This window comes from Galenea microaerophila, assembly GCF_054657255.1.
The window spans coordinates 979613-1037283 of the sequence record NZ_BAAHWZ010000001.1; the positions used below are offsets into that span (position 1 = coordinate 979613).

64 protein-coding genes (2 of these 64 running past the window's edge) are annotated in these 57671 nt (G+C 43.5%); 18 read left to right on the top strand and 46 right to left on the bottom strand.

What is annotated here, in order from left to right; all coding sequences use genetic code 11:
- On the top strand, positions 1 to 13 hold the end of the coding sequence (locus ACYQ05_RS04810) for an ammonium transporter (protein ID WP_459818842.1). It extends 1229 nt beyond the left edge of the window; only the last 13 of its 1242 coding nucleotides appear in the window; the start codon falls outside the window, past its left edge; its stop codon occupies positions 11 to 13.
- 73 nt (positions 14 to 86) lie between these two features.
- Here ACYQ05_RS04810 and ACYQ05_RS04815 read toward each other — a convergent pair whose 3' ends face one another.
- Positions 87 to 515 carry a hypothetical protein gene (locus tag ACYQ05_RS04815; RefSeq protein ID WP_459818844.1) on the bottom strand — a complete coding sequence of 143 codons (429 nt, stop codon included), beginning with the start codon at positions 513 to 515 and terminating at the stop codon, positions 87 to 89.
- Between the two features lie 71 nt (positions 516 to 586).
- Here ACYQ05_RS04815 and ACYQ05_RS04820 point away from each other — a divergent pair, with 71 nt between their 5' ends.
- The 3 genes from ACYQ05_RS04820 (at position 587) to ACYQ05_RS04830 (ending at position 4992) form a co-directional block, all read left to right on the top strand.
- Positions 587 to 1372, top strand: coding sequence for a flagellin N-terminal helical domain-containing protein (locus ACYQ05_RS04820; protein ID WP_459818846.1), 786 nt, complete (start codon positions 587 to 589; stop codon positions 1370 to 1372).
- Positions 1373 to 1484: 112 nt separating this feature from the next.
- On the top strand, positions 1485 to 4259 hold the full coding sequence (locus tag ACYQ05_RS04825; protein WP_459818848.1) for a valine--tRNA ligase: 2775 nt from the start codon (positions 1485 to 1487) through the stop codon (positions 4257 to 4259).
- Entirely contained in the window at positions 4237 to 4992 is a 756-nt protein-coding gene (locus tag ACYQ05_RS04830; RefSeq protein ID WP_459818850.1) for a TIGR04211 family SH3 domain-containing protein, read from the top strand. The genes ACYQ05_RS04825 and ACYQ05_RS04830 overlap by 23 nt, the downstream gene beginning before the upstream one ends.
- Before the next feature lie 209 nt (positions 4993 to 5201).
- On the opposite strand, the gene ACYQ05_RS04835 is transcribed toward ACYQ05_RS04830, so the two are convergent.
- From ACYQ05_RS04835 to aroC, 5 genes are all read right to left on the bottom strand, one after another.
- Complete coding sequence (locus ACYQ05_RS04835; protein WP_459818852.1) at positions 5202 to 6116, bottom strand: NAD(P)-dependent oxidoreductase; 915 nt, start codon at positions 6114 to 6116, stop codon at positions 5202 to 5204.
- A complete protein-coding gene (locus ACYQ05_RS04840) occupies positions 6113 to 7696 on the bottom strand; it encodes a DNA recombination protein RmuC (protein ID WP_459818853.1) in 1584 nt (527 codons plus the stop codon). Before ACYQ05_RS04840 ends, ACYQ05_RS04835 begins: the two co-directional genes overlap by 4 nt.
- Positions 7697 to 7764: 68 nt before the next feature.
- Complete coding sequence (gene gloA / locus ACYQ05_RS04845) at positions 7765 to 8163, bottom strand: lactoylglutathione lyase (RefSeq protein WP_459818855.1); 399 nt, start codon at positions 8161 to 8163, stop codon at positions 7765 to 7767.
- A 74-nt stretch (positions 8164 to 8237) separates the two neighbouring features.
- The gene (locus ACYQ05_RS04850; protein ID WP_459818857.1) at positions 8238 to 9395 is read right to left on the bottom strand and encodes an MFS transporter; all 1158 of its coding nucleotides are present in this window, start codon (positions 9393 to 9395) and stop codon (positions 8238 to 8240) included.
- A 26-nt stretch (positions 9396 to 9421) separates the two neighbouring features.
- A complete protein-coding gene (gene aroC / locus ACYQ05_RS04855; protein WP_459819038.1) occupies positions 9422 to 10525 on the bottom strand; it encodes a chorismate synthase in 1104 nt (367 codons plus the stop codon).
- A 150-nt stretch (positions 10526 to 10675) separates the two neighbouring features.
- On the opposite strand from aroC, the gene ACYQ05_RS04860 reads away from it, so the two are divergent.
- Entirely contained in the window at positions 10676 to 11602 is a 927-nt protein-coding gene (locus ACYQ05_RS04860; protein ID WP_459818858.1) for a sugar transferase, read from the top strand.
- 13 nt (positions 11603 to 11615) lie between these two features.
- Here ACYQ05_RS04860 and galE (ACYQ05_RS04865) read toward each other — a convergent pair whose 3' ends face one another.
- From galE (ACYQ05_RS04865) to mog, 18 genes are all read right to left on the bottom strand, one after another.
- Entirely contained in the window at positions 11616 to 12635 is a 1020-nt protein-coding gene (gene galE / locus ACYQ05_RS04865) for a UDP-glucose 4-epimerase GalE (RefSeq protein WP_459818860.1), read from the bottom strand.
- Positions 12632 to 13429: a glycosyltransferase gene (locus ACYQ05_RS04870; protein ID WP_459818862.1), complete on the bottom strand. Its 798-nt coding sequence runs from the start codon at positions 13427 to 13429 to the stop codon at positions 12632 to 12634. The genes galE (ACYQ05_RS04865) and ACYQ05_RS04870 overlap by 4 nt, the downstream gene beginning before the upstream one ends.
- Positions 13426 to 14682, bottom strand: a complete 1257-nt coding sequence (locus ACYQ05_RS04875) for a TolB-like translocation protein (RefSeq protein WP_459818864.1) — start codon at positions 14680 to 14682, stop codon at positions 13426 to 13428. Before ACYQ05_RS04875 ends, ACYQ05_RS04870 begins: the two co-directional genes overlap by 4 nt.
- A complete protein-coding gene (locus tag ACYQ05_RS04880) occupies positions 14682 to 15596 on the bottom strand; it encodes a glycosyltransferase family 2 protein (protein WP_459818866.1) in 915 nt (304 codons plus the stop codon). Before ACYQ05_RS04880 ends, ACYQ05_RS04875 begins: the two co-directional genes overlap by 1 nt.
- Before the next feature lie 13 nt (positions 15597 to 15609).
- Positions 15610 to 16686, bottom strand: coding sequence for an EpsG family protein (locus ACYQ05_RS04885; protein ID WP_459818868.1), 1077 nt, complete (start codon positions 16684 to 16686; stop codon positions 15610 to 15612).
- Complete coding sequence (locus ACYQ05_RS04890; RefSeq protein ID WP_459818870.1) at positions 16687 to 17475, bottom strand: glycosyltransferase family 25 protein; 789 nt, start codon at positions 17473 to 17475, stop codon at positions 16687 to 16689. It lies immediately after the preceding gene.
- Between the two features lie 18 nt (positions 17476 to 17493).
- Positions 17494 to 17724, bottom strand: coding sequence for a hypothetical protein (locus ACYQ05_RS04895; protein WP_459818872.1), 231 nt, complete (start codon positions 17722 to 17724; stop codon positions 17494 to 17496).
- A gap of 536 nt (positions 17725 to 18260) precedes the next feature.
- Positions 18261 to 18551 carry a hypothetical protein gene (locus ACYQ05_RS04900; RefSeq protein ID WP_459818874.1) on the bottom strand — a complete coding sequence of 97 codons (291 nt, stop codon included), beginning with the start codon at positions 18549 to 18551 and terminating at the stop codon, positions 18261 to 18263.
- A 219-nt stretch (positions 18552 to 18770) separates the two neighbouring features.
- A complete protein-coding gene (locus ACYQ05_RS04905; RefSeq protein WP_459818875.1) occupies positions 18771 to 18926 on the bottom strand; it encodes a hypothetical protein in 156 nt (51 codons plus the stop codon).
- Positions 18917 to 19060, bottom strand: coding sequence for a hypothetical protein (locus ACYQ05_RS08560; protein ID WP_488193209.1), 144 nt, complete (start codon positions 19058 to 19060; stop codon positions 18917 to 18919). The genes ACYQ05_RS04905 and ACYQ05_RS08560 overlap by 10 nt, the downstream gene beginning before the upstream one ends.
- 2 nt (positions 19061 to 19062) lie before the next feature.
- On the bottom strand, positions 19063 to 20064 hold the full coding sequence (locus ACYQ05_RS04910) for a glycosyltransferase family 2 protein (protein ID WP_459818877.1): 1002 nt from the start codon (positions 20062 to 20064) through the stop codon (positions 19063 to 19065).
- Positions 20057 to 21331 (bottom strand): flippase, encoded by a 1275-nt coding sequence (locus ACYQ05_RS04915; RefSeq protein WP_459818878.1) that lies wholly within the window; start codon positions 21329 to 21331, stop codon positions 20057 to 20059. The genes ACYQ05_RS04910 and ACYQ05_RS04915 overlap by 8 nt, the downstream gene beginning before the upstream one ends.
- A complete protein-coding gene (glf, locus tag ACYQ05_RS04920) occupies positions 21331 to 22476 on the bottom strand; it encodes a UDP-galactopyranose mutase (protein ID WP_459818880.1) in 1146 nt (381 codons plus the stop codon). Before glf ends, ACYQ05_RS04915 begins: the two co-directional genes overlap by 1 nt.
- Positions 22473 to 23501, bottom strand: a complete 1029-nt coding sequence (galE, locus tag ACYQ05_RS04925) for a UDP-glucose 4-epimerase GalE (RefSeq protein WP_459818882.1) — start codon at positions 23499 to 23501, stop codon at positions 22473 to 22475. The genes glf and galE (ACYQ05_RS04925) overlap by 4 nt, the downstream gene beginning before the upstream one ends.
- Positions 23502 to 23506: 5 nt before the next feature.
- Positions 23507 to 24568, bottom strand: coding sequence for an NAD-dependent epimerase (locus ACYQ05_RS04930; RefSeq protein WP_459818884.1), 1062 nt, complete (start codon positions 24566 to 24568; stop codon positions 23507 to 23509).
- A 101-nt stretch (positions 24569 to 24669) separates the two neighbouring features.
- Positions 24670 to 25683: a carbonic anhydrase gene (locus tag ACYQ05_RS04935; protein WP_459818886.1), complete on the bottom strand. Its 1014-nt coding sequence runs from the start codon at positions 25681 to 25683 to the stop codon at positions 24670 to 24672.
- Positions 25661 to 26608, bottom strand: coding sequence for a 50S ribosomal protein L3 N(5)-glutamine methyltransferase (gene prmB / locus ACYQ05_RS04940; RefSeq protein ID WP_459818888.1), 948 nt, complete (start codon positions 26606 to 26608; stop codon positions 25661 to 25663). Before prmB ends, ACYQ05_RS04935 begins: the two co-directional genes overlap by 23 nt.
- Positions 26605 to 27165 carry a molybdopterin adenylyltransferase gene (gene mog, locus ACYQ05_RS04945; RefSeq protein WP_459818890.1) on the bottom strand — a complete coding sequence of 187 codons (561 nt, stop codon included), beginning with the start codon at positions 27163 to 27165 and terminating at the stop codon, positions 26605 to 26607. Before mog ends, prmB begins: the two co-directional genes overlap by 4 nt.
- A gap of 104 nt (positions 27166 to 27269) precedes the next feature.
- Here mog and lon point away from each other — a divergent pair, with 104 nt between their 5' ends.
- Positions 27270 to 29870: an endopeptidase La gene (gene lon, locus ACYQ05_RS04950; protein WP_459818892.1), complete on the top strand. Its 2601-nt coding sequence runs from the start codon at positions 27270 to 27272 to the stop codon at positions 29868 to 29870.
- Between the two features lie 91 nt (positions 29871 to 29961).
- Here the strand turns inward: lon and ACYQ05_RS04955 are convergent, their stop codons facing one another.
- The 9 genes from ACYQ05_RS04955 to ffh form a co-directional block, all read right to left on the bottom strand.
- Complete coding sequence (locus tag ACYQ05_RS04955; protein WP_459818894.1) at positions 29962 to 30804, bottom strand: HDOD domain-containing protein; 843 nt, start codon at positions 30802 to 30804, stop codon at positions 29962 to 29964.
- Positions 30805 to 30849: 45 nt separating this feature from the next.
- Positions 30850 to 31692, bottom strand: a complete 843-nt coding sequence (locus tag ACYQ05_RS04960) for an HDOD domain-containing protein (protein WP_459818896.1) — start codon at positions 31690 to 31692, stop codon at positions 30850 to 30852.
- 27 nt (positions 31693 to 31719) lie between these two features.
- Positions 31720 to 32520, bottom strand: a complete 801-nt coding sequence (locus ACYQ05_RS04965) for a DsbC family protein (protein ID WP_459818899.1) — start codon at positions 32518 to 32520, stop codon at positions 31720 to 31722.
- Between the two features lie 58 nt (positions 32521 to 32578).
- Positions 32579 to 33541 carry a site-specific tyrosine recombinase XerD gene (xerD, locus tag ACYQ05_RS04970; RefSeq protein ID WP_459818900.1) on the bottom strand — a complete coding sequence of 321 codons (963 nt, stop codon included), beginning with the start codon at positions 33539 to 33541 and terminating at the stop codon, positions 32579 to 32581.
- Between the two features lie 256 nt (positions 33542 to 33797).
- Entirely contained in the window at positions 33798 to 34145 is a 348-nt protein-coding gene (gene rplS / locus ACYQ05_RS04975; RefSeq protein WP_459818902.1) for a 50S ribosomal protein L19, read from the bottom strand.
- Positions 34146 to 34235: 90 nt separating this feature from the next.
- Entirely contained in the window at positions 34236 to 34994 is a 759-nt protein-coding gene (gene trmD / locus ACYQ05_RS04980; RefSeq protein WP_459818904.1) for a tRNA (guanosine(37)-N1)-methyltransferase TrmD, read from the bottom strand.
- Complete coding sequence (rimM, locus tag ACYQ05_RS04985; protein ID WP_459818905.1) at positions 34995 to 35516, bottom strand: ribosome maturation factor RimM; 522 nt, start codon at positions 35514 to 35516, stop codon at positions 34995 to 34997.
- 20 nt (positions 35517 to 35536) lie between these two features.
- Positions 35537 to 35788 (bottom strand): 30S ribosomal protein S16, encoded by a 252-nt coding sequence (gene rpsP / locus ACYQ05_RS04990; RefSeq protein ID WP_459818906.1) that lies wholly within the window; start codon positions 35786 to 35788, stop codon positions 35537 to 35539.
- Between the two features lie 181 nt (positions 35789 to 35969).
- Positions 35970 to 37361 carry a signal recognition particle protein gene (gene ffh, locus ACYQ05_RS04995; RefSeq protein ID WP_459818907.1) on the bottom strand — a complete coding sequence of 464 codons (1392 nt, stop codon included), beginning with the start codon at positions 37359 to 37361 and terminating at the stop codon, positions 35970 to 35972.
- 77 nt (positions 37362 to 37438) lie between these two features.
- Here ffh and ACYQ05_RS05000 point away from each other — a divergent pair, with 77 nt between their 5' ends.
- From ACYQ05_RS05000 to ACYQ05_RS05015, 4 genes are all read left to right on the top strand, one after another.
- Positions 37439 to 38224 (top strand): cytochrome C assembly family protein, encoded by a 786-nt coding sequence (locus ACYQ05_RS05000; RefSeq protein ID WP_459818908.1) that lies wholly within the window; start codon positions 37439 to 37441, stop codon positions 38222 to 38224.
- Positions 38225 to 38345: 121 nt separating this feature from the next.
- On the top strand, positions 38346 to 39641 hold the full coding sequence (locus ACYQ05_RS05005; RefSeq protein WP_459818909.1) for an HlyC/CorC family transporter: 1296 nt from the start codon (positions 38346 to 38348) through the stop codon (positions 39639 to 39641).
- Positions 39634 to 40455 carry an inositol monophosphatase family protein gene (locus ACYQ05_RS05010; protein WP_459818910.1) on the top strand — a complete coding sequence of 274 codons (822 nt, stop codon included), beginning with the start codon at positions 39634 to 39636 and terminating at the stop codon, positions 40453 to 40455. The genes ACYQ05_RS05005 and ACYQ05_RS05010 overlap by 8 nt, the downstream gene beginning before the upstream one ends.
- Before the next feature lie 43 nt (positions 40456 to 40498).
- Positions 40499 to 41050: a cytochrome b gene (locus ACYQ05_RS05015; RefSeq protein ID WP_459818911.1), complete on the top strand. Its 552-nt coding sequence runs from the start codon at positions 40499 to 40501 to the stop codon at positions 41048 to 41050.
- Between the two features lie 60 nt (positions 41051 to 41110).
- Here the strand turns inward: ACYQ05_RS05015 and ACYQ05_RS05020 are convergent, their stop codons facing one another.
- The 8 genes from ACYQ05_RS05020 to ACYQ05_RS05055 all read right to left on the bottom strand — a co-directional run bounded on the left by ACYQ05_RS05020 (position 41111) and on the right by ACYQ05_RS05055 (position 45293).
- Complete coding sequence (locus tag ACYQ05_RS05020; protein WP_459818912.1) at positions 41111 to 41446, bottom strand: thioredoxin family protein; 336 nt, start codon at positions 41444 to 41446, stop codon at positions 41111 to 41113.
- A gap of 8 nt (positions 41447 to 41454) precedes the next feature.
- Positions 41455 to 41892: a DUF3010 family protein gene (locus tag ACYQ05_RS05025; RefSeq protein ID WP_459818913.1), complete on the bottom strand. Its 438-nt coding sequence runs from the start codon at positions 41890 to 41892 to the stop codon at positions 41455 to 41457.
- Complete coding sequence (locus ACYQ05_RS05030) at positions 41889 to 42122, bottom strand: (2Fe-2S)-binding protein (RefSeq protein WP_459818916.1); 234 nt, start codon at positions 42120 to 42122, stop codon at positions 41889 to 41891. Before ACYQ05_RS05030 ends, ACYQ05_RS05025 begins: the two co-directional genes overlap by 4 nt.
- Position 42123: 1 nt before the next feature.
- A complete protein-coding gene (gene yaaA, locus ACYQ05_RS05035) occupies positions 42124 to 42918 on the bottom strand; it encodes a peroxide stress protein YaaA (RefSeq protein ID WP_459818918.1) in 795 nt (264 codons plus the stop codon).
- An 83-nt stretch (positions 42919 to 43001) separates the two neighbouring features.
- Complete coding sequence (locus ACYQ05_RS05040) at positions 43002 to 43199, bottom strand: hypothetical protein (RefSeq protein WP_459818920.1); 198 nt, start codon at positions 43197 to 43199, stop codon at positions 43002 to 43004.
- A gap of 21 nt (positions 43200 to 43220) precedes the next feature.
- Positions 43221 to 43481, bottom strand: a complete 261-nt coding sequence (locus ACYQ05_RS05045) for a hypothetical protein (RefSeq protein WP_459818922.1) — start codon at positions 43479 to 43481, stop codon at positions 43221 to 43223.
- A gap of 106 nt (positions 43482 to 43587) precedes the next feature.
- Positions 43588 to 44250, bottom strand: a complete 663-nt coding sequence (gene murU, locus ACYQ05_RS05050; RefSeq protein ID WP_459818924.1) for an N-acetylmuramate alpha-1-phosphate uridylyltransferase MurU — start codon at positions 44248 to 44250, stop codon at positions 43588 to 43590.
- Positions 44247 to 45293, bottom strand: coding sequence for an aminoglycoside phosphotransferase family protein (locus tag ACYQ05_RS05055; protein WP_459818925.1), 1047 nt, complete (start codon positions 45291 to 45293; stop codon positions 44247 to 44249). The genes murU and ACYQ05_RS05055 overlap by 4 nt, the downstream gene beginning before the upstream one ends.
- Positions 45294 to 45389: 96 nt before the next feature.
- On the opposite strand from ACYQ05_RS05055, the gene ACYQ05_RS05060 reads away from it, so the two are divergent.
- From ACYQ05_RS05060 to ACYQ05_RS05085, 6 genes are read left to right on the top strand one after another with little or no spacing between them, the layout of a single operon-like run.
- Complete coding sequence (locus ACYQ05_RS05060; RefSeq protein ID WP_459818927.1) at positions 45390 to 47726, top strand: LPS-assembly protein LptD; 2337 nt, start codon at positions 45390 to 45392, stop codon at positions 47724 to 47726.
- Positions 47727 to 47744: 18 nt separating this feature from the next.
- Positions 47745 to 48815 (top strand): peptidylprolyl isomerase, encoded by a 1071-nt coding sequence (locus ACYQ05_RS05065; RefSeq protein ID WP_459818929.1) that lies wholly within the window; start codon positions 47745 to 47747, stop codon positions 48813 to 48815.
- Positions 48816 to 48826: 11 nt separating this feature from the next.
- Positions 48827 to 49822, top strand: a complete 996-nt coding sequence (gene pdxA, locus ACYQ05_RS05070) for a 4-hydroxythreonine-4-phosphate dehydrogenase PdxA (protein ID WP_459818931.1) — start codon at positions 48827 to 48829, stop codon at positions 49820 to 49822.
- Positions 49819 to 50622 (top strand): 16S rRNA (adenine(1518)-N(6)/adenine(1519)-N(6))-dimethyltransferase RsmA, encoded by an 804-nt coding sequence (gene rsmA / locus ACYQ05_RS05075; RefSeq protein WP_459818933.1) that lies wholly within the window; start codon positions 49819 to 49821, stop codon positions 50620 to 50622. The genes pdxA and rsmA overlap by 4 nt, the downstream gene beginning before the upstream one ends.
- The gene (locus ACYQ05_RS05080; protein ID WP_459818935.1) at positions 50622 to 51470 is read left to right on the top strand and encodes a symmetrical bis(5'-nucleosyl)-tetraphosphatase; all 849 of its coding nucleotides are present in this window, start codon (positions 50622 to 50624) and stop codon (positions 51468 to 51470) included. Before rsmA ends, ACYQ05_RS05080 begins: the two co-directional genes overlap by 1 nt.
- Positions 51467 to 52081 (top strand): hypothetical protein, encoded by a 615-nt coding sequence (locus ACYQ05_RS05085; RefSeq protein WP_459818937.1) that lies wholly within the window; start codon positions 51467 to 51469, stop codon positions 52079 to 52081. Before ACYQ05_RS05080 ends, ACYQ05_RS05085 begins: the two co-directional genes overlap by 4 nt.
- A 79-nt stretch (positions 52082 to 52160) precedes the next feature.
- Here ACYQ05_RS05085 and ACYQ05_RS05090 read toward each other — a convergent pair whose 3' ends face one another.
- Both ACYQ05_RS05090 and ACYQ05_RS05095 read right to left on the bottom strand, forming a co-directional pair.
- Positions 52161 to 52469, bottom strand: a complete 309-nt coding sequence (locus tag ACYQ05_RS05090) for a BolA family protein (RefSeq protein WP_459818939.1) — start codon at positions 52467 to 52469, stop codon at positions 52161 to 52163.
- Positions 52447 to 53286 carry an ion transporter gene (locus tag ACYQ05_RS05095; RefSeq protein ID WP_459818941.1) on the bottom strand — a complete coding sequence of 280 codons (840 nt, stop codon included), beginning with the start codon at positions 53284 to 53286 and terminating at the stop codon, positions 52447 to 52449. The genes ACYQ05_RS05090 and ACYQ05_RS05095 overlap by 23 nt, the downstream gene beginning before the upstream one ends.
- Positions 53287 to 53380: 94 nt before the next feature.
- Between ACYQ05_RS05095 and ACYQ05_RS05100 the strand changes: the two genes are divergently transcribed.
- Positions 53381 to 53632, top strand: a complete 252-nt coding sequence (locus ACYQ05_RS05100) for a 2Fe-2S iron-sulfur cluster-binding protein (RefSeq protein WP_459818943.1) — start codon at positions 53381 to 53383, stop codon at positions 53630 to 53632.
- Between the two features lie 95 nt (positions 53633 to 53727).
- Here the strand turns inward: ACYQ05_RS05100 and gatB are convergent, their stop codons facing one another.
- From gatB to gatC, 3 genes are read right to left on the bottom strand one after another with little or no spacing between them, the layout of a single operon-like run.
- Entirely contained in the window at positions 53728 to 55167 is a 1440-nt protein-coding gene (gene gatB, locus ACYQ05_RS05105; RefSeq protein WP_459818945.1) for an Asp-tRNA(Asn)/Glu-tRNA(Gln) amidotransferase subunit GatB, read from the bottom strand.
- Positions 55164 to 56633: an Asp-tRNA(Asn)/Glu-tRNA(Gln) amidotransferase subunit GatA gene (gene gatA, locus ACYQ05_RS05110; protein ID WP_459818946.1), complete on the bottom strand. Its 1470-nt coding sequence runs from the start codon at positions 56631 to 56633 to the stop codon at positions 55164 to 55166. The genes gatB and gatA overlap by 4 nt, the downstream gene beginning before the upstream one ends.
- Before the next feature lie 11 nt (positions 56634 to 56644).
- The gene (gene gatC / locus ACYQ05_RS05115; RefSeq protein ID WP_459818949.1) at positions 56645 to 56947 is read right to left on the bottom strand and encodes an Asp-tRNA(Asn)/Glu-tRNA(Gln) amidotransferase subunit GatC; all 303 of its coding nucleotides are present in this window, start codon (positions 56945 to 56947) and stop codon (positions 56645 to 56647) included.
- A 223-nt stretch (positions 56948 to 57170) separates the two neighbouring features.
- Between gatC and ACYQ05_RS05120 the strand changes: the two genes are divergently transcribed.
- Positions 57171 to 57671: the 5' portion of a rod shape-determining protein gene (locus ACYQ05_RS05120; protein WP_459818951.1), read on the top strand. It continues 552 nt past the right edge of the window; 501 of the gene's 1053 nt are visible here — the first part of the coding sequence; the start codon lies at positions 57171 to 57173; the stop codon falls past the right edge of the window.

A 57671-nucleotide genomic window follows, 5' to 3' on the forward strand; every position in this document is an offset into this window, starting at 1 on the left:
GTTCAAAAAATAGCCTTAACCTTTCATCCATCATCAACCCCGCTTTAGCGGGGTTTTTCTTATGAACTTTTTATAATATGCCCTTTTTATAAATTTCGTATGCGATATAAAAACTCTAACCAACGCATTTTTAAAGTCGGCTTAACGACGACCGGATGTTTAAAGACCAGCACCACCGCTTGTTCTTTAGGGTTGTGCTGTGGATGATGATACCAATCCATCAACTCCTCATACTCAATCCCCGTATCCAATGCAATTAACTGCCAAGGCAGCTCAAATTTTTGCCCCACCACTTCTGGACCGGCGGGTAAAATTTCAAGGGGAATTTTCGCCTCGATCTCGACCGTTTTCGTTTTTCCATTTTCCAACCAGATGCGCACAATTTCGCCTTTTTCCAATAAGGTGCCATAGGGCAAAAACAGGTATTTCGCTTCAAGGTGCGTGACTGCGTAGTCGGTTAAAGGAGGCCCTTCTGGAAATTCAAACTGGCAATAGTCTAACCCGCAACAACTCATAAAAAAAATCGCTTTTACAAAAACTTAGGCGTAAAATAGAAACTGTATCCATTTTCACATGGAGGTTTATCATGAGCCCAAACACCCTACCTCCCCTAGGCAGCCATTATAACAATGAGCTGTCAACGGTTCAGCAAAGTTTAGCCAGCGGTCAGCGCATCAATCAAACAGCAGATGATGCAGCCGGACAAGCGATTGTCACTGCCCTCACGGCTCAAACCAAGCAGCAAGATATGGCCACGCAAAATGCCCTTCAAGGCATTCAGGTGACCCAAATTGCAGATGGCGCCAGTGAAGCGATCAATGCCAACCTTCAACGACTGAATGAGCTCTCTATCCAGGCGCAAAATGGCACGCTCAATGCCGCCGATCGTAACGCCTTAAATACAGAGTTTCAAGAAACCCTTAAAAGCATTGATCAAATTGCCCAAACCACAAATTATAATGGCCTCAACCTACTGGATAATCAAAACCCAACCCTTGATATCCAACTGGGAGACGAATCGACGACGCTAAATCTCCCTGACTTTACCGCCTCTGGACTGGGCATTTCAGGACTGGACATTTCGAACCCTGCCAATGCCGCCAATGCGTTGCAAACTTTGAGTCAAACTTTAGACCAAATGAGTCAACAACGCAGTCAATTTGGCGCCCAACAAAATGGCCTTACCCGCGCCATTGACAATTTAGCGAACCAAAATCTCAATACCTTAGCGACTCGCAGCCAAATCAGCGACACAGATTATGCGCGTGCAGCGGCCGAACAGAGCCGACAAAAGATTTTGGAAGAAGCGAATATTGCGCTTCAAGCACAAAGCAATATGGACCGCAGTCGCGTTTTGCAATTGCTCACCTAAACAGCCTATCCTTTACGAGACTTTTGCCCACAAATCTGTGGGCTTTTCTTTATCTGCCTTTGCTATAATAGCCAGATTATTCACGATTGAAAAAGAAGATTAAACATAGACTATGGAAAAGCATTTCGACCCAAAAACAATTGAATCTAAATGGTATCAAACGTGGGAAAATAAAGGCTACTTCAAGCCGCAAAAAGACGCTCCCAAACCCCCTTACAGCATTGCCATTCCACCTCCAAATGTTACCGGTAGCTTACATATGGGTCACGCTTTTCAAGACACCATTATGGATACTTTGATTCGCTACCATCGCATGAAAGGCAATAAAACCCTTTGGCAGCCCGGCACCGACCATGCCGGCATCGCCACGCAAATGGTTGTGGAACGCCAACTGGCCGCTCAAGGTTTGACACGCCATGATCTCGGGCGCGAAAAATTCATTGAAAAAATTTGGGAATGGAAAGAGAAATCTGGTGGCACCATTACCCAACAACTGCGTCGTATGGGATGTTCGCTCGACTGGAGTCGCGAGCGCTTTACCATGGATGAAGGGCTTTCCAATGCGGTGAAAGAAGTCTTTGTTCAACTCTATGAAGAAGGCTTGATCTATCGCGGCAAACGCTTGGTCAACTGGGACCCTGTCCTCCATACAGCGGTTTCTGACCTGGAAGTCATCTCCGAAGAAGAGATGGGAAGCCTTTGGCATATGCGTTATCCGCTCACAGATGGTTCTGGCTATTTAGTGGTCGCTACCACGCGTCCTGAAACCCTATTTGGTGACCAAGCGGTTGCGGTGCACCCAGAAGATGAGCGCTACAAGGATCTTATTGGCAAAACCGTCACTCTGCCCCTCGTCGGTCGAGAAATTCCCATTATTGCCGATGACTATGTCGATCCTGAATTTGGAACCGGTTGCGTCAAAATCACCCCCGCCCATGACTTTAATGACTACGAAATGGGCAAACGCCACAACCTACCGCTGCTCAATGTCATGACCCCTGATGCGGCCATGAATGAGCATGTCCCTGAAAAATACCAAGGACTGGATCGCTTTGAAGCTCGGGAGCAGGTGATAAAAGACTTAGAGGCGCAAGACCTGTTAGAAAAAATTGAACCCCATAAACTCATGGTGCCTCGTGGCGACCGCACACATGCGGTGATCGAACCCATGCTGACCGATCAATGGTATGTAGCAGTGCAAGAGCTTGCCAAACCCGCTATTGATGTGGTCAAGAACGGCGAGATTGAGTTTGTGCCTAAAAACTGGGAAAACACCTATTTTGAATGGATGAACAAAATTCAAGACTGGTGTATCTCTCGTCAAATCTGGTGGGGACACCGCATTCCCGCTTGGTACGATGCAGAAGGCAATGTCTATGTGGGTCGCTCCGAAGCGGAGGTCCGTGAAAAACATCATCTCGCCGCTGACCTACCACTACACCAAGATGAAGATGTATTGGATACTTGGTTCAGCTCTGCACTTTGGACTTTCTCTACCTTAGGTTGGCCAGAGGATACCGAAGAATTACGCACCTTTCACCCCACCTCGGTTTTGGTGACCGGCTTTGATATTATCTTCTTCTGGGTCGCACGAATGATTATGATGACCCTTAAATTTAAAGGCGAAGTCCCCTTTAAAAAGGTCTATGTACATGGCTTGGTGCGTGACCAAGAGGGACAGAAAATGTCCAAGTCGAAAGGGAATGTCCTTGACCCCATCGACATTATTGATGGCATTGACTTAGAAAGCCTGGTGAAAAAACGCACCTACGGCATGATGCAGCCCGAAAAAGCGGATAAGATTGCCAAGGCCACGCGCAAACAGTTCCCCAATGGCATTGAACCGCACGGAACAGATGCATTGCGCTTTACTTTTGCCTCCCTCGCCTCCAATGGTCGCGACATCCGCTTTGACCTTAGTCGAGCGGAAGGCTATCGCAACTTTGTCAATAAAATCTGGAACGCCACCCGTTATGTACTGATGAACACCGAAGGGTATGATACTGGGGTCGATGCTTCACAGCCGATTGAGCTTTCAATTGCCGATCGCTGGATTCGCTCTCGTTTGCAAGCCGTGGCCGCTGAAGTGGAAAAACACATTGACACCTATCGCTTTGACCTCGCCTCTCAAGCCCTGTATGAGTTCACTTGGAATGAGTATTGCGACTGGTATTTAGAGCTTTCCAAACCGGTCCTCAACAACGAGAGCAGCAGCGAAGCACAAAAACGCGGTACGCGTCAGACTCTGGTGCGTGTATTAGAAAGCATTTTGCGTCTATTACACCCCATTATGCCATTTGTCACCGAAGAAGCTTGGCAATTTGTCGCCCCGCTCGCCGGCGTGCAAGGCGAAACCATTATGCTACAGCCCTATCCTGAAAAGGATGAAAACCAAATGGATGCAGAAGCTGAAGCCGAATTAGAGTGGCTGAAACAGTTTATTTTAGGCGTGCGCCGCATCCGTGCTGAGATGGATATCGCACCGGGTAAACCGCTGCCGATTCTGTTAGCCAACCTCAGCGAACAAGATCAACAGTGGTTAGACAATAACCGTCTCTTCTTAAGCAGTTTAGCGAAATTAGAAAGTATTGAGGTGCTGACGCACGAAGCGGATGCACCTGAATCCGCGGTGGCGCTGGTGGAAGAGATGAAAATCTTAATTCCAATGGCAGGGCTCATCGATAAAGAGGCGGAATTAGCACGCCTGCAAAAAGAGATTGCCAAGCTGCAAAATGAAGTCAAACGCGTTCAAGGTAAACTGAACAATGATAACTTTGTCAGTAAAGCCCCTGAAGCGGTGGTTGCAAAAGAGCGTCAAAAGTTGCAAGATACTGAAAGTGCGCTCAAAAATCTTGAGGAACAGTATGAAAAAATTCAATCTTTATAACGCTCTTAAACGCTCAGCCCTTTTACCGGTACTTTTGAGCAGCAGTTTAACGCTTGGGCTTGCCCCCTTCAATGCAAGCTTTGCTGCTGACAGCGCCGCCAATAATAGTAACCAAGTCAGTGGCTCCACTCGTTTTGTGACCGATAGCACACAAGTGGCTCTGCGTGCAGGTCCAGGTTATCAATATAAAATTATCCGCATGCTGAGATCGGGAACGGCCGTCCAGGTTTTGGAGGTCAATCCTTCCGGTTGGATGCGCGTACAATACAAAACCAAAAATAAAACCTACGAAGGCTGGATGCCTGGCAGCCTTCTACAGAATCAGCCCATCGCCAAGGTGAAACTCAAGCAACAAATTGAGAAAAACAACCTTTTAGAATCTGAAAATAATCAGCTCAAGCAAGAGCTTGCGGAACTCAAAAAACGGTATGAAGAGGTCGACTCTACCCTAAAAACGGTTCAGCAGCAAAAATTGACCCTGGATAAAGCTTACCAAGACTTAAAAGATAAATCTGGGAATGCACTTGAGCTCAGTGATGAAAATAAACAACTCAAACAAAAGCTCAAAGAAGCCGAGAATCAACTAATTCTCTATAAAGAACAGCTGTCTGAAGCCGAAGACACCGTTAAGCGTCAATGGTTTCTCACCGGTGCAGGCGTGCTGCTGCTGGGTATTATTCTTGGACGCCTTTTCCGTTTACCCAGTAAACGCAAAAAATGGAATACGCTTTAATAGAGACCTTTGCACGAGATGGCTCTACGGCTAAAAATGGCTAAAATTTCCCCTATCGTTGTTGGAAAACTTGGCAATAGATGGCTATTACCTGCGTTTCCCGCCTAGATATGAAAAATTTTTTCTCATTTTTTGCTCGCATCCCACTCATGCAAAGGTCTCTAAAAACTTAAGGCATCATTGGTAAACCGTGATGCCTTTTCTCCCGCTTATTCGCAGTTGAGCTTCAGCGCATTCGGCAAAGGTTGATGGGATAAAAATGCTTCGATATTTTGCAGGGAGATTTGCATAATACGCTGTAAAGCCTCCTCCGTATAGTAGGCCATATGGGGCGTGTAAAGAATATTTTCTCGATTCACATATTTGGTATCGGTAATCACATCTAAACAGAAAATATTTTTGAGTTGACCATATAACCGATCTTCAATCAAAGCGCCGCGCGCCACATTCACAATGATCGCCTCTTGTTTTAACTTTTTGACATTGTTTGTATTAATGATGCCAGCCGTTTCAGGGGTCAGCGGTAGTGCTAACATTAACACATCACTCTCTGTCAACACCTTATCCAAATCACAAAAATCCATGCCCAAGGTTTCCACTAAGGGCGTCTTTTGTTCAGAAAAGGCCAACAGACGCATGCCAAATCCTTTACCAATGCATGCCATCTGCGAACCAATGGTTCCAAGCCCTAAAATTCCCAGCGTTTTTCCAAATAACTCCGTTCCCTTCAGATCCTGATAGTCAAAGTCTCGTTGTTTGGCGCGTGCCAATGCAATATGGGTTTTTCTGGTGGCATTTAATAAAAGCGAAAATGCAAACTCTGCTACAGCAGGACCGGCATAACCAGCGACATTAGAGACCTGAATGGCTCTTTTTTGCAAATCCTCGCACTTGAGATGATCGTACCCCGTCGAGCGGGTTTGCAAATACTGCAAATTGGGGAGCTTTTGTAAAATCTCATTTGTGACTCGTGAATGCACAAACACGGAAACCACTTCATAATCTTTTGGCTCAGTCACTGCCTCATTGAGAGTAGAGTCAAAGAAAAAGAGTTCATGCCCCACTAAATGCTGCTCAAAAAACGCCTTTTCTTCTGGCTTGATTTCAAAAAATGCAATTTTCATTGTTTATCCTCCACGGCATCCTCCCCAGCATCCTCACTGGACGCTAACTCTAATTGGGCTTTTTCCACCACCTCAGCAGGAAGCTGTTTCTGCACTGAGACCCCTAATTCTGTAAATTCATGCGCCAGTTTGATCAGGTTGCCCTTGCCTGTATACAGCTGTCCATAGGCTTGCTGATATTTATCTTGAGCCTTATCCAGATGCTTACCGACTTCACCCATGCTCTCTAAAAAGACGCGTAATTTGTTATACACTTTTTCCGCCCGTTTTGCCAATTCAGCAGTGTACCTATTCTGCTCTTCAAATTTCCACAATTGACGCACCATATTCAAACTGGTCAACAGAGTTGTCGGCGTGGTAACCAACACCTGCTTTTCAATCGCCTGCTGATAGAGATCCGGTTGCACCTTGAGCGCCTCAATATAAGCCGATTCGATTGGCATAAACATAATCACCACTTCGGGTGAATTCAGCCCATCCAACTTAAAATAATCCCGATGAGATAACTCATCAATGCGGTCACTGACGGCCTGAACATGCTCCGCTAAGGCTTGTTGAGCCTCAGCTTCACTTTGCGCATTCACATAACGCGTATAGGCCTGTAAGGACGTTTTGGCATCAATAATGATGTGTTTATTTTGCGGCAGATAGACAATCGCATCCGGCCGCTGTTTGCCCTGTTCTCCACTTAAGGTCACTTCTCGACGATAGTCTTGTCCTTTGCGCAAGCCGCTGCTTTCCAATACATTTTCCAGCATCAGCTCCCCCCAATTCCCTTGGACTTTTTTCTGCCCTTGCAAGGCTTTGGTCAGCGCTTCTGCTTGCTCTGTAATCTCTTGATTCAATTTTTGCAGATGGCTCAGCTCGGTTTTCAATTGCGTGCGCTGCTGACTCTCTTCTGAATGTATCGTCTCCATACGCGCTTTAAACTGCTGCATCTCCTTCTGTAAAGGATTTAAAAGTTGCGACAGCGACTCTTGATTGAGCTGTTTAAAATTCTGTCCCTTCTGCTCTAAAATCTGATTGGCTAAATTCTCAAACTCCGTTTTAAGGACTTTCTTTTGCGCCTCAAATTGCGCCATCTGCGCTTCAAGCTGTTTTCTTTGCGCTTCCAGCTGCGTTTCTAACTGGGTTTTTGCCAGTTTTAAATCATGGTATTCCTGTAAATGCTGCTCGGCCTGTCTCTTTTGCTCTGTCAGCTGGGTTTGTAAGGTTTTCACTTGCTGATCAAAATGCGCCTGCAGCTGTGCATTTTGCTCAGACCACTGCTGATTTTTACCCTCAGCTGCCGCCAGTGCTTGCCCTTGTCGGTGATAGTCGGCTTCTAACTGGGTTAATTTCTCTTGCAAAGGCATTAGCTGAGCTTGCAGCTGTTCTTGCTTTTGGGTCAATAGCGCCTGCTGCTGTTCAAATGCCGCTTGCTGGGTTTGCGCCTGCATTGCCGCCTCTGCCAACTGCTTTTCATACTGGGCGATTAAAGCCTCTTTCTCTTTAGCCCAACGATTTTTAAACCAAAGTACGCCAAAAACACTTCCCACTACAAAGGCCAAAACAGCCACTAGCCAACTCTCTTGCAACACGCATCCCCCTTATAACAAAAAGCCCACAAGTGTGGGCCTTAGCTTCCATTATACATTAACCATCTTTCTTAACCATTTCGTTGGTGATCTTTACCAATCAACTCAATTTCATAACCATCTGGATCTTTAGCAAAGGCAATAATGGTGCTGCCGGCATTCATTGGCCCCGCTTCCCGAGTAATGGTTCCGCCTTTGGCTTTAATCTCTTCTGCCGCTTGGTACACATCCTCCACTTCAATCGCGATATGACCAAATCCATTGCCTAAGTCATAATGATCCACACCCCAATTATAAGTTAATTCCAAAACGGTATTTTTCTCTTCAGGCCCATAACCTAGAAAAGCCAATGTAAACTCCCCTTTAGGGTAATCCTTGCGACGCAAAAGCTGCATCCCCAAAACCTCAGTATAAAACTGAATCGAGCGCTCCAAATCCCCCACCCGTAACATGGTATGTAAAATTCTCATGCCATCCTCCTGCTAATTTCATAAAAAATTTAAACTCACTGTGAACAGAGTGAGCTGCTATGTCAAACTCTATATCACCTCACTTTCCAAATCAACAGCCATGCCAAGGCAGCAATGGCTGCATTGATTAAATAGGTCATTTCTCCACCGAAGTGTGTCCACCAGACCCCTGCCATCAGCATCCCCAAACCACCACCTAGTCCATGACTAATCGAGGCATAAATTGCTTGTCCTCTCGCTTGATGATGCCGGGAAAAATGTTGATCAATTAGAAAGATCGCGCCGGCATGAAAAAGCCCATAACTGGCCGCATGCAGTGTTTGGGCAAAAAGCAAAAGGCTTAAGTGATCCACTCCCTCGGCAATCACCCACCAACGAATGGCGGTTAACAACAGCGCAAATTTTAACAACGTCCAGGCTGACCAGCGATGTAACAATCTTGGCATATAAAAGAAAATACCAATTTCAGCCAGAACGCCCAAGGCCCATAGCCAAGCAATTAAAGGTTTACTATAACCAGCCTCTGTCAAATAGATACTGTAAAAGCTGTAATAAGCCCCATGAGAAAACTGTATCAAGAAGCTGGCACCTAACAGATACAAAATCCAAGGCTGGCGGACGACTTGCCAAATGGGGATTGACTGCTGCGTTGGCTCAGTTTGGTGCAAAGCGTTTGCCGGTTCATACACCCAAAGAGTGGAGACAAAGGTTAAAGCCAAAATACTGACTAATAACCCTGGAAAAACCGTCACCCCCCAGTGCTCAATCACCCAGCCAAACAGTAACACCGCCACGATAAAGCCGATGGATCCCCAAAGCCGCACACGCCCATAGGCCGCTTTTAGAGCACCTAACGTTTTAAAGGTATAGGCTTCAAACAGTGGCAAGGTCGCATGCCAAAAGAAACTAAACAGCAACACAATCCACAATAAAGTGGAAAAAGTGTTCAAAATCCCCAGTCCTGCCAAAGTGATAAAGGCCAAAAAACTCGAAATTTGAATCCAAATGGCCAGTTTATGCGTTTTATCGGCGAGCCAGCCCCAAAGATTGGGGGCAATCACTTTGGTGCCGATTAGCACACCCATCAATACACCAATCTGAATAGGAGAAAAACCCAAATGCTGGAAATAGAGGCTAATATAGGGAATGAGCGCGCCCAGTCCGGCAAAATAGAAAAAATAGACAGTCGATAGCCGGACAAACTGGGGCGGCCTGTGTGATGAAGCCCTCATCTTACTGGATAAGGCTGAACGGCACTTTAATCATTCAGATGCGCCAAATCCATGATCGGTGGTTCAACATCCGCATTTTGCGCACGATGACGCATAAAATGGTCCATCAGCACAATGGCCATTTGCGCTTCTGCAATGGGCGTCGCGCGAATGCCGACACAGGGGTCATGTCGACCTTTGGTAATCATTTCGGTAGACTCCCCCTCTGTCGTGATGCTTTTACCTGGAATGGTAATGCTGGAAGTTGGTTTTAATGCAATATGCGCAATAATATCCTGCCCCGTAGAAATACCCCCCAAAATACCGCCCGCATGATTGGAAAGAAAACCTTTTTCAGGATCCATCTCATCTCGATGCTCAGAACCACGCTGATTCACCACCGAAAATCCATCCCCAATCTCAACCCCTTTCACCGCATTAATACTCATTAACGCATGCGCCAGATCGGCATCCAATCGATCAAATACGGGTTCCCCTAAGCCAACTGGAACATTTTTTGCAATGACGGTAATTTTGGCGCCGATGGAGTCCCCAGTTTTTTTTAGTTCCACCATAAACTGCTCCATCTCTTGGCGCTTTTGCGGATCGGGACAAAAGAGCGGGTTATCATTATCAAAAGGCCAGGTAACTGGCCCCACCTTAATGGGACCCAATTGAGAAAGATACCCCTTAATCTCCACCCCTAAACGTTCCTTAAGATATTTTTGCGCAATCGCCCCAGCCGCCACACGGATGGCTGTTTCACGCGCAGAAGAGCGCCCGCCGCCACGGTAATCACGAAAACCATATTTTTGCGTATAGGTGTAGTCCGCATGCGCAGGACGGAAAGTCTCCGCCACTCGAGAATAATCCTGTGAACGTTGATCCGTATTGCGAATCAATAAACCAATGGGCGTCCCCGTGGTTTTTCCTTCAAATACACCCGACAAAATCTCAACCTCATCAGGTTCACGTCTTTGCGTGGTATATTTGGAAGTCCCCGGCTTACGACGATCTAAGGCTTGTTGAATATCCTCTGCGCTCAACGCCAACCCCGGAGGACAACCATCCACAATCCCCCCCAAAGCTGGCCCATGACTCTCACCAAAAGTGGTCACCCGAAAACATTGACCTAAAGTATTCCCCGCCATTGCATTTCTCTCTTTAATACTTAATAATGAGTTCATTTTATCATGCATACGCTAAAGCTGCTAAGCAAAGCCAAAGAATTGAATGCTAATACTCGTCAACTGCACATACAGATTGAGTAAATAAAAATACAGAGGGGAGGATCATTAGAGGTGATCGTTTTAGGAGAGAAATATAAATTTAACAACCTTGATTTAGAAAAGATAAACAAACATTTCCCAAATATTCATTATATTTCATACACAAATCAAGACCCCAAAGACACCATTAAACAGATAGATGAAATACTGAGAAATGAAGATAAGAAAATTATAGTGTTAAACATTGATACAACTGCAAATGATGAAATTATCAAATATTTAACAAACTTGGAATTAAAAGGGGTCTCTTTTTTATCGATAGAGCACTTTTTTGAAAAACATCTTCAAAAATGCTTTATTTTTGATAGCCATACTGATTTAAATTTTTTAGAAGAGATAAAACCCTATTCAAATTGGCAATATATACAAAAAAGGATCATAGATTTTTTAGGCATATTTTGTCTATTTATACTCTCCTGGCCTGTAATGCTCTACTCTGCATATCGCATAAAAAAAGAATCCCCAGATGGACCTATATTTTTCAAACAAAAAAGAGTAGGAAAAGATGGGAAAGAGTTTGTTTGTGTGAAATTTAGGAGTATGGTACCAGATGCAGAAAAGGGCAAACCTCAATTTGCGAGCAAAGATGACCCAAGGGTTTTTACATGGGGTGCCATAATGAGAACAACTCGAATTGATGAACTTCCACAAATGTGGAATGTACTAAAAGGCGAAATGCATCTTATTGGACCCAGACCTGAAAGAAAGTATTGGGTTGACCAATTTGAAAAAGAGATTCCATATTATAATGAACGTCATTTAATTGCTCCCGGCATAACAGGTTGGGCACAAGTGATGTACCCATATGGAGCTAATATAGAAGATGCCAAACAAAAACTAATGTACGACCTTTACTACATAAAGTATTGGAATATATTTCTCGAACTCAAAGTCATATGGAAGACTGTACTCGTAGTAATTGGTAAAAAAGGAATATAAGCGACTCTAACTTTCACTCAACGTCTAAACGATAGCCATTAGGATTTTGGCTTTGCCAGCGCCAGGCGTCTTTACACATCCGTTCAATGCCTAATTCTGCTTTCCAGCCTAGCGTATCATAAGCATAAGTTGGATCAGCATAACATTGTGCCACATCACCCGGTCTGCGACCCACAACTTCATAAGGCACATTTCTTCCTGATGCCTTTTCGAACGCCTTGATCATTTCTAGCACTGAGTAACCACGCCCTGTACCCAAATTAACTGTTAACAAACCCGCAGACTGCATAAGTTTACGCAAAGCCGCTACATGCCCTTTTGCCAAATCCACCACATGAATATAATCACGCACACCCGTACCATCCGGTGTATTGTAATCTCCACCAAACACACTGAGTTTATCCAGCTTACCTACAGCCACTTGAGTAATATATGGCATCAAATTATTAGGAATGCCATTCGGATCCTCACCTATCAACCCCGATTCATGCGCACCCACGGGATTAAAATAACGCAACAAACCAATCGACCAAACAGAGTCACTGATATACACATCACGTAAAATGTTTTCAATCATCAGCTTAGACGCGCCATACGGATTTGTGGTCGATAACGGAAAATCCTCTTTAATCGGCACACTCTCTGGATCACCATATACAGTTGCCGACGAGCTAAATACGACACGTTTACAACCAAATTCAGCCATCACCTCAAACAACGCTATTGAACCCGATACATTGTTATCATAATAACATAACGGCATCGCTACAGACTCACCCACCGCCTTTAATCCAGCAAAATGAATCACCGCTTCTATCTGATAACGCTCAAATACCCTGCGCAAAAGCTCACGATCACGAATATCGCCCATGACAAAAGTCATCGATTTACCAGAAATCTGCTCTACCCGTTTAAGCGACTCAATCGAAGAATTAGACAAGTTGTCTAGAACCACCAAGTCATACCCAGCCGCCAATAACTCAACACACGTATGCGACCCGATATACCCAGCTCCGCCTGTAACTAAAATCATCTTGCCACCTTATAAAGCCAGCGCTTAATAAACAATGGTGATAAACGCAACACTGAACGCGCTAATAAATTAAAGATATACTCATTCAAGGTTAAAAAACCAATCGAGCGCTGAAATTTAATCAGCGTAACTTCCCGCTTTAAAAATTCAACCCCCCGTCGCCCCATCATTTCAGAACCCGTGCGCATTCTCACCAGAATGTCTGGCAAATTTGCCAACTTATAACCTTTTACAATCAATAAAGACCACAGCGCATAGTCTTGTGCATTTCGAAACTCAGGGTACCCTCCAACAGCCAAAATGGCCTGTTTTCTAAAAATTACTGCCGGATGACTTAAAGGACTGCGCTTTTTGGCAAAGTTAACCAAAGCACCATGCTCTAAAGGCAAGACTCGCTGAGATACCACGTCACCTGTATCATTAAACTCTTCAATAAATCCACTACTTGCTGCAACATCTGGATTCTCCTGCATAAAAGCGACCTGCTTTTCAAAACGATTAGGCAAAGCAATATCATCCGTATCCATACGCGCGACCAGATCATACGAACAATGTTTCAAACCTTCATTCAAGGCACAAGCTAAACCGACATTTTGTTCTAATAGTACAGAAACAATATTCAATGATTCACGAAATCTCTCTATAACCGCCTTTAATTCAAATGAAATGGGACCATCTTCCACCAACACCACTTCATCGGGTTTAACCGTTTGCTCATCCAAACTTTGTAAACAAGCCTCTAAGTATTCAGGCTTTTCTTTAAAATAAACAGACATTAAAACCGACAAACTCAAGACTCTATCTCCATTTCATAAAGACTGCGTTTGCCGGAAAAAACCGAATCAAAGTAAACCTTTTTACCGCACGGGCTAAAACGTGGATGCAAATCACAACGGGCTTCTCCACTGTATTCAAATCCATGAAAAAACTCACCCAGTTTTTTCACTTCACCCGTTTTCCAATTCACCAAATTCAAATGCTGCATTCTTGATTTATCAGGATAAGTATCCGCTACAAACCAATCGCCATGAACATGTGGATGACCATCACCCAACCCATCTAAAGCAGAAAAATGTGTAAAACTGCCCGAATCAATATCCACTAACCAATAAGCATCTTTATTTTTAGGCCCTCGCATGTACCCCAAAATGGTTTTGTCATTCGCCCAGAAACAATGACTCACCATGCCGTAGTCAGATAAAAGCTTTATTTCGCCTGTTTTAGCATCAGCCAACATCAAGCGATCCAAACGCCGCTGACCACTAAAATAACGATGCAAGAAAATAAACTGCGAACCATCAGGTGAAATCATTATATGATTACACTTGTGCAAAGCATTTGCAAATTCTGGTCTATATGCAACTTTACATATTTGCGCGATTGAAACTAACAAAACTGATTCACCAGTTTTATAATCGACACGCCAAATCCCATCATTTTCCAAATCTTTTAATTCAGCTTCAGACATATTTGTCAAATTTCGATAACCATAATCAGGGCGCAGAGACATTAAGCGACGATAGTTAAGTGATAAGAAGTAATCCGTTCCAAAAGAATCCTGTACAGGTAGATCGAACTTTTTAATTTGCTTTAAAGTTACAGCATTCAACACCATAGCGACATAACATTGATTATCGGAATCAAAATCGTTATAGATAAATAACTCATCATCCAACCAGTGCAATCGCGAACCTTGTTGCCAGTTATAAGTAGACGTATAAGCCGACCAAATCTTTTTAACCAGGCCTGGTGAAAATAACGCAACTTCAACCGAGTGTTCAGCATTAGGTAAACCAGAGGTTTCTAACTTGGAAAAATGACATAAAACCAGCCCGTTACGATTAGCTGGTGATTTATCGTAATAACCAAAAAAAGATTCGGACTCACTCTGATAGCTTTTTAAATCAAATGAGGTTTGGTGGTTATAACTTTTTTTGTGCTTCAAAAAAACCAATCGTGAATAAGCTACTTTTGCAACCTTTTTAAAAAAAGGTACTTTGCTTAATAAACGTGAAATAGCTCTCTCAAAATAATTAAATGTAGACATTAACCAAACCTTGCCTTCATCATAAAAATAAACTTAGAACCTAATAATAAAGAAAATAAAATAATTAAATCTTTGAAATTATGACTTTTTTTAAAAACACCAAATTGAACACTAAATGATTTGAGAATCTTACCATTTAAAAGTAGTTTGTGAACAACCATTCTTTGTTGCCAAAGATAATGACGGTTGATCGCCTTCTGATCTAATGAATTATATAATTTCTGATGTTTTTTTCTAATTTTTTCCAAAGCTTCCAAATTAGAGTATATATTTTTCGATAAGCTATTTTTTTTTGTTATGTAGTTGCACTCGGTTAATGGATAATCTAATTTTTTAAATTGATAACCATTTGATGCCATACGTAACCACAATTCGTAATCCTCCAAGGCATCTAGTGTTTCATCAAACCGGCCAGATTTAATGAAGGCATTTCTTCTAACAACAACCATAGGAGTACCACCTACAATATTTGAAACAGCTAACTCCTTCAAAAATAAAGAAGCATCCTCAAAAAACTTCGGCTTTGAATAATAAAAAACACCCTCATTAACCATATTTATTTTTGCTGGATGATACAAAACGTCGTACGAATGATGAGATATATACTTCGAAACAGTTTTTATTTTTTCTGAGTCAAATAAATCATCATCATCTAAAAATGCAACATAATCGGCCGATGCTTTATCAACTCCCAAATTTCGAGAAGACGATGCACCATTACCATCTATGTTTTCGATATAATGCAAATTTGACAACTCAAAACTTTCGACCAAATTTCTTGTCTCTGCACAAGAAGCATCATCAACAATAATTATTTCTTTGGCCGCTAGTGTTTGATTCAGCACACTATCAATTGCGCGCTTCAAGAACTCCGGCCGATTATGGGTTGGTATTACAACAGACAACTTCACCATAGAAAATTCCTACTTAAAACAACAAACTATTATATGGAAAGATAGAGTTTCCATCAAAGATTAAAACCCTAACAAATATTAAGGTAAAAGTTAAATAAACTATCAGGTAAAATGCAATCCTAAACCACCCGGCTTTAAAATAAAAACCCAAAAAAACAGGAATAGATAATGCAAAAAAAATTGTAAAAAATACTGTAAACCTGTTTAGAACTAAGTAGCCAGAAACCAAATTTAATATAATGATTCCTATAAATGACAAGTTAAACAAAACCAAATTCAAATATTCGTCCAACCATATTTTTTTATAAGTCAAAACAAATAAAATGAACAATAGATTAAATAAAAACATTTTGTTTGATAGTGATCTTTCATGATCTTCAAGCAGTATTAGTAAATTATGATATCTTCCTGAAAAAATAAAATCATCTACAGAATAAATAAAATCTATAACATATGAATTGTCATATAAAAAATATAAAGAAAGAAAATAAACACCTAAAACAATAAGCCTTGGAAGTCTAATAACAAAAAAATAGGCAAGATAAAAAAGTAATGCACTTTTGTGAAAAAGGGTTGCAATAGTTACTGTAAAGAAAAATAACCAAAACTTCCTCTCTACAATAAATTTTAACGAATAAAAACAAATTGCGACAGCAAGACCCTGCCTGATAATGTTTTGAAATAAAAAAACTATCTCATTAGAAAACATTATAAGAAAACTCAGAGGGTACGAACTTGAATATCTTTTTATCGTTAGGGATATCAAAAGAAATGTTGCAAAAAAAGAGACGAAAATTACAAACTCGGCACCTAGGTCAAAAAGCTTAGAAACACTGTTTAGGTAATAAAAACCTTTCTCGATCTTTTCACTTGTGTAATAGTCACCCAATGTTTCATAAATTCTTACATAAGAAAAATAATCAACCCCTCCACCATCTCGAAAACCAGCAATCAAAATAACTAATATTACACCAAACCAATATCCTGGATAGACGTAAGTTGATCTATTCTCAAATCCCAACCTTTTAAACTTTAATCTAAAAGATACGAGGAAAATCAATACACCCAAAAGAAAAATATAAACAACCATTTAAAAGATTCTTTTAAACCCAAAAAATTTATTTACAACCAAACCTAGCTCCCTGTAAATTCTTTTAACAGCCTTTTTTAAAAAAGGAAAGCTTAAAGCATTTTTCAATATAAATTTCTGCTTAAAATTATTCCTATCTACCTCGATATGGCTGTTAGATAAGTCTACCGGATGTGACAGATGCCCTGAATAGAATATGTGTGAATTTGTGTCCTTAAAAAAATATGACCAATCATCTGCTAATACCAACATTTCTTTCTGTCTATTCAGAATTTGTTCAGCTGAAGCACGTGTTACAACATAACAGCAAGTACGCAAAATGTAAGCGTACGAAAATGATGATATTTTCCATAATCCGTCGTTATTAATTTCTTTACCAACTACAAAACGTTTAGAGCGTGAACCCTCTTGTCCACCGCATATTAATAAAGCATATTGATCAAGACTTGAGATTAGATTAAAAATATTCTCAATATCTTTATCAGAACCTATAATATCATCTTCTATTATTAAGGCATGTTTATGCTCTGTTTTTAAAAATGCTTCTAGTGCTTTTATATGGCTCAAAGTACAACCAAGCTCTGCAGGGGATATTAATCGATTACTTTTTTGAAAAAGTGGTAAAACTTTATTAAAGTAGCTTCTGGCATCCATTTCGCGCCCATCAACTGCTTCAATGTTTATCATATCTCCAAAAAATTTAGGAAATTGTTTAGCCAGATTATTCCTGCGTTCTAAATCACTATTTAACGAAACCAAATAAATGGGAATATTTCTTTTGTTACTCATCAATGCTCAACCAGTTCTCTATATATTTTCTGGAAATGTCTTCATAATCATGATATTTTTTAACATAAAGACGTGATAATTTACTAATTTCGGAAATTTTTTACACTCAATTAGTTTTTCAACTGCATCTACTATGCTTTTTGATAAAGGCCTTATATAAAAAACAGGAGAGTTGTCGACCCCTAAAGCTTCCAATCCCACCTTCTCAACTCCTCCTAAAACCACTTTACCTATTGCTAAATCATACAATCCATTTACACCTAGTGACTATGAGTTCACTTGGTCAATCAAAATATTTGTTTTTCGCATTAAGTTCAAGTATTGCTCTATCGGCATTTTCCCATCAATAATTAGTCCAATATCGTTAGGATAATTTTTAGATAAGTAATCAAAGGCTTTTTCAATATATTTAGTACTCTTAAAACCCATGCCTATTTAATCCGTGAAAAATTACAATTTTTTCAAACTGTTTCTTGATATTTAATTTTCCTTGTATTTATTGGAATAGGTATTGTAGCCAGAATGTTAGAATGGTTTTTGTAACCAATCTCATACTCATTCATTACTGGTATAATTCCATCCAAAATATGTGACTACCACTTATTAAATACAAAAGCTTCATCATGTTCCATATAAAATTTCTCAACTTTTTGCATCATACTTTAAGAAGTCATCAAATGGCCCATACTTCATTACTTTTCTAGCTTCATGCCAAAAATATGAGTCATCACCGGCAGCTAAAAGAAAAAAGCTTGTTATTTTTTATCAATTTGTAAACCATTTTGCTATAGACAGGTGCCTTGGATAAAATCCAAGGGATTAATAAGTTGCACAACATCAAAATTCTTGAAAGTTCTTAGATAAAACCAAAACTTTTGATGCCTGTGAATCTTTCCGATAAAACCTTTAAAACTACTATCCAAATTTATATCATTATTAATTTTCTTCCAACCATCTTGCCTAGCAGCAACTATAACTTCATCACCCAATAACTCAAGTCCTTCTTTTATGTTTTTATGCAAACCAATGTATTCACCTAATAATAATATTTTTATAAATCTCTTTTGCTCTTTCACCAATCTTGGTTATTTTAATTTTGGTGCTGTCATAGGTAGTTAGGTCGACTCCTTTCTAACCCATTGATTTAATTGCCTTTATTTTTCTTTTGGGTCACAGTTATCAAATCGCCATTCACATTTCTTTTAAAAACAATTGAAATGGCTCTTTTGAAATGCCATTATGTAATCCCCCATTTATAATATGCTTTTAAAATCAACTTGGTATCGGAATCAGATTCATAGTTGTAGCCCAGTTTTTCCCAACTCTGCGCGAATTTCTTTAAAGTTATAGACTTCGCCGTTATAGACCATAGATAAATGCTTAAACACCATTGATTGATGACCATGATTGGACAAATCCAAAATTGACAAACGGAGATGTCCTAAGCCCACTTGCGATTGCTCAAAACCTTCAAAAAATAACCGCCATCATCCGACCCACGATGAAACAACACATCCGTCATTTTCTGAAGGTTTTCTTTAGTTGATTGGCCTCGAAAATCCACTAGGCCTGCAATGCCACACATTATCAAAGAAACCTTTTCTCATTTCCCCACACAGAAAAAATACCATGAAAACTTGCTTTCATATAATCATACCATTCTCTGACCATCATCTTTGTAAGAAAATAATAACTATATGCAAGAAAATACTTTATCAATTGTGTTTTCTTTCCATACCTCCATTGAATATATGCCCTATTACGCATGTCACAATAGTTCTTCAGCCGTGACTTTTGATAATTTAATTTATAACGCCCATCGAGAATTTCGACGGTTTCTACTCTTCCTTCAGGATGAAAATGAATTGCTTCAACAACTGTTGCAACACCAAGTCCAGACTTTAACGCCCGAAGCTGATACTCTACCTCATCTCCCCAAATAAACATTTCTTTCTTTGGGTATCCAATTTCTTGAACAAGCTCTTTTGAAATAAATGTTCCATTAAATGGGTTAGCTGTATCAAAAATAAGTCCTTCTGTAGCACAGTTTAAAGCTTCCGAGTAAGTCTTTATTGTTTTGAAGCTTACTCTATCAAACAACCCAAAACTTAAACTACTGAAATTATCTTTGTTTAATACTATAGGGTTTAAAAAATTTGCTTTATCCTTTTTACTCAGCAGTTTTTCTAGTGCATCACTCCTAGGCAATCCATCATCATCCATCAACCACAGCCAATCGTAGCCCAGCTCATAGCCACGTTTTACGCCTTGATGAAATCCACCCGCACCACCTGTGTTTTCATTCATGCGAATATAAATAATTTTTATATTTTCATTTTCTACGTTGTTAATCCTTGAGAGAAATTCTGATTCGTAAGGCTTAGAAATTTTTTCTGGAGGTAACTGTTGAATATACCCAATCTCTAACAGAGCTTGCGGTGTATTATCTGTTGAAGCATTATCAACGATTAAAATTGCATCTAAAGGCCTTGTTTGTTTTGTTAAAGCTTGTAGGCAGTCTTTCAATAACTCTTTTCTATTAAATGTAACAACCACACCACAAACAGTTTCTTTTCTTATTTCATTCATTTTTAAACTTCTTTTTTAAATAAATCCACATTAAAGCCGTTACGAATACTTCAACGGCCAGCATAGTCAATGCCGAGCCGAACCCTTCGAATATTGGTACCAAAATCAAACTTAATCCAACACCCAAAATAGCCGCTGCCACAAGAATATAGCTGAAAGCTTGTTTATAACCTAAGTTCAACATCGTTTGAATTCCAAACATATTACTTAACGCAATAATAAATGGTAAAAAAGCCATCATTTGTAAAAGTAAAACTGACTGTTGATATTGTGCACCAAGCAATACGTTGACAATTGGCTCTGCCAATAAAAACAACACAGCAGAAATCACAAACATTCCTGTACCAACAATCCAAGTTGTTTTGCGAATAAAATGCAGACCTATTTGCTTGTTTTCTTGTATTTTTTTACCTATTAATGGATAAATGGCTTGTGAAACGGGGGCATACAGCCCCTTAACGGCTTGAACAATTTTATCGGCTGCTGCAAAGTAGCCAACCACCGTGTTATTAGTGAATAAGCCTAAAATGAAGGTAGTCGATATAGTGTAAAGACTAATCGCCATACTAGATAAAAACACATGCCAACCTTCTGCAAGCTGGAATTTAAGCATGGCTTTCGGTTGCCAAATAAAATGCACATTAAACTTTTGTTTCACCAGATAGAGCGAGCAAATACCTGCTACTATAAACCCCATAGATGTGAGCAAGGGAACTAATAAATAATCCGCTTTTCCGTGGACAAAAATAAAGATACACACGGTAAAAAAAGCTTTAGCTCCTATATTTAAGTAGGTGATGTATTTCATTCTCTCCATACCTTGAAACAGCCAGATAGGAAACAGCACTTGGCCTATAACCGTACCAAAGGTTATAAAATAAACTTCCCAATGTTGGCTAAATTTCTCTAAGCTAAACACCAACAAAGCCATTATCCCAAAACTAACAACCAATAAAGCGGTTTTAATCATCATCACCGAACTAAATATCTCGTTGACTTTATCTTTATCATCTCGATGAATCGAAATTTGCCGCGTGGCTGATAGATTAAAACCGTAGTCAGTTATCAATATGAAATAAGCGTTTGTTGCTGTTGCAAAAGCTAGCAAACCAAAATATTCTGGACCTAAAACACGCACTAAATAAGGAACAGTGAGCAATGGCAAAATATAGTTAGCGCCCTGCAACATACCTAATGAAAAAACATTACTGACAAGACGTTTTTTTTCTTCTGTACCAGTTAGCTTATATTTTATTTTATTAAACATTATGTCGGGTCAACAAAAAATGCGGGGATAGTCGCTTTGTCTGTTATTAATTTCAAAATTTTTTGACTTGCATACAACGCTTCGGCAATAGTGACATCCATATCCAAGTAGCGATAGGTGCCTAAACGCCCTAAAAAGCTTACATTGGATTGTGCTTTGGCTTTTTCTATATAGGTATTGAGCATGGCTTTTTCGTTGACTAGGCGAATCGGATAATAAGGGATATCGTCTTCTGTGCATTCACGACTGTATTCTTTGAAAATGACCGTTTGTTCGTGCGTTTCCCAAGGTGAGAAGTGTTTGTGTTCTGTGATGCGCGTATAGGGGACATCTTGGTCACCATAATTCATCACCGCGCACCCTTGATAATCGCCATCGTGGTCTTCACGCACAAAGTCCAACGTGCGGTAGCCTAAGCGCCCTTCTTCGTAGTTGAACCATGCGTCAATCGGCCCAGTATAAAATACATGGTCAAACTCTTTGGCTTGTTCGGTTTTAAATGAGGTATTTAGGTGGGTTTGAATATTCTCGTGTGACAGTAATGCTTCGATAATTGGGGTGTAACCTTCTTTTGGCATGCCTTGATATTTATGGTTAAAGTAGTTGTCGTCGTAGTTAAAACGAACGGGCAAGCGTTTAAGTATGCTGGCTGGGAGTTCTGTTGGATTTATGCCCCATTGCTTAATGGTATAGCCTTTGAAAAAGGCTTCATACAAATCTTTACCTATAAATTTCATTGCTTGCTCTTCGAAAGATTTTGGTTCTTCGATAGTGTGATCCGCAATAGATTGTATAAAGGCCCTTGCTTCATTTGGGTTTAATGTTTTATTGAAATATTGGTTAATTGTGTGTAGATTAATGGGCAATGAAAATACTTGCCCTTGGGAAGTGGTCTTGACACGGTTGGTGTAAGGCATGAATTCTGTAAATTTATTCACATAATTCCAAACAGTTTCGTTGTCTGTGTGGAATATATGAGGACCATACTTATGAACCATTACCCCAGTCACTGCATCACGCTCGGAATAGCAGTTTCCAGCAATATGATTGCGCGATTCAAAAACATTTATCATGTGCCCTTCTTTCGCCAATTCTTGCGCCAAGACCGCACCGGTAAAACCAGCACCTACAATTGCAAAATTCATTTTATGTCCTTTTTGATTTGTTTCTTTTCCCACGCCCACGCATGGCGAATAATGGTTTCTAAATCAGCAAACTGTGGTTGCCAACCAAGCTTAGTTTTTGCTTGAGTGGCATCTGCTACCAAAACAGCAGGATCACCAGGCCTGCGTTCACCATTCTTTATAATTAAGCCACAGTGATCCTCGGCTACCACTTTTTGTACTTCATCGATCACTTGCTTTACTGAAAATCCTGTGCCGTTCCCAAGGTTAAAAGCCAATGCACCCATTTCTTTGCCTATTAGGATATAGTGTAGTGCAAGTGCATGGGCAGAGCATAAGTCGTTTATATGAATATAATCACGTATACAGGTACCATCTTCAGTCGGATAATCTCTTCCAAAAACAGTGATGTTTTCACGACGACCTGAAGCGGCTTGTAATGTAAGTGGGATGAGATGGGTTTCTGGATCGTGACATTCGCCTATTTCTGTTTCTGGATCTGCACCGCAAGCATTAAAGTAACGCAAACAAACCGAATTAAGACCATAAGCTTGTGCATAATCTTGCAGAATGCGTTCAATCATTAACTTTGACGAACCATAAGGATTAATTGGTTTTTGTGGATGGGCTTCATCAATCGGTGTATACTCAGGCTCGCCAAAGATAGCGGCCGTGGACGAAAAAATAAAATACTTTACATTATGCCGCACCATCACATCCAGCAAATTCAAAGTATTAGATACATTATTGCGATAATATTTTGCTGGATTAGTCATAGACTCACCGACTAGGCTATTTGCCGCAAAATGCATTACACCATCAAATTGGTTTTCTTTAAATAAAGTTTCCAATAAATTAATATCAGACAAATCACCTACAATCAGCTGGCCGTATTTAACGGATTTTCTAAAACCGGTTGTTAAATTGTCCAGAACAAGCACATCATGCCCTTCTTTAACTAACATTTTAACCATGTGAGAGCCAATATAACCTGCACCGCCGGTAACCAAAATTTTTAGTTTTAAGTTTTGAGTGTTTAATTTCATAGTTTTTACTTGTAATACTTTTTATACCATTCCACAAATTTGGCAATACCCTCCTCAATGCTGGTACTGGGTTTAAAGCCGGTATCGGTAATCAGTTCGTCTACATCCGCATAAGTAGAAACTACATCTCCATCTTGCATTGGCATAAAGTTTTTCTCTGCTTTTTTATCTAGTGCTTCTTCTAAAGTTTCTATGAAGGTCATGAGAGGAAGCGGAGCATTGTTTCCTATGTTATATATCTTATAAGGTGCTGATGAGCTGCTTATATCAGGATCCTCTGCATTCCACTTTTTGTTTGGCTGAGCTGGTTTATCTATGACTTTTATAACCCCATCAACTATATCGTCTATATAAGTGAAGTCTCTACTCATTTGACCATTGTTGAATACTTTTATGGGTCTATTATTTAAAATAGCATCCGTAAAAAGCATAGCAGCCATATCTGGCCTACCCCATGGTCCATAAACAGTAAAAAACCGTAATCCCGTTGTTTGAATACCATAAAGATGTGCATAAGTATGCGCCATCATCTCATTTGATTTTTTAGTGGCTGCATAGAGGCTGACTTGATGTTCTGTTTTATCCGTTGTTTTAAAAGGTTGAGATTCATTAAGCCCATAGACTGAAGAACTACTTGCATAACATAGGTTTTTCACATTTGTGTTTCTACACCCTTCTAGTATGTTTAAAAAACCCACTACATTACTTTGTATATAAGCATGAGGATTTTCTAATGAGTAGCGTACTCCTGCTTGAGCTGCGAGGTTACAGACAGCATCGAACTTTTCGGTTTTAAAGAGTTGTTGCATTGACTCATTATCAGCTAAATCCATCTTATAAAAGCTATGATTCTCGTATAATTTTGAGTGATGAATATCTAATGGAGCATTGTTTGATTCGACTTCGTCTCTATTTATTCCTAGCTCTTTTAACCTTCCATATTTTAGATTTACATCGTAATAATCATTTATATTATCAATTCCTACTACTTCATCACCACGTTCAAGTAGTTTTTTTGCCAAGTGGAACCCTATAAAGCCAGCTGTTCCTGTTACTAAAATTTTCACCCATCTTACCCTTATCTATTCACAACTTAACGAGCCATATTAACAAACTTAAGTTTCAATATTGTGAAACCTCTCAATTCTCTTGTTTATTCAAAACACCTTTAATACGGCACCATATCCATCGTATTGGCCCGTGTGGCATTCCATGATTTTAATACATGTCGGGCATAATGGGGTTGTACTGGACGGTTGTTGTTTCCTAAGATGGCATGCATGGCTGCTATCTGTTCTGCTGAGGCTTCGATGGGATCTTTAAACACGATCCAATACACGCCTTCTGAACAGGGTGGTGTGGTTAAGGAGCCGCTGTATTTGTAGAATAATTTGCGTTTGGGGAAAAAATCGACAGGATTAACTTTGACATATTTGTGGAGATGTTCTTTACCAATATCTTTGGGCAGATAACGAATAATATCCGCTAAAGCATCATTCTCTTTGCCCTCTTTAAATAAAATACCAATTACGGCTATATTACCCTCTCCATCTTTATGCACAATATGCATCTCCATTGGATAATTAAATCCATTTTTTTGATGTTCACTGGGGGTATGGAAGTGGAATTGCAGTAGTTCATAACGGTTACCATTGATCACGATGTAACTCCCCAAGGGGTAATTCACCTGAACGGTATGACCATTATTGATAATATGCATTAAGGCAGGTTGATAATAGACATCCATTCCAGGCAAGCCAACGGTATTAACGGCGGTTTTATCTTTGATATTAATGGGGGATTGATTGCGGCCAATTTTGCAAGAGATAAATTTTGGATCTAGGTCTCCCCAATGTTCCGGCCCTTCTGCGCCTTCATAGCTCCAATGCGCTTTATGCGTAGATTTGTGAGCCGTTTTTGGGTTTTCAGCGGGGTGTGCTGGCTCGGTTGAGTGAGCAGCTGCTTGAGTACTTTTGTGCGCTTTAGCCTCTTTAGGCGCTTGTGGCGCCTTATGCTCAGAGCTGGCGTGTGCATTCTGTGCGGCCTCTTTCTCTAAATCGATTAAAGGAGGCGCTTCAGCTGAATGCTCTGCGGCCGCTGCCCAGTGACTGCTAAGCCCTAATGCGATCATGAGCAACCCTTGATGGATTCTTTTATGACTATTGTTCTGCATACCGAACATTTATCCTTTCCTCTAATATTTCTTGAAATAAAACCAATTCTGATCGTTGGATTGCAAAGACTCCTTCACCACCAGACTCAAACTCAAACCAATAAAAGGGCAACTCTGGGTAGAGCTGCTGTAAATAGAATTGAGAAACGCCCACTTCTACGATTAAAACGCCCTCTTCCGTTAAATAATCTTTGGCTTCTGCAAGGATGCGACGCACCAAATCCAATCCATCTTCTCCAGCGGCCAAACCTAAGCGCGGCTCATGCTGAAATTCGAGGGGCAGGGCCTCCATCTCGATTTTGTCAACATAAGGCGGATTGGAGACAATCAGATCATATTTTCGCCCTGCTAAGGCGCTAAATAAATCTGACTGAATGACTTCTGCACGATCTTCCAAGTGGTAGAGTGCCACATTTTTACGTGCCACTTCTAAGGCTTCTGCCGAAATATCCACCAAATCCACTTTGGCATTGGGGAGGACTTTGAGCGAGGCAATCCCAATGCATCCGCTGCCGGTGCACATATCCAGCACATGGGTCACCGCTTCGGTGTCAACCCAATCCAAAAATGCTTTATCGATCAGTTCTGCAATGGGTGAACGTGGGACAAGCGTCTGTTCATTGACATAAAACTTGAGCCCGGCAAACCAAGCTTCTCCTGTTAAATAGGCGGCAGGCTTGCGGGTTTCAATGCGTTGACGAAAGAGTTCTGTCACTTTGTGTCTTTCTTGATGAGATAGGCGTGCCTGCAAATAACTGTCTGGCACCTCCCAAGGCAGATGCAGCGTGTGAAATACCAAAAAGCGTGCTTCATCAAAGGCATTATCGGTACCATGACCAAAATACAGCTCATTTTGTTGAAAGAGCGTCGCTCCCCAACGAATATAATCCAAAATAGTTTCTAGCCCATCATTTTGATAGTTCAGGTTCGTCATTTTTCAGGTTTTTTCGCATGTTTGGGACGAAAAGCCTTCACAAAGGATTCATCGGTTTCTAAATAGGGGCCATCAATCAAGTCAATACAATAGGGGACGGCCGGAAAAACCGCTTCCAAACATTCACTGATGGCTGAAGGCTTACCAGGTAAATTGATAATCAGGCTCTCCCCACGAATGCCCGCAATCTGCCGAGAAAGGATCGCTGTCGGCACATATTGCAAAGAAACCGCTCGCATCTGTTCGGCAAAGCCATCTAAAATTTTATCGCACACCACTTCGGTCGCTTCTGGTGTCACATCCCGCTTGGCAGGTCCGGTGCCGCCTGTGGTCAAAATCAAACAGCACCCGGCTTCATCCGCCAAATGACGCAAAGTCTCTTCAATCAACGCTTGGTCATCTTCAATCACTTTGGCCACAGGCGTGTAAGGCGTCACTAAAGCTTTTTGAATCCACGCTTGCATGGCCGGGCCGCCTAAATCTTCATACTCACCGCGGCTGGCTCTATCTGAGATGGTGACAAACCCTATTTTAATTTCGCTATTTTCGCCTGTCATAGAGAATCCTTGAAAATCCTGAATTAGAACCTCATATAATAACTCAAAACTTAAAATTAACCCAAATAGTGATCATTCAATTTAGGGTTAAAGGAGCTTAGCATATGAGTGATATTAAAAGAACCACTTTAGAAGAGTTTTTAGAACAAACAGATACGCAAATTGATTTAGATGAGAAAGCAGAATCTAGCTCTGAGGCAACCTCTGAATCGACCTCTGAACCTTTAGATGGTGAACATCTGCCTAGCGGTGACGCTAACGATGAGAGCACGGCGCTGGTTAAAGCAGATGGCATGATGCTTCCCTTAACCTTAAACATTCTGCCTGTTCGTGAACGCCCCTTTTTCCCAGGTCAAATTTTGCCTGTGATTGTCAGCAAATCACTGTGGGAAGAAACTTTTAGAGACATTGCAGACGGTCAAACCAAATATATTGGCATTCTCTATGTCAGCAAACAGCATGACGAAGAAGAGGTGAAACAAGAGGACCTTACGCCAGAAGATTTTGCTCGCACCGGGACTTTGGTACGCGTGCAGGACCTGAAAATCAAATCTGATTATATTCAGTTTGTGGGCGAAGGGATTCGACGCTTTCAGATCAGCGAATGGATCAGCACCCAACCCCCTTTTAAAGCCCATGTCAACTATCCTCAAGACATTAAGCATGTGTCTGAGCAGACCTTAAAAGCTTATGGCATTGCCATTATGAATGCCTTTAAGGAACTTTTACCACTCAATCCACTCTATAGCGAGGAGCTTAAATATTTCCTCACCCGTTTCAACCTCAGTGATCCGGCGCAATTGGCCGATTTTGCAGCCGCTCTAACCACGGCTGACAATGATAAATTGCAAGAGATCTTAGATACGCTCGATCTAGACGAGCGGATGGAGAAGGTGCTTACTCTGCTAAAAGATGAGATCGATCTGACCAAAATTCAATCCAATATTCGCGAGCGGGTTGAAGAGAATATCTCGGATCAGCAACGGGAATTCTTTTTGCGTCAGCAGCTCAAAGAGATTCAACGTGAATTGGGCATGACCAAAGATGATCGCACGGCAGACATCGATCTCTTTGAAGAGCGCCTCTCCAAACTCAAACTGACGGAAGAGGCAGCGAAAAAAGCGGAAGAAGAGCTGCAAAAACTTAGCATTCTTGACCCGCACTCATCCGAATACGCCGTTTCTCGCAACTGGTTGGATTGGCTCACCCAACTGCCTTGGGGCATCTACAGCAAGGACAGCTTGGATCTGAAGCGCGCACGCAAAATTTTAGATCAAGGTCATGATGGCTTGGAGGATGTTAAAGATCGCATTCTAGAGTTTTTGGCGGTTGGCAAGCTTAAAGGCGAAGTCTCCGGCTCCATTATCTGTTTAGTTGGGCCTCCTGGGGTGGGGAAAACCTCTATTGGGAAATCGATTGCAGAAACGCTCAATCGTAAATTCTACCGTTTTTCCGTCGGTGGCATGCGCGATGAAGCGGAGATTAAGGGGCATCGACGCACCTATATTGGCGCCCTCCCCGGCAAGTTTATTCAAGCCTTAAAAGATTGCGGCACCAGTAACCCCGTGATTATGCTGGATGAAGTGGATAAGATTGGCAGCAGTTTTCAAGGCGATCCTGCTTCTGCGCTCCTTGAGGTGCTGGACCCTGAGCAGAACAGTGAGTTTATGGATCATTATCTAGATGTGCGCTACGATCTGTCCAAAACCCTCTTTATCTGCACGGCCAATACCTTAGATACCATTCCTGGCCCCTTATTGGATCGTATGGAAGTCATTCGCCTCTCTGGCTATATTACGGAAGAGAAGGTCAAAATTGCCAAACATCATCTCTGGCCTTCTTTACTGAAAGAGATGGGCTTGGATCGTTCTCAAGTGCAAATTACCCTGCCTGCGATCCGTCATATTATTGAAGGCTATGCGCGGGAAGCAGGGGTACGTAATCTGAAGAAAAAATTGGCGCAAGTGATTCGTAAAGTAGCGATGAAACTGGTCACGGATGATCCAGAACTCCCAATCGTGATTCATGTGAGCGACTTAGAAGAGATGCTCGGACAACCGCGTTTTATACCGGAAAAAATGCACCTACAGGTCGGCACCGTCACCGGACTCGCCTGGACCGCCATGGGTGGCGCCACTTTGACCATAGAGGCGAGCCGCATTCACACGCTCAATCGCGGCTTTAAACTCTCTGGCCAGCTCGGCGATGTGATGCAAGAGTCTGCGGGGATTGCTTACAGCTATATCACCTCTAACCTGATGAAATACAAAGCCGATCCGGAGTTTTTTGATAAGGCGTTTGTGCATCTACATGTCCCAGATGGCGCCACCCCCAAAGATGGACCCAGTGCGGGGATCACCATGGCGACTGCTCTGCTCTCACTCGCGCGTGATGAAGCCATTAAAAGCCCATTGGCGATGACGGGGGAGCTGAGCTTAACTGGGCAAGTGTTACCGGTCGGTGGTATTCGCGAAAAAGTAATTGCCGCCAAGCGCATTGGGATTAAAGAGCTCATTCTGCCGGATGACAATCAAAAAGACTTTAATGAATTGCCAGATTATCTCAAAGAGGGACTGACGGTTCATTTTGCCAAGCACTTTGATGAAGTGGCCAGGCTAACCTTCTCGATTCGCTCAAAATCCCCAGCCCTGAAACGCTATGAGGCGGAACTTAAAGAAAAAACCCTGTTAGAGAAAGAAGTTTAATCCAAACTGCCTGCTATGGGTGAATAGCAGGCAACCCTTCTTTAGGCACAATACCTTTTAGGGTGCCTGCAAATGTGCCTTGCAACCCATTTTAGGAAACTTTATACGCATAAGGAATGAGCGTTTGTTGAATTTCTTCAATCTCCTCCTCTTTGATCATCAACTCATGGGTCGCCATTTGCCTTATCTCAGTTAATGCCTGCGTACTCTCTGTGCCCAAAGTGATTTCCACAATTAAAACGCTGGCCAATTGATTCAAGGCCACCAAAGCACGAACATGATTATCTTGAATCTGTGAATAATCTTGCGTGTGGTGCAATAAAATCGCATTTAATAAATCTTTAGGTAGAGACCATCGTTTACCGATCAGTGCACCAATAATAGGATGCGTGGTCCCATATCGCGCCATTTCAAGTTCAATCACTGCATTTGGATTGGAAAGTGAATCCTTATAAATCTTGGCATACCCTTCGGGATCATGATTGAATAACACCATTATGCCCACATGGTGAAAAAGCCCCAATAAGTAGGCCTCATCAGGAGAAACATCCTCCACATGCTCAGCAAGATCTGACATGCAAAAAGCCACATCGGCACTAAAATTCATAATATCTTGATAAAGAATATCGCCATCATAAAGATTTTTTAATGCCGAAGCGACCAAGAGGTTATAAAGGTTTTTTAATCCCAGTATCTTAACGGCTTTAGACACAGAGGTGACTGGAGCGCCGCCTCTTTTTCTCACCAGTCTATTCACTGCGCCTAAAAGCTTCCCGGCCATCACCGTATTTTTTTCAATAATCTCCAAAACTGAATGAATATTGACAAAATCATCTTTTAATGCTTGCTGAAGCTGAACCACCTCCATAGGGAGCTCAGGCAGTTGAAAACCGTCAATCAGCTGTTTTGCACGCTGAATTTTTTTTGTTTCCATTGTCAGGCCTCTTTTTCTTCACTCACATCCGTTCAGAAAAGTGTCTCACTCCTTAAATGAATAAGACATTAAAGCTGAACGAATTTCGCTTACCACATCAGGTGGAATCATTAACTCTTGTATCGCATGCGCTTCAAAGTCTTGCATCTCTTGAGAAACATAGGCCCCCAGTGAAATTTCCGCCACTATGGCATTGGCTAATTGAATCATCGCCACCAAAGCTCGCACACGGTCCTCTTTGATTTGCGTACACGGATAGGTATGATGTAACATAATTGCATTTAGAAAATCAATCGAAAGGTTCCATTTCTTTGCCACCAAAACACCAATGAGTTGATGATCTGTACCATAATGTGCTTGTTCAACCTCAATCACCGATACTGGCTGAGAAAGTGAATTTGAATAAATTTTGCCATACCCTTCTGCGTCTTTATCCACTAAAACCAGTGCACCAACATTATGAAACAGCCCTAACATATAAGCTTCATCTCGAGTGACATCATTTACCCACTCCGAAATATCCGCCATGCAAAAAGCGACATCCACACTAAAATCCATCATATCCTTATAGAACGCATTACCACTGAATAACCTTTTCAGTGCAGAAGCCACCAACAGATTATAGATATTTTCTAAGCCTAATAAATTCACCGCTTGAAAAATCGATTTTACAGGCTCTTCCTGCTTCATATTCATAACAGGTGAATTCACCGCTTCTAAGACATCTCCCGCCATGACCGTATTTTTCTCAATAATAGACGAGATCTTTTCTAGATTTGCAAAGCGGCTTTTTAACTCTTTTTCCAGTAGCAAGACCTCTTCTGGCAGCTCTGGAAGCGGCGTGCCTTGTATAATTTTCATTGCATTACGCAATTTCGTTTGCACCATTTTAATTTCCGATAATCAGTTCAATAATTAGTCATTTTGAGTCGCAACTTCATCTTGCGCCAAGAGCTTGATTAACTCTTCTGGTGGCACAAAACCGGGGATCACACGACCATCCTCCAAAATAATTGTCGGCGTGCCAGAGACGTCAAACACTTGAGCCAACTGATACTGATCGGCCACGGTATTCTGACAGTTTTTAGGCGTAATTTTTCCTTGCATTGCTTCATTCATCGCCTGGTTGCGGTCTGAAGCACACCAGACCGATACCGCTTTTTGGTAAGCTTTTGATCTTAAACCCGCACGAGGATAGGCGAGGTAGCGCACGGTAATGCCCGCCGCATTCAGCTTTGGAATCGCTTGATGCAACTTATGACAATAAGGGCAATCTATATCGGTAAACACCGTGATCACATGCTTTTGCTGCCCTTTAGCTGGATAAATAATCATACTGCTTTCAGGTACCTTGGCGAGCGTCGCTTTGACCGCCTTCTGCCGGGCAAGATCCGTCAAATTGACTCGATGTTCTAGATCAAGGATTTTTCCGGTAAACAGATACTGACCATTACCACTCATATACACCACCATCGGCCCCAGCGTCACTTGGTAGAGATTTTGTATCGGCGTAGGTTCTATCTGCACCTCCGGTTGGTCCGTATCCGCCATGATTTTGCTTAATTGCGCCTGAATGGCTTGACGGACTTGTGTGGGAACCTTTGCCTCGGGACTGTTGGCCGCATGAGCTTGAAAAGAGGCCAGGCTCACGGCCAAAAGCATCACGGAAATGAGAAGGGATTTGAGCCGAAGCGCAGGATAAAAAGAAAAAAACATATTTGAAGTGCCTCAATAATGATGAGTTGTCATTATAGCAACACTTTTCTGTGCTGTGCTAACCTCTCGGATGATGTTGTTGGTGCACTTTCTGTAATCGCTCATTCGCAACATGTGTATAAATTTGAGTGGTTGAAAGGTCACTGTGCCCCAGTAAGAGTTGAACGGTGCGTAAATCCGCACCATGATTTAATAGATGTGTGGCAAAGGCATGGCGTAAAATATGAGGAGAAAGATTGGCCGGCAACCCCGCTTGTTCAGCTAAAACGCGAATGCGGTGCCATAGAGTTTGACGCGTCATGGGGCGACCGATGCGCGACACAAAGAGCGTGGGCACGCGTTTTTGTTTGACCAGAGCTGGACGAGATTCTGTTAAATAGCGCTCAACCCATTCCACAGCAAATTCACCTAAGGGCACAATGCGCTCTTTACTGCCTTTCCCCATCACCTGTACCATACCGGCCGAAAGATTTAACTGTTCAAAGGTCAGGTTCACCAATTCGGAAACCCGCAACCCTGTCGCATACATCACCTCTAAAATGGTTCTATCCCGTATCCCCAGTGGCGTAGTCACATCTGGAGCCGCCAATAGGGCTTCTACTTGTGCTTCAGAGAGCGTTTTTGGCAAAGCGCTGCCCAATTTCACCGCTTTCAATTGCAAAGCTGGATTAACCTCTATCAGCTCTTGTTGATAAAGCCACTGAAACAGGCGTTTAAGTGTGGACAGCAAACGCGCCTGACTGCGCGCTTTTAAAGAGGTTGCAATCGCCAATAACCCCTCATTTAATAGCGACTCTGTTATCTGCTTAGGAGATAGCACTTTTGCCGTCTGCTGCGTCCGCTGTAACTGTTTCCAAAACAGCACCAGATCCTGTCGGTAGGCTAAACAGGTATTCTCACTCAACCCCTCTTGAAACTGAAGGCTTTGTAAAAACTGCTGCACCTCATTCGGCAGCGGAAACTGCCTTGCAGATAGTTTGAGCAAGGCTTCAAGGCTATGCGGAATCTCAGATTTTGTCATCCTAGCCACTCATGAACATCCAATTAAAAAGATAGATATAAAAAACCCCATCACAATGGACGGGGTTTGATCAATGATTAAGGTATTGTCACTAGAGACCTTTGCATGAGTGGGATGCGATCTAAAAATGAGAAAAAATTTTCCATATCTAGGCGGGAAACGCAGGTAATAGTAAGCTATTGCCAAGTTTTCCAACAACGATAGGGGAAATTTTAGCCATTTTTAGCCGTAGAGCCATCTCGTGCAAAGGTCTCTGTCATTTAATTTTTTCTTTAATACGCGCAGCGCGACCAGATAGACCACGAAGATAGTAAAGCTTAGCACGACGCACATCCCCGCGACGCTTAACTTCAATGCTATCCACTAAAGGACTGTAAGTTTGGAAAGTCCGCTCAACGCCTACACCGTGAGAGATCTTTCTTACCACGAAGTTAGAGTTTAAACCACGGTTTTTCTTCGCGATCACAACCCCTTCAAAGGCCTGTAGACGCTCGTTTTTACCTTCTTTTACTTTAACTTGAACAACGACGGTATCACCAGGGTTAAATTCTGGTAACTCTTTATTCATCTGTTCAGCTTCAATTTGCTTGATGATATCGCTCATCTTTAAGCACTCCATTTTTTTGGTCCTTTTTGGACCGCTATCATTATCCAACATCCACGCTCGTCTGCGCCAGAGGTTAGACCCAAGTTGTCAATCAGAGTCAGATGACTCTGTTTGTTGTGAACCCATCAGCCAACGCTGATAGAGCTCTGGACGCCGTTGCTGCGTCCGTAAAATCTTCTGTTCTTTACGCCACTGCTCAATTTTGGCATGATGCCCTTCGAGCAATACCTGGGGGACGGACATCCCATCGACCTCTTCAGGACGCGTATAGTGCGGACAATCTAGTAAGCCATCCGTAAACGAGTCTTCCACCGCTGACTGCTGATGCCCTAAAGCACCGGGCAGCATGCGAATCACCGCATCCATCAACATCATGGCTGGCAGCTCCCCGCCACTGACCACAAAGTCGCCGATGGCAATCTCTTCATCCACATACTTTTGGATAAAGCGCTCATCGATGCCTTCATAACGGCCACATACCAATGTAATCGCTGGCATTTGAGCCAGTTGCTCAACCCGCTTTTGCGTCAAGGGCTGCCCTTGCGGAGAGAGATAAATCACATGTGATTTTTCAATCCCTTGTTGCTTAACCTGCTGCTGAATCTGCTCCACACTCGCTTTCATCGGCGGGTACATCATCAGCATGCCTGGCCCGCCACCATAAGGGCGATCATCCACCGATTGATGACGATCTGTCGCAAATTGTCGCGGATTGCATGGATGAAAAGCCACCAAGCCTTTATTAAAGGCGCGACTCGTCACCCCAGAATCGGTAATTGCCGCAAACATTTCAGGAAACAGCGTGACCACATCAAACCGCAATGGTTGTGTTTGCGCTGAATTCACTTAATCCGATGCCTCTTCTAATGTCCAGTCCACCACAATCTGTTTATTTTCAATATCCACAGATTGGATATAGTGCCCCTCGACAAAAGGGATCAAAGTTTGCTCACCTGCTGCATTTTCCACCCGCAGCACATCATGCGCGCCCGTTTCCAGTAGGTTTTTAACCACACCTAAAGGCTGCTGTTGCAAATTTTGCACCTGACAACCCATTAAATCCACCCAGTAATAGGTATCTTTCACCGGTGGCATCTGTGCCTTTTCGATCCAAATTTCACACCCCATTAATTGGCGTGCCACATCGCGATCATCCACCCCTTGCAGCTTGGCAATGACGCTTTTACCTTGCAGTAATTTGCCATCCTCAACCTGAACTTGGCGCCATTGTCCTTTACAGTGCAGCCACCAGGGGGCGTAACTTAAAATATTCTCTCGGGGGTCGGTATGGGAAAACACTTTCACCCAACCCTGTACCCCATACATACCATTAATTGTGCCAAGCAGAATTTTATCGCTGGTATCCACTTTACAACACAACTTAAAAATTAAGCTTGCGCTTTTTGCGCTTCTTTAACTAAAGCTTTAACGCGTGGGCTGACTTGCGCCCCTTTAGCGACCCACTCATCAACCTTCGCCGTATCCAGACGCAGGCGCTCTTCATTACCACGTGCAGTTGGGTTGAAGAACCCTAACTGCTCAATAAATTTACTGGTTGCAGCACGACGGCTGTCTGAAACGACGATTTTGTAAAAAGGGTTCTTTTTGGCGCCACCACGGGCTAAACGAATTACGACCATTGTATTCTCCTATTGTCTGATCGGCGAAGGCAGGAAATCCTAACCCACTCATTCTTCTACGGAAATCAACACATTTCAGTCAATTTCCCTCCTAATTTCTTGTCCACAAACAAGAAAGCGGGGATTATACTCAATCCCCGCTTTAATTGCTAGACAAATGGTTGGTTTATTTAGTCTTTTTTTACTTAAAACCACCCGGAGGTAACATGCCTCCCATACCACCTGCACCGCCAGGGAGTTTGCCCGCTAAGCCGCGCATCATGTTTTTCATGCCCCCTTTCTTCATCTTTTTCATCATCTTTTGCATCTGAGTAAACTGTTTCATCAGCTTATTAATGTCTTGCACTTGCGTCCCTGAGCCTCTCGCAATGCGTTTTTTGCGCGAACCTTTAATAATGGCCGGATGACGACGCTCTTGTGGGGTCATCGATTGAATGATCGCTTGTAGTTTCTTAAATTCTTTTTCAGCCACATCTCCGCTAATTTGCTCTTTAATCTGACCCATGCCAGGCAACTTGCCCATTAAGCCGCCGACACCGCCCATTTGCTGGATTTGCTGTAGCTGTTCTAAAAAGTCTTCCAGATCAAACTGACCGGTTTTTTGCACCTTTTGCGCAAACTTTTGCGCTTTTTTCTGATCAATTTTGGTTTCCGCCTCTTCAATCAGACTGAGCACATCCCCCATGCCCAGAATGCGACCCGCCATACGGTCTGGGTGGAAAGGCTCCAATGCATCCACCTTCTCCCCGGCTCCGACAAACTTAATCGGTTTGCCGGTAATCTCGCGAATGGAGAGCGCCGCCCCGCCTCGCGCATCCCCATCGATTTTGGTCAAGATCACACCGGTTAACGGCAAAGCCTCATGAAAAGCTTTGGCCGTATTCGCCGCATCTTGTCCGGTCATGGCATCCACCACAAAGAGGGTTTCAACTGGATTGACCGCAGCATTCAGCGCCTTAATCTCCTGCATCATGGTTTCATCAATGTGCAGACGTCCCGCCGTATCCACGATCAAGACATCATCAAACCGTTTACGCGCCTCTTGCTTTGCTCGATTAACAATATCAACCGGATCTTCCTCTGGACTGGATGGGAAAAAATCCACGCCCACTTGTTCAGCCAGGGTTTCTAACTGTTTAATCGCGGCCGGACGGTAAATATCGGCTGAAACCACCATCACCTTTTTCTTTTCGCGCTCTTTTAGATATTTCGCCAACTTTGCAGCCGTGGTGGTTTTACCCGCCCCTTGCAAACCCGCCATCATAATCACGGCTGGCGGCTCAACCTTAAAGTTCAGCCCTTCATTTTCAGAGCCCATGGTCTGCGTTAATTCTTCACGCACAATCTTAATAAAGGTCTGTCCCGGGTTCAGGCTACTGTTGACCTCTTGCCCTAAAGCACGCTGCTGCACCCGCTCAATAAACGCCTTGACCACAGGCAAGGCGACATCGGCTTCCAGCAAAGCACGACGTACATCCCGCAAGGCATCCTTAATATTGCTCTCAGTAAGACGTCCTTGACCTGTTAAATGCTTAAATGTTTTATTTAACCGTTCCGACAAATTATCGAACATGCAAAATTCCTTTGTTGTTTGACACTTCTATAATAGAATATTAGATTATCTTTATATTATAGCTAACGAGTGTCGTCATGCCCTTATTTTTTGCCGCCTTAGCCAGTCTACTCTATCTTTATGGGTTTGCTCGATTATGGCGCGCCGTTACTCATCCCGGAAAAACGCTTTCCACCCAAGTTTTAAATTGGACCATTGGGGGGGCGTTACTTTGCCACACTTTAGCGCTTGGGCAGACCCTATGGGTCAACCATCAACTGGATTTGCAGTTGAGTAATATCCTCTCCGCCATTGCCTGGCTGTCGGTTGCCCTATTATTGCTATTAAACCGTAAACAGCCGGTTTTTATTTTAGGTCTGTTTATTTTCCCCTTATCCAGCCTGTTTACCTTGACTCCACTATTTTTAGATGAGCCTTATCTGCTCCCTCTGAATATCGGCATTCATATTGTGCTCTCTGTGGGGGCTTATAGCTTGCTGACACTCGCCACAGCGCAAGCGATTCTATACTCCATTCAAGAACGCCGCTTTCGGCAAAAAAAAGTAGGAGCGATATTAAATATTCTCCCGCCATTGCAAGTAATGGAAAAGCTCCTCATTCAGCTGGTCATCTCAGGTTTTATTCTGTTGACGCTTGCTCTGTTAAGCGGGCTCTTTTTTGTCCAGGACATGTTTGCGCAACATCTGATTCATAAAACCTTCTTCGCCATTCTGGCTTGGTTGGTCTATGCCTTTTTCCTTTCTGGCCATTTTCATCGCGGGTGGCGTGGACAAAAAGCGGCAAAATTTATTCTTTGGGCCTACGTATTTTTAAGCTTAAGCTACATTGGCACCCAAATGATTATTCTCGCCATTTATGGTTAATATGAGACTTTTGCACGAGATGGTTCTATATCCATAAGCCCTATCCCCCCTCTTTTATCCCATTTCTCTCTAGGGAAGTTGGGGTATAATAAGTTCTCATTCACAACTGAATTAGACTGTTTTGGAAACCGCCTCGCTCACCACACTTTTTTTAATTCTCCTTTTCCTTTTACTGCTTTCGGCCCTATTCTCCGGCTCTGAAACCGGAATGATGGCCTTAAATAAATATCGTTTACGTCACAGAGTAAAAGAGGGGGATCCATCGGCAAAAAAAGTGGCCCAGTTGCTTGAAAAGCCTGATCGCTTATTAGGCGTTATTTTATTGGGCAACAATTTTGTCAATATTTTCGCTTCCTCGATTGCCACCATTATTGCCATGCGACTGATGGGCGAAGCCGGCATTGCACTGGCAGCCGGTTTACTCACACTAATTGTACTCATCTTCTCTGAAGTGGCACCGAAAACCCTTGCTGCCCTCTACCCGGAAAAAATTGCTTTTCCCGCTGCTTATTTTTTAACCCCTCTTTTAAAGCTTTTTTCACCTGTAGTCTGGCTGGTCAATTTTATAGCCAATAGTTTTTTGCGGCTATTCGGGGTAAAGGTTGGGGAGCATAAGCTCAATGACGCGCTCAGTCATGAAGAGCTGCAAACCCTCATTGATGAAGCCACGGGGCAACTGCCGAAACAATATCGGGACATGCTTAAAAGCATTCTCAACTTAGAAACGGTCACCGTTGAAGATGTAATGGTTCCTAAACAGGACATCTTTGCGATTGATATTGACCAACCCATTAAAGAGATCCTTAAGGCGCTGTCCCGTTCACGCTACACGCGTATCCCGCTTTATCGAGGCTCATTAGATGATGAACTGATTGGCATCCTCAACCTGAGAAAAATCGTTCCTCTTCTTTTAAAGGACCCCAAGGAAGTCAAACTAAAAGATATTATTAAATTAGCACGTCCCCCCTATTACATTCCCGAAGTGACCTCTTTAAACACGCAACTGGGGAACTTTAAAAAGCTACGCCGGCGCATGGCGCTCATTGTGGATGAGTATGGTGATCTGCAAGGTCTGGTGACAATGGAAGATCTGCTCGAAGAGATTGTGGGCAAACTCTCTTCAGAAAGTCAAAGCAACCCCGCAGAAAGTGTCACCTTAAATGCGGATGGCAGCATGTTGATTGATGCGAGCGAGTTTATTCGCGATCTCAATAAAAATTTCGGTCTACAACTGCCAACCGACGGTCCTAAAACCTTAAATGGATTAATCCAAGAAGAGTTAGAAACCCTTCCCAATGAAGGCACCTGCTTGAAAGTCGGCAATTATATTTTAGAAGTGGTTAAAACCAACCAAAATGCCATTGAACTGGTCAAATTAATTCCTTTTACTTCTCAAGAGCAACCCACAGATGACTAATTCACATTTATTTGAAGATCCAATACATTGGAACCGCCTTAAAGAGGGGCTGATTCAACTGGCCAAACAAGAAGTGCAACCACGCTTTGAGCATGTTGCCAGCAAACGAAAGGCCGATGGCTCAGTGGTCACTGAAGCCGACCTCCAAATGCAACAAAAAACCGCTGCTTTTTTAAAAAAGCAGTGGCCACAATTTGAATTTTTAGGCGAAGAATCCTCCCCTGAAAGCCAACAACTCGCACTCAACCATAGTGAAGGGTGCTGGATTTTAGACCCAGTAGATGGCACCAGCAACTTTGCCAATGGCATCCCTTTCTATTCGATTTCTCTCGCGCTGGTCAGCAAAGGAGAAATTGTGCTCGGACTGATTTATGACCCAAGTCGTGACGAGCTGTTTAGTGCACGCAAAGGATTGGGCGCCCATCTCAACGACACGTCCCTGAAAGCGCATACGCACCACACGACTCTGCGCACCTGTGCCGCCATTGTTGACTTCAAACGCTTAAAAAAATCCTTAACCATCCCTTTAGCCACCCAAGCCCCCTACGCCTCCCAACGCAGCTTTGGCTCTGTTGCATTGGACTGGTGCTGGGTGGCGGCCGGTAGAGGTCAGCTTTACTGTCACGGTTCTCAGCATATCTGGGATTATGCTGCAGGGTGGTTGATTCTGAATGAAGCAGGGGGCATGAGTTCAACACTTGAAGGTGAACCGGTCTATATCCAGCATGTGATTAAACGCAGTGCCATTGCCGCCACCACACCTGAACTATTTCACCAATGGCAAAACTTACTGACAAAACTTACAACGACTTAAGGTAAAATTAATTTAATAACTTAAAAGAAGGAGGAGATAGGCTATGATTCATAATACCCCACTCCAATACGGGGCCATCGCTCGTGCCTTACACTGGTGGAGCGCATTGTTCTTTTTTGTGATGTTCTTTATTGGTCTCTATATGACTGATCTAGAAAAAACCGATCCCCTCCGGGGTTCGCTTTTTCAATTCCACATCTCACTCGGCATTCTCATTTTCGGGCTGACGGTGATTCGTATTTTATGGAAACTGAAAGAAGTTCAACCTGACTTTCCAACAACCATGAGCGAAACACAAATCAAAATGGCAAAAGCCACATATGGTTTACTCTACCTATTGCTTCTGCTCATCCCTTTATCAGGCTACGTGATTGTGACCACTTTTGGCAAAAACCCCGGCTTTTTTGGTCTCTTTGAACTCCCCAATCTCATTGGCAAAGACGAAGCACTCCATGAGCAAGCTGAAGAAGTCCATGAATTCCTTGCTTGGACCGCCATCTTACTGGTGGCCGGACATATTCTAATGGCGCTGAAACATCACTTTATCGATAAAGATAATCTGCTTTTAAAAATGTTAGGAAAAGCTGACAAATAAAAGGCGTTTCTCCAGCGCGGCTTTTTCAAAGCCCCACTGGGGCTTTACCCTTTAAACGCGCTAAACTTCAGAAAAAAGCATCCGATAAGGTCGTTCAATCTGCTGAATTAACTGCGGCACACTAAAGGTGCGCACCAGCTCAATAAAACGCTGGCCGGTAAAATAGACTTGCACCGTGGGCAAAGAGAGCACCCCATATTGAGCACAAATATCGGTCGTTTCATGGCAATCAATATAGACCATAGCCATTTTAGGAAACTGCTCGCCCACTGTCTCTTTAATCTTGGGCTTGATCGCATGGCAGACATTACAGTCTCGTCCACCAAACAGCACCAATAGCGCCTCTTGCTGCTCAATCTGTTGCGCTAAAGTCTCTTGATTCTGAATGATCTGCATACCTTGCCTCACCACTGATACTGTCCGCCGATATAAGCAAAAGCTGCCATAAAAGCCGTTTGCTGAAACTTTTTCAATCCGGTCTCCTCAAAACGGATGGGGAGCGGGTATTTTTTGAGATTTTCTTTAATTTGAATTGCAGAAATCAGCTCCACCTTAATCGAATCATCCAACAGCTGTAATGCGGCTTCCAGTTTAAAACTGTCGGCGCTCCCCGCATATCGACCTTTTTTCATACGCTGCTTAATCACTAAAACATCTATTTTGTAATCTTCAACCAATTTAGCAAAGCTCTTTTGGAAATAACGTAATGCCGCTCGATCATCCGGATCTTGACACTGTATGCGTCGCACACGACACTCAGGTAAATGAAAAATATCATTTTCAAATAGCACTAAGCTGATAATCGCCTCATTTCCGGTTAACTCAATTCCACATATTTTCACTTTTTTAAACACTCCACTAAACGTTCAACTTGCCGCGCACAACACCCATTGCCATCTGTTGCATAACAGCACTGGCGCACCGCTTCTACTGAGTCCGCTCCATCCACAATGCACCCAATAATAGTGGATTTTTTGACTTCATTACATACGCAGAGATTTTCATCCACATCTTTTTGTAACAGCGGCGGTAATCTTTTAACTGCGCTTTCAATGGCTTCTCGACTGGCCATTTTATGCTTGCTTCCGGGTAAATAACCACTGATCTTCAGACGAGCCCGCCGGATCAAAGCGATAACCGTCTAAATCAAAATATTTAAGATCTTCAACCTGTTCGAGTTGATTTAACGCCGCATAGCGCGCCATTTCGCCCCGTGCTTTTTTAGCATAGAAGCTGATAATCTTATATTGGCCATTTTTCCACTCTTTAAACACAGGTGTTACCAAACGACCAGATAATTTTTTCGGTTGTACCGCCTTGAAATATTCATTAGAGGCTAAATTGACCAAAACCTTTTGCTCGTGTTGCTGTAACGTTTGATTCAATGCTTCCGTAAGGGTATCTCCCCAGAACGCATAGAGGTCCTGACCTTGATGATTGGCAAATTTTGTCCCCATTTCTAATCGATAGGGCAAGATTTGATCGAGCGGGCGTAACAGCCCGTAAAGTCCTGATAGAATTCTTAAATGATTTTGTAAATACAGCACGGACTTGGCTGGAAGATGCTCAATATCCAAGCCTTGATATACATCGCCTTTAAAAAGATAGGCCGCTGGCTTAGCTTTATCCTCAGGAAAGGGCAGCTGCCAAGCCTGAAAACGCTCATAATTCAACTCCGCTAATTTTTCACTTAAATGCATTAACTGAGCGATCTGATGAGGACCCAACTGCTTAAGCTGCTCAATGAGCTCAGTCGCTTGAGGTAAAAATTGCGGACAGGTAGGGGCAAAGGGCACCCCCTCCTCGGTTTCTATCGGTCGCCAAGGCGACTCATCTAGCTTTTTTGCAGGTGACACCACCATTAACATGACTGACGTTCCTTTCCTAACACTCTATACAAAAAAAGGAGCTTTAGCTCCTTTCTTGATCTTTAATCAGTTCATACTAAAACTTAGCAATCCCCATCTTCATCTTTTGTGGGATCATAGCTGCCTGAAGCGGCTGGCGCTTCTTTTACCGCTCCCGCAGGGGCTTTAGCATGTTCGACTTCGGTTTGTGCACTCTTATCTGCATCTTGATCCTTACCAGAACAAGCTGTTAAAGAAAATGCTAAAAATGCCATGGAAAATAATACAGCTAACTTTTTCATCGGAGTATCCTTCTTTTCAGTTTATAAAGAATCTGGCGTTAAACCCACTTCTTCTAAAAAATGACGAATCGCAACAACCTCGTCTTTATTGGTAATTTCATGTCCATGATGAGGCAATCCCAAAATGGCTTCTTTTCCTTCATAAATCACTTTGGCTTTATGCCCTTTAGTTAATTCAACGGTCGCCCCATAATGTTCCAGTGCGTGTTGCAATTCATTCCAATCGATATTCGTTGATATGGGATGCGTAAATACCTGCTGAATCACTTTTTTATGTTTCATTTGATTATCCTTTTAAAATTCTTGTCATATACCTAAGTAGTATAAATATTTTAACTTCGTCACGTTTAATTTAATAAGTAGATTCTAATCCTTTGGCCCCTAAAACTCAACCGGAAAGCTTCTGTAATCGCTCCAATGTACCCACATCTTCCCAAACGCCGGAATAGCACTCACCCGTCACTTTCTGCTGAGCCATCGCCTGCCGCAGAAAAGGGGCCAGTTTCAACCTACCCAAAGGCACTTCGGCCAATAAAGCTTGATGTAACACACTGATACCGGAAAAAGTCAGAGCCCCTTGAGGTGCCACCTGACCATTCTCTAGCAACTCAAAGTCCCCATTCGTTAAATAATCGGGCTTAGGCACCAAAACCAAATGCGCCAAACGGTCACGATGCAACTGAATCGCTTTCAGTTTGGCAAAAGGATAATCGGTCCAGACATCACCATTGACCACTAAAAACTGATCTTCAGTTTCTGTTAAAATCGGTAAGGCCTGAATAATGCCCCCTGCGGTTTCATAACCGCCAGCTGGCTCAGGGGTATAGGTAATCTCTACGCCCCACTGCGCGCCATTGCCCAGCGCCGCTTCAATTTTTTCGCCCAACCAAGCATGGTTAATCACCAACTGACGAAACCCAGCTTGAGCCAAGCGCTCAATATGGTGCACAATTAGGGGCTTACCCTGCACCTCAACCAATGGCTTAGGGGTATGATCGGTAATGGGACGTAAACGGTTGCCGCGCCCTGCGGCTAAGATCATGGCTTTCATAAGTCAAATTCCATTGCAGGGAGGACTTTGTTTTCCAATAGCTGCACCAAAGGGGTCAGGGCACCGTACTGCTGCCCCACTTCATAAAGATAGCGTAATGTATTTGGGATATCTTGCAAATAGCCTGCCTTGCCATCGCGGTGATATAAACGCGCAAAAATGCCCGCCGCTTTCAGGTGCCGCTGAATGCCCATTAAATCCATGCTCTGTTGAAAAGCGCTCCAATCCGCTTGACTGAGACCCAAACTTCCTGCCTGTGCCAGAGCCAAAAAATAGTAGCGCTGCCACTCTTTGACTTGTTCCTCTGGCCAGCGTTGATAACAGTCACGCAATAAGGAGATGGCATCATAGGTCAAAGGCCCCTGAACCGCATCCTGAAAATCGATCACGCCTAATTGCGTTTGTTCGGGCAGCACCATTAAATTACGACTGTGATAGTCGCGCAGCACATAGGTCTGTGGCTGCTGATGCGCATTTGCGATGAGCAGCGTCTCTAGCTGTTGCCAAGCTTGTTTTTCCAAAGAGGAGAGTGACAGATTTAAGTGTTTATGGAGCAACCAATCGGTAAACAGCTGCATCTCTTGGTGCAATAAACTTTCTGAGTACGGCGGAAGGCTTTGAAGCACCGTTTGCTTTTGCGGTAAACTTACCTCTGTTTGTAAATCAACAAGAATAGATAAGGCTTGGCGATAAAAGTGATCCACCTCTGTTTCAGAGACGCGCTTTAAGCGATCAGACAGCGTTTCCTGACCAAAATCTTCTAACAGTAAAAACCCTTGCGTTAAATCTTGCGCAAAAATCTCTGGCACCCGAATGCCTAACTGCTGCAGCTGTTGATCCACTTGAATAAAAGGGCGACAATCCTCTTTTTCCGGCGGCGCATCCATCACAATATAGCGGGTTTCTCCATTTTGGAGACGGAAATAGCGACGAAAACTGGCATCACTTGAGGCCGGTGTAATCTGTATCCCTGCGACACCCTGAAATTGGGGTAAGGTATCTAACCACGATTTTAATTGGGTGAATCTAATGTCTTCTTCCACTTTATCTGCTCAAACCGAGTAAAATAGGCTTCGATTCTAAACTCTCAAAAAAGAATGTCAATAAAACGCCTGATTTACAACAATGCTGGTCGATCGATGTCTCAAATTTTGCCTAACTTTTGGCAAAGCGTGTGCTTATCTTGCCTACTGGCAGCAGCAACCCCCGCTGTCAGCAGCAATCCAGTTGCCACCCCAGACGAATGCTTACCCGCTTTTATTACACCGCCTCAGCAGCCCCCTGCGAAAACAACCAAACCCTATCACCTGAGCGCAAATGAATTACAACAACCCGATCCCCACACCTATAACTTGCTCGGTGACGCGAAATTGTTGGCGCCGGGACGCATTATTCTTGCGAAACACCTGTCTTTTAACCGGCTGACACAACAGGCAAACGCCTTTGGCCAAGTGCGCCTCATCCAACCCGATCTATTGATCACCGCACAGCGCCTCAACTTAAATAAAAAAAACCAAACCGCTTTGATTACCGATGCGCTCTATCAACTGCTGCCGAGTCGAGCCTATGGTCAAGCCAACACTATTGTCATTGATAGAAAAACGCAAATCACACGTTTAAAAAATGCCACCTATACCACCTGCCCACTTCGCAGCAAGCTTAAATGGATGGATGGCAGCCTCTATCAAACTGCCTATGATCACAATGTCGCTTGGGAGCTCAGCTCAGAAAAAATCCGCCTCGATCAGAAAAAACGGCGGGTTTATGGCTATAACACCTGGCTCCATTTTTATCATGTACCGATTTTCTATACCCCTTATTTCAACTTCTCATTGGATGATCGCGACAGTGGTCTGCTGTTTCCCACTTTCGGGGTTCATCGTTCAATTAATGATAACTCCCGAAATGCCTATTGGCTGCAACCCTACTATTTTAATCTCGCCCCCAATTATGATGACACCTTAAGTCTTTTATCCATGCAAGATAGAGGCTTCTTATTGGACAATGAGTTCCGTTATCTCAACCCTATTCATCAGGTAACACTAACGGTTGGAGGCGGTCATGATCAAATCGTCGCTCGAGATGGGCTGAAATACTACCTAAACAATGACACCATTGAGACGGGTAAAAAAGCAGCTGATCGCTGGCGGGTGAAACTCAATGCCCAGCAACATTGGAATGCACATTGGCAAAGCGAAATTAATTGGCAAAAAGTCTCAGATTATGCGTTTTACAGTGATTACCCTATTGATGAACCTCTGATTAATCAAAGTACCGTCTCTCGGCATGCGAAAATTCGTTATAACCAAAACTTTTTCAGTGGACAACTAGATGGACAGCTGGTGGTTTCTGATAACCTACGTTTACGTAAAGATGCCGCCTACAACTATGAACAAAAGCCCAGTTTCACCTTAAGCTATCGACAGTTGATCGCTGATCAAGTGCAAGCAGATTTATTGACGGACATCACCGAATTCCAAATCAGCCATCCTGGCCTCAATAAACCGGAGGGAGTTCGACAATATTTTCAACCACGCTTAGCCTATCGCCTTGCGAAACCTTATGGCTATTTAGCCCCTCAAATTCAGCTTAATGCACTGCAATATCGACTGGAAGAACGTTCAACCGGTACCCAAGACCCAGACGCGACATTTATTCCGCAATACGCGCTTCGTGGTGGTCTTATTTTTGAACGCAACTTCTCACTGAATCAACTCGCCCTGACCCAAACCCTCATGCCTGAATTTCAGTGGCTCTACACCCCCTATGTTAAACAAGATCAAAACCCCCTATTTGATACACAAGCCCTGAGCCTTAATTTCTCCAACCTATTTGCCCTCAACCGCTTCAGCGGCTATGACCGTATTGGCGATACCCATCAATTGACCGCTTCAGTCACCACCGAACTATATACGCCCGATCACAGTCAACAATTTAAAGCGGCTTTCGGGCAAGTTTTTTACTTTGCTGATCGGAAAGTCTCACTGAGCAATAGCACGCCGGAAACAGCGCCGCTTTCCGATTACTATACCCAGCTCAGTTTTTTTGCACCGCACTTACAAATCAGTAACACCAGCCAGTGGAAAAGAGACACCTACGTTTTAGATGCGGCCAACTCCCGATTGCAACTTCAACTCCCCCCCAATTTCACCTTTTTGCTCAATAACCAAGCCAGCAACCTAAGCCATCCAAAATCAAAAGTAGAAACCATTTCCGGCGGATTCCTGTGGCAACCCACATCACAATGGCAATTCGGTACCTATATGCAGTATGATTACACCAACAATCTAAAGACAGATAATGAATATGCCATTCAATACAATAATTGCTGCTGGTCTGCCGAACTCTCACTTAATGAACAACAGCTACAAAGCGGCCTGTATAATTATGGTTTTAAGTTCATTATCGAGTTTAAAGGACTCAGTACACTCGGCACCCCCTTTAAGCAACGTTTAAAAGAGAAACTCAATTTTTAACAGAGAACAGAATTTTTTATGAACACCTTCACACCCTTTCACAAAATCAAAAAACCTCATGTGTACGCCATCGCTCTGCTGAGCCTCATTACCTTACTCCCATTCAATAGCGTGGGGGCAAAGGAGGCAGACACGCACGCGCTACCCAAGGTACCCGCAGATGCTCAACTTTTAGATCGCATTGCCGCCATTGTGAATGAGGATATTATTCTATTAAGTGATCTGAAGGCGCGGACGCAACAGACCCTTGCACAACTCAAGGCAAAAGGGATCGAAGTCAATGACCTCACGACCCTAGAAAAGAAGGTGTTAGACAGTTTAATTTTAGAAAAGCTAGAACTGCAAAAAGCAAAACAGCTGGGAATCAGGGTCACTGATGAAGAGCTGGCAAATGCCATCGCTCAAATTGCGAAAAAAAACCAGCTCACTTTAGAGCAATTACAACAAACTTTGAACCAGGAGAGCACCAATGGATTTGTACAGTTTCGGGAACAGCTTCGCAAACAGCTGCTGTTAGAAAAGCTGCAACAAAAAATCGCTCTGTCTAAAGCACAGGTGACTGAAGAAGAGATTGATAACTTTCTACAACGCAGTCAACTGCAACAAAACCAATGGCGCTATCACCTCGGTCACATTATGCTCGCTCTACCGGAATCCGCCAATGCAAAACAACGGGAAAAACTGAAACAAGAGATGGAAATTATTCGTCAAAAACTGCTTGCAGGTGAAAACTTTAGCCAAATCGCAATTCGCTTCTCTCAAGGCAGTAAAGCGCTGATGGGCGGGGATTTAGGCTGGTTAGACTACGATCAAATGCCGACCTTTTTTGCCAAAGAAGCCACACAGTTAAAAACAGGCGAAATCAGTCCCATTATTCGCAGCCCAGTTGGCTTCCACATTATTAAATTGATCGATAAAAAATCAAAACAACCGCATCAAGGCAGCAACGCTCGAGAGGCCGCTTTACAGACCTTGCGCTTACAAAAAGCCAATGAAGTGTTAGAACTCTGGCTACATCAGTTGAGAGCCAGCGCTTTTATCGACATTAAGTTGCCCGAATTACGCCCCCAATCCACCGCACAAAAATAGGCCAACCTGCTATGAGCACCCCTCGCTTTGTCATCACCTCTGGAGAGCCTGCCGGCATCGGTCCCGATTTAGTTTTGCAGCTGGCTCAGCAACCTTGGCCGCAACAACTGGTCATTATTGGCAATCAACAGCTCCTTGCAGAACGCGCCAAACAGCTCAACTTATCTGTGGATTTTGTGCCCTATTCCGCTGATATGCCGACGCAACCCAGTCAAGCGGGGCAACTGATTTTACTGGACCTGCCGCTCAAGGCGCCGGTAAAAGCGGGCCACCTCAATGTACAGAATGCCGACTATGTGATCCAGATGCTCCATCGCGCTATTGATGGCTGTTTAGCCGGCGAATTTCAGGCCATGATTACGGGTCCAATCCATAAAGGGGTGATTAATGAGGCTGGCTTACCCTTCAGCGGTCATACTGAACTGTTGGCCGAACGCAGTGGCACCGAACAAGTGGTGATGATGCTGGCCACGCCGGGGTTGCGTGTGCCTTTGGTGACCACGCATTTGCCCTTAAGAGAAGTGCCAGATGCAATTACGCCGCAAAAATTAGAGCAGGTCATGCGCATTTTACATCACAGCCTGCATCACCAATTTGGCATTGCCGAGCCGGTGATTTATGTCGCTGGTCTCAATCCCCATGCGGGTGAAGGCGGTCATATGGGGCGCGAAGAACTTGAAATCATCGACCCCACTTTGGAAAAAATTCGGCAAACACTCAAACCTGGAAAAATTATTGGCACCCTTCCGGCAGATACCCTATTTACGCCGAAATATATGGATCATGCGGATGCCATCTTAGCCATGTATCACGACCAAGGACTGCCGGTGCTAAAACATAAGGGCTTTGGCAAAGCGGTCAATATCACACTCGGCCTCCCCTTTATTCGCACCTCTGTCGATCATGGCACCGCTTTAGACATTGCCGGTCAAGGCAAAGCGAATGTCAGCAGTTTCTGCTATGCCATTGACGTCGCACAACAGATGATGGGCAAACAGTCAAAATGAGTCATCAACACAAAAAACGCTTTGGACAAAACTTCCTCAATAATCAGCAGGTGATTGCACGCATTGTGCGTGCCATTCATCCTCAAAGCGATGACCATATGGTTGAAATTGGTCCTGGGGAAGCCGCCTTAACTGCGCCCCTCCTCAAAACGGTTCAACGATTAGACATTATTGAAATCGATAATGATCTAATTGCCCCGCTGACGCAAAAATTTGGTCATCTCCCCAACTTTCATCTGCACCATACCGATGCCCTCACCTTTGATTACGCCAGTCTGCTACAAAATGAGACTGAAAAACTGCGCGTGGTCGGCAACCTCCCTTATAACATCTCCAGCCCTCTGATTTTCCACCTGCTCAATTATGCCGACCGCATTCAAGATATGCACTTTATGCTGCAAAAAGAGGTGGTGGATCGCATGACCGCTGAACCTGGTAGCAAAACCTACGGTCGCCTAAGTGTTATGCTGCAATACCGCTGTCAAACCCAAGCCTTATTTAAAGTTGGCCCACAAAACTTTACCCCACCACCCAAAGTCGACTCTGCTATTGTGCGCCTCATTCCCTGGCAAACGCTGCCTTTTCCCGCTGAAAACGAACGCGATTTCGCCGAACTGGTGAAAGCGGCTTTTGCCCACAAACGCAAAACCCTGCGCAATAACCTAAAAGAGATGCTCACTGCGCAAGAAATTGAAGCCTTAGGACTCAACCCATCTGTTAGAGCAGAGCAGCTGCCTATTGCTGACTTTGTCCGACTGGCCAATGCTTACAGTAAAAAACAGACTGAGGTGCGCGACTAATGGCCACCTACATCATTGGCGATCTACAAGGCTGTTTTGACCCACTTGTTCAATTATTAGACAAAATCCATTATCACCCCCAACAGGACCAACTCTGGTTTGCTGGCGATATTATTAATCGAGGCCCACAATCATTAGAGTGCTTGCGCTTTGTCAAGCAGACGGTGGAAGCCCAGGGGGGACAGATGGTGCTGGGCAACCATGACTTCCACCTGCTGGCCACCTATGCTGGGTTTACCCGTTTTCATTCCAAATCGGACACTCTCACTCAAATTCTTGAAGCGCCTGATTGTGACGAACTGGTTGACTGGCTACGAAAACAACCACTCATGGTTCAACACCCGCAACGCCGAGCCGTCATGGTTCATGCCGGCATTCCGCCACAATGGACCATAGAAGCCGCACAAAGCTATGCTCAAGAAGTAGAAACAGCGCTTCACAGCGATCGCTGGCAGTTTTTTGTCAAAAATGAACTTTGGGGCAGCGAACCTCGACACTGGTCACCACAACTGACCGGCTATGAGCGCTTAAGGTATATCGTCAACGCCTTTGTGCGCATGCGTTACTGTGACTCAGAAGGCACTTTAGACTTTGAACTCAAATCCAATCCAGAAAAAGTTGACAACCTTAACACCCCCTATCGCCCTTGGTTTAGCCATCCCAACCGAAAAAACAGCGATTATGAGATCTTTTTTGGTCACTGGTCGACTTTAGGGGCCATCGATGATTATCATGTGCATTCGTTGGATACAGGTTGCCTTTGGGGCGGAAAACTTACCGCTTATTGTCTAGAAACCGATCAGCGACATACCGTAAAATGTAAAGCTTATCAAAAGCCAAAAAGATGATGACTGAGACCACGCAGCCTGAAAACCCTTCCGATTTAACCATCTCGGAAGAAGAACAAAACAGAGTTAGGCAGCTGATTCCGACCGCCGATGAGATGTTGGAGCGGCTCTATGCGGTCGATATTGAAGCTTTCGACCTGAAAACCGTAACTTTAGAAATGATGGGAAATAAAGCTTGGCTATTTGTATCCGTTCTCCCCATCTCCGCCATTCTATTAGCCTTATTGACTTCTATCCTTTACTATTTTAGTGACAGCTTTATCATCAGCTTTTTACTCTCCGCGATGGCGGTATATATCTTTGGCTTAATCATGGGGTACTATGAACGCCACTATCGCCAAATCGCCTTTGCCGAAATTATGCGCCGCATCGCAGAAACGGAGGGGGATTTTGGCCTATTGATTCACTTTAAAGATTTTCTCCCCCCCAAATACCGCTATTTAATCAAATGCTTAAAGGAGGGCGTTTATACCTATGTTAAACACTATCAAAATGCCCTGCTCTTATTACAGACCAAACTCGATCCAGAAAAATTTACCCGCATCTGGTATCTAAAATACCCAGACATTGCACCGAAAGGCTATTTTGATCAAGCTGAAAAGGAAAAATAGCGGCATCAAATCCCCCTGCAATCATCGCTGCTTAAACAAGTAAAAAACCGCTCACTCATTGACTGCCACATTTCCCTTTTCAGCGTTTGCTGCCACCGGCACATTTAGGGGAAGCGGGCACGACTTTTTCCATGGCGGCCCACTCTTCAGGGGTATAGGTATGCAATCCCAGCGCAAAAACCTGTTGCATTAAGTCTCCAAGCGCACGATAGACGGCCTGCTGACGTTTAATTTTTGTGATCCCCTCGAAATCTGGCGAAACCAGTACCACCTTAAAGTGCGTTTCCGCTGCAGGACCTGCGTGGCGATGACTTTCATTTTCAATCACCAGTTCTTCAATCGAAAAATGGTCACGAATCGCTTGTTCAATCTGTTGTTGTATGGACATTTTGTTCTCCTTTGGAAGTTTCTAATTTTTGATGTAATTGCGCTAAAGAGTGCTTAATTTCCGCTAAATCTTTTTGTAAAATCTGCACCTCATTCTGTCCTTCATCGTGCAAAATTTTCTTATGCTCCTCATCTAATACATCTACCACAATCCCGATCATCATATTTAAAAAGACGAAGGCGGAAAAAAAGATAAAGGTAATATAGTAGATCCAACTCAATGGATAGACGGCCATGGTTTCATACATCACATCCGTCCAATCCTCAAAAGTAGCCACCCGAAACAGTGTCAAAAGCGAGATCCCCAAGTCTCCCCATAAGACTGGATTCACTTTTTCAAACAGAATGTTGCCCACCACCGCATAGACATAGAAAATAATAAACATCAATAACGCAACATAGCCCATTCGCGGCATCGCTTTGAGTAACGCATTGACTAAAAGCCGCAACTCTGGAATAAAAGAGATCAGTCGCATGACGCGGAATAGGCGTAAAATCCGTGCCAATAATGCATATTCTGAATCATTCAGCGGAATAAGACTGATCACCACAATGGTGAAATCAAATATATTCCACCCTTTTTTGAAAAAATCTAACAACTTGGGTTCTGCCGCGAGCCGAATCAGGATCTCCACCAAAAAGAAAAGCGTCACCGCATAATCGAGAGCCTCTAAGATGTTCTGAGCAGTTGCAGAAAGCGGATAGGTTTTCACACCGATGGCCACAGAAGACAGAATAATGACACCAATCACAAAAAGCTCAAACAGCTTATTGTCTCGGATGCGTTGTAGGGTTGCTTGTATGCCTGCGCTTTGCATTATCCAATGATCTCCTTAAAAATTCTGTATTGATAAAAGCTGAGTCTTGCTAAAATAGGCATGCATTTTAAATCTATTGATAAGGAAATAAAACATGGCAAAAATTACGGTATTAGGTCAAGGCGATTGTGAATTTAATGGACAATTCTCCATACTTGACGCTTTAGATGAATGTGGCTTTGATATGCCTTACAGCTGTCGTGGCGGTAGCTGTGGTGCTTGCGCTGTTCGTTTAGTCTCCGGCGAAGTAGAAAAAATCCAAGATACCGCCTATGAAACTCAACCAGGCGAAATTTTAACCTGCAGCACCATTCCCAAAGGGGATATCGTTATTGAGTTAATTTAAACTCAAAAATCCCCAGTCCTGCATGGCTTTTAAGCGCTTCTTTACGCCTTTTTGCGCTTTCAGGACTGGGGATTTTGGAAAAATTATTAACTTTTTTAGCCTTTAAGCTTCGCTTTTAATAATTCATTGACCTGTGCTGGGTTGGCTTGGCCTTTTGAGGCTTTCATCACTTGCCCGACAAAGAAGCCAAACAGTTTTTCCTGTCCGCCTTTGTAAGCGGCCACCTGCTGCGCATTATTGGCTAAGACTTCATCAATCATCGCTTCAATCGCACTGCTATCGGTAATCTGCTTCAGTCCTTTGGCTTCAATAATCTCATCTGCCGTCGCACCTTCCCCTTTCCACAACGCTTCAAAGACTTGTTTCGCGAGTTTACCTGAAAGGGTGTTATCCACCAAGCGCTGCAATAAGCCGCCCAGCTGTTCAGCAGAAACGGGACTCTGTTCAATGCTGAGCTCCGCTTGATTCAGAGCTTTAGACAGTTCCCCCATCACCCAGTTGGCACAGAGCTTGGCGTGATCTTGCCCGACGCAAGTCACCAAGGCTTCAAAATAATCTCCCACTGGGCGAGAAGCGGCTAGGAATTCGGCATCATAGGTGGACAGTCCATAGGCTGTTTCAAAACGGCTGCGTTTTTGATCGGCCAACTCCGGCATTTCAGCACGCACCTTCTCTATCTGTTCTTCGGTAATCCGTACAGGTAGGAGGTCTGGATCAGGGAAATAACGATAGTCGTTCGCTTCCTCTTTAGTACGCATCGAGCGCGTCACACCTTGTTCCGAATCAAACAGGCGTGTCTCTTGGACAATGCTACCACCACTTTCTAAAATCTCAATTTGGCGTTCAATTTCATACTCAATCGCCTGTTCAATAAAGCGGAAGGAGTTGATATTTTTCAATTCGGTTCTTGTGCCAAGCGGCGTTCCGGGACGGTGAATGGAGACATTACTGTCCACACGGAAAGAGCCCTCTTGCATATTGCCATCACAAATATCCAGATACTGCACCAGCTCATGAAGCTTTTTCGCATAGGCCACCGCCTCTTGCGCCGAATGCATATCCGGCTCTGAGACAATTTCCAACAGTGGCGTGCCGGCACGATTTAAGTCAATGCCCGTCATCCCCGGCACAATATCGTGCATCGATTTCCCCGCATCTTCTTCTAAATGCGCTCGTGTGACACGAACGACCTTTTTCTCACCCTCTATTTCAATCTCAACTTTTCCGCCCTTATCGACAATGGGCAGTTCAAACTGTGAGATTTGATACCCTTTTGGCAGGTCGGGATAGAAGTAGTTTTTGCGCGCAAATACTGAAGCACGACCAATCTCTGCACCAATTGCCAATCCAAAACGAATCGCCATATCGACCACACCTTGATTTAACACCGGTAAGGCACCTGGTAGGGCCGCATCTACAATGCTGACTTGGGTATTGGGCTCTGCACCATAGGCGGTTGAGCTACCGGAAAAAATTTTGGATTGCGTTTTTAACTGCGCGTGAATCTCTAAACCAATCACCACTTCCCAACTCATGAGCGTGCCTCCTCTGCAAAAGCGGCTGGCATTTGACGATGCCAGTCGGTGGTCTGTTGATATTGATGGGCGATATTGAGCAGTTTTGCCTCACTAAAATAGGGGCCAATGATATGTAACCCCACAGGGCGTCCATCAACAAAACCGGCAGGGATTGACATGCCCGGCAAGCCCGCTAAGTTCACCGGAATGGTGTAGAGATCCGCTAAATACATGCTGACGGGATCATCGGTTTTTTCACCTAAATTAAAGGCTGGCGTTGGCGCCACTGGACCCACAATCACATCACACTGCGCAAAAGCGCGTGTAAAATCATCACGCACAATGCGGCGTAGCTTCTGTGCTTTCAAATAATAAGCATCATAGTAACCTGCTGACAATGCATAGGCACCGACCATAATCCGCCGTTTCACTTCCTCACCAAAACCTTCGGTGCGGCTGCGAGTATACATATCTTGCAAATCCTGCGGATTGTCACAACGGTAGCCATAACGCACCCCATCAAAACGCGATAAGTTGGAAGACGCTTCCGCAGGGGCCAAGACATAATAACAAGGGACAGCTAAATCTTTATTGGGCAGACTGACTTCAACAATCTCTGCGCCTTGCTTTTCCAGCTCGGCAATGGCTGTTTTCACCACTTTAGCCACTCCCGCATCCAAACCTTCGGCAAAATACTCAGCAGGCACACCTACTTTTAACCCTTGAATCGGTTTTTCTAAATCAGCAGCATAGTCCACTTTCTCTTGGGGGTAGCTGGTGGAGTCTCTAAAATCATGCCCAGCCATGGCGGTAAGCAACCATGCTGCATCTTCAGCCGAACGGGACATGGGACCACCTTGATCAAAACTGGAAGCATAGGCAATCATCCCATAGCGCGATACGGCTCCATAGGTCGGCTTAATGCCGGTAATGCCACAGAAAGCCGCTGGCTGACGAATAGACCCCCCCGTATCAGAACCGGTCGCCCAAGGAGCCAATCCCGCAGCAACCGCTGCAGCAGACCCGCCAGAAGAGCCACCCGGCACTGCAGTCAAATCCCAAGGGTTTTTCGTTTGCCCGTAATAACTGCTCTCGGTTGAAGACCCCATGGCAAACTCATCCATATTGGTTTTGCCTAAAATCGGCAAACCGGCTTGTTTGAGCTGCGTGACCACATGCGCATCATAAGGGGAAATAAAGTTGTCCAACATTTTTGAGCCACAAGTGGTTTTAACATCTTCAGTACAAAAAATATCTTTATGCGCCAGCGGAATACCGGTGAGCGGGCCTGCTGTGCCAGCGGCAATCTGCGCATCGGCAGCCTTAGCCATCTCTATCGCCAATTCGGGCGTGACGGTAATATAGGCATTGAGTTCAGGATCCAATTTTTCAATGCGATCCAAATAGTGCTGGGTGAGCTCAACACTGGAAATTTCTCGACTCTGGAGCTTTTCGCTCATCTGTTTAATGGTCAGGGTATGCATAGGGCGGGTTCTCACTCAATCACTTGGGGCACTAGATAGACCCCTTTTTCACAATCAAAAGCCGGCGCAATGGCGGCTAACTGATCTCGTAAATTTGATTCCGTTACTTGATCTTTGCGCAAAGGTTGCATCTGCTCCAACGGATGGGCCATCGGTACAATGTTATCGGTATCCACCGCTTCCATCTGAGCAAACAATGCCAGAATATTATTCAACTGTTGAGCCACCTGTTCCGTCTGCTCATCCGCGACTTGAATGGCCACCAAATTGGCCACCTTTTCGACATCCTGTTTTCCTAAAGACACCTTACTCACTCCAAGCTCTTAAAGCAGCATAATTTAACACATTTCCCCCCTTCTTGGCGACACTTTACCTTTTGATCCTCTTGCATAAGATGGCGCCACCTCTAAAAATGACGCACCACTCAGACCCAGCGCGCTTTTCCCTTATCCTTATTAAATATTTTTTATAATAAGTCATCAACTCATGTAAAATAATGAAAATAGCCGTTTCATCTTAATAAGGATCTCAACCAGCATGTTTCGTAGAATAATTGGCCTCTTCTCTAACGACCTCTCGATTGACTTAGGTACCGCAAATACGCTTATCTATGTTCGAGATAAAGGTATTGTGCTCAATGAACCTTCTGTTGTGGCCATCCGCAATAACTTTGATGGGAGCCAAAATGCGCGCTCCATTGTTGCGGTCGGAGAAGGTGCAAAGCAGATGCTCGGAAAAGAGAACAAAAGAATCCAAACCGTTCGCCCTCTCAAAGATGGGGTCATTGCAGATTTTGAAGTCACCGAAAAGATGCTACAAGCCTTTATTCGTAAGGTGCATGAGGCGAAATTTTTCCAGCCTAGCCCACGTGTATTAGTCTGCGTGCCTTGTGGCTCCACCCAAGTCGAGCGCCGAGCGATTCGTGAATCCGCTGCAGGTGCTGGCGCACGCGAAGTGTATTTGATCGAAGAGCCGATGGCCGCTGCGATTGGCGCGGGCAAGCTGGTCAATGAACCCAAAGGGACCATGGTCGTCGAT

Coding starts and splice junctions, on each gene's coding strand:
- ACYQ05_RS04815 (WP_459818844.1), bottom strand. CDS start 515: ATGAGTTGTTGCGGGTTAGACTATTGCCAGTTTGAATTTCCAGAAGGG.
- ACYQ05_RS04820 (WP_459818846.1), top strand. CDS start 587: ATGAGCCCAAACACCCTACCTCCCCTAGGCAGCCATTATAACAATGAG.
- ACYQ05_RS04825 (WP_459818848.1), top strand. CDS start 1,485: ATGGAAAAGCATTTCGACCCAAAAACAATTGAATCTAAATGGTATCAA.
- ACYQ05_RS04830 (WP_459818850.1), top strand. CDS start 4,237: ATGAAAAAATTCAATCTTTATAACGCTCTTAAACGCTCAGCCCTTTTA.
- ACYQ05_RS04835 (WP_459818852.1), bottom strand. CDS start 6,116: ATGAAAATTGCATTTTTTGAAATCAAGCCAGAAGAAAAGGCGTTTTTT.
- gloA (WP_459818855.1), bottom strand. CDS start 8,163: ATGAGAATTTTACATACCATGTTACGGGTGGGGGATTTGGAGCGCTCG.
- ACYQ05_RS04850 (WP_459818857.1), bottom strand. CDS start 9,395: ATGAGGGCTTCATCACACAGGCCGCCCCAGTTTGTCCGGCTATCGACT.
- aroC (WP_459819038.1), bottom strand. CDS start 10,525: ATGGCGGGGAATACTTTAGGTCAATGTTTTCGGGTGACCACTTTTGGT.
- galE (WP_459818860.1), bottom strand. CDS start 12,635: ATGATTTTAGTTACAGGCGGAGCTGGGTATATCGGGTCGCATACGTGT.
- ACYQ05_RS04875 (WP_459818864.1), bottom strand. CDS start 14,682: ATGTCTACATTTAATTATTTTGAGAGAGCTATTTCACGTTTATTAAGC.
- ACYQ05_RS04880 (WP_459818866.1), bottom strand. CDS start 15,596: ATGGTGAAGTTGTCTGTTGTAATACCAACCCATAATCGGCCGGAGTTC.
- ACYQ05_RS04885 (WP_459818868.1), bottom strand. CDS start 16,686: ATGGTTGTTTATATTTTTCTTTTGGGTGTATTGATTTTCCTCGTATCT.
- ACYQ05_RS04890 (WP_459818870.1), bottom strand. CDS start 17,475: ATGAGTAACAAAAGAAATATTCCCATTTATTTGGTTTCGTTAAATAGT.
- ACYQ05_RS08560 (WP_488193209.1), bottom strand. CDS start 19,060: ATGTGTGGCATTGCAGGCCTAGTGGATTTTCGAGGCCAATCAACTAAA.
- ACYQ05_RS04910 (WP_459818877.1), bottom strand. CDS start 20,064: ATGAATGAAATAAGAAAAGAAACTGTTTGTGGTGTGGTTGTTACATTT.
- ACYQ05_RS04915 (WP_459818878.1), bottom strand. CDS start 21,331: ATGTTTAATAAAATAAAATATAAGCTAACTGGTACAGAAGAAAAAAAA.
- glf (WP_459818880.1), bottom strand. CDS start 22,476: ATGAATTTTGCAATTGTAGGTGCTGGTTTTACCGGTGCGGTCTTGGCG.
- galE (WP_459818882.1), bottom strand. CDS start 23,501: ATGAAATTAAACACTCAAAACTTAAAACTAAAAATTTTGGTTACCGGC.
- ACYQ05_RS04935 (WP_459818886.1), bottom strand. CDS start 25,683: ATGTTCGGTATGCAGAACAATAGTCATAAAAGAATCCATCAAGGGTTG.
- prmB (WP_459818888.1), bottom strand. CDS start 26,608: ATGACGAACCTGAACTATCAAAATGATGGGCTAGAAACTATTTTGGAT.
- mog (WP_459818890.1), bottom strand. CDS start 27,165: ATGACAGGCGAAAATAGCGAAATTAAAATAGGGTTTGTCACCATCTCA.
- lon (WP_459818892.1), top strand. CDS start 27,270: ATGAGTGATATTAAAAGAACCACTTTAGAAGAGTTTTTAGAACAAACA.
- ACYQ05_RS04955 (WP_459818894.1), bottom strand. CDS start 30,804: ATGGAAACAAAAAAAATTCAGCGTGCAAAACAGCTGATTGACGGTTTT.
- ACYQ05_RS04960 (WP_459818896.1), bottom strand. CDS start 31,692: ATGGTGCAAACGAAATTGCGTAATGCAATGAAAATTATACAAGGCACG.
- ACYQ05_RS04965 (WP_459818899.1), bottom strand. CDS start 32,520: ATGTTTTTTTCTTTTTATCCTGCGCTTCGGCTCAAATCCCTTCTCATT.
- xerD (WP_459818900.1), bottom strand. CDS start 33,541: ATGACAAAATCTGAGATTCCGCATAGCCTTGAAGCCTTGCTCAAACTA.
- rplS (WP_459818902.1), bottom strand. CDS start 34,145: ATGAGCGATATCATCAAGCAAATTGAAGCTGAACAGATGAATAAAGAG.
- rpsP (WP_459818906.1), bottom strand. CDS start 35,788: ATGGTCGTAATTCGTTTAGCCCGTGGTGGCGCCAAAAAGAACCCTTTT.
- ffh (WP_459818907.1), bottom strand. CDS start 37,361: ATGTTCGATAATTTGTCGGAACGGTTAAATAAAACATTTAAGCATTTA.
- ACYQ05_RS05000 (WP_459818908.1), top strand. CDS start 37,439: ATGCCCTTATTTTTTGCCGCCTTAGCCAGTCTACTCTATCTTTATGGG.
- ACYQ05_RS05010 (WP_459818910.1), top strand. CDS start 39,634: ATGACTAATTCACATTTATTTGAAGATCCAATACATTGGAACCGCCTT.
- ACYQ05_RS05015 (WP_459818911.1), top strand. CDS start 40,499: ATGATTCATAATACCCCACTCCAATACGGGGCCATCGCTCGTGCCTTA.
- ACYQ05_RS05020 (WP_459818912.1), bottom strand. CDS start 41,446: ATGCAGATCATTCAGAATCAAGAGACTTTAGCGCAACAGATTGAGCAG.
- ACYQ05_RS05030 (WP_459818916.1), bottom strand. CDS start 42,122: ATGGCCAGTCGAGAAGCCATTGAAAGCGCAGTTAAAAGATTACCGCCG.
- yaaA (WP_459818918.1), bottom strand. CDS start 42,918: ATGTTAATGGTGGTGTCACCTGCAAAAAAGCTAGATGAGTCGCCTTGG.
- ACYQ05_RS05040 (WP_459818920.1), bottom strand. CDS start 43,199: ATGAAAAAGTTAGCTGTATTATTTTCCATGGCATTTTTAGCATTTTCT.
- ACYQ05_RS05045 (WP_459818922.1), bottom strand. CDS start 43,481: ATGAAACATAAAAAAGTGATTCAGCAGGTATTTACGCATCCCATATCA.
- murU (WP_459818924.1), bottom strand. CDS start 44,250: ATGAAAGCCATGATCTTAGCCGCAGGGCGCGGCAACCGTTTACGTCCC.
- ACYQ05_RS05060 (WP_459818927.1), top strand. CDS start 45,390: ATGTCTCAAATTTTGCCTAACTTTTGGCAAAGCGTGTGCTTATCTTGC.
- ACYQ05_RS05065 (WP_459818929.1), top strand. CDS start 47,745: ATGAACACCTTCACACCCTTTCACAAAATCAAAAAACCTCATGTGTAC.
- pdxA (WP_459818931.1), top strand. CDS start 48,827: ATGAGCACCCCTCGCTTTGTCATCACCTCTGGAGAGCCTGCCGGCATC.
- rsmA (WP_459818933.1), top strand. CDS start 49,819: ATGAGTCATCAACACAAAAAACGCTTTGGACAAAACTTCCTCAATAAT.
- ACYQ05_RS05080 (WP_459818935.1), top strand. CDS start 50,622: ATGGCCACCTACATCATTGGCGATCTACAAGGCTGTTTTGACCCACTT.
- ACYQ05_RS05085 (WP_459818937.1), top strand. CDS start 51,467: ATGATGACTGAGACCACGCAGCCTGAAAACCCTTCCGATTTAACCATC.
- ACYQ05_RS05090 (WP_459818939.1), bottom strand. CDS start 52,469: ATGTCCATACAACAACAGATTGAACAAGCGATTCGTGACCATTTTTCG.
- ACYQ05_RS05095 (WP_459818941.1), bottom strand. CDS start 53,286: ATGCAAAGCGCAGGCATACAAGCAACCCTACAACGCATCCGAGACAAT.
- ACYQ05_RS05100 (WP_459818943.1), top strand. CDS start 53,381: ATGGCAAAAATTACGGTATTAGGTCAAGGCGATTGTGAATTTAATGGA.
- gatB (WP_459818945.1), bottom strand. CDS start 55,167: ATGAGTTGGGAAGTGGTGATTGGTTTAGAGATTCACGCGCAGTTAAAA.
- gatA (WP_459818946.1), bottom strand. CDS start 56,633: ATGCATACCCTGACCATTAAACAGATGAGCGAAAAGCTCCAGAGTCGA.